At 55.2% G+C, this 57012-nt stretch carries 59 protein-coding genes (2 of these 59 cut by a window edge); 29 read left to right on the top strand and 30 right to left on the bottom strand.

The window, feature by feature from the left end:
• A protein-coding gene (locus tag AADV58_RS17535; protein WP_341743056.1) for an SOS response-associated peptidase crosses the window boundary here: on the top strand, positions 1-20 show its final stretch. 643 nt of this gene lie to the left of the window's left edge; only the last 20 of its 663 coding nucleotides appear in the window; its start codon lies off the left edge, out of view; its stop codon occupies positions 18-20.
• 80 nt (positions 21-100) lie between these two features.
• The gene (locus tag AADV58_RS18685; protein WP_424243857.1) at positions 101-652 is read left to right on the top strand and encodes a thermonuclease family protein; all 552 of its coding nucleotides are present in this window, start codon (positions 101-103) and stop codon (positions 650-652) included.
• Between the two features lie 254 nt (positions 653-906).
• Here AADV58_RS18685 and AADV58_RS17530 read toward each other — a convergent pair whose 3' ends face one another.
• A complete protein-coding gene (locus AADV58_RS17530) occupies positions 907-1308 on the bottom strand; it encodes an ADP-ribosylglycohydrolase family protein (protein ID WP_341743057.1) in 402 nt (133 codons plus the stop codon).
• 173 nt (positions 1309-1481) lie between these two features.
• On the opposite strand from AADV58_RS17530, the gene AADV58_RS17525 reads away from it, so the two are divergent.
• A complete protein-coding gene (locus tag AADV58_RS17525; protein WP_341743058.1) occupies positions 1482-2678 on the top strand; it encodes an IS256 family transposase in 1197 nt (398 codons plus the stop codon).
• Between the two features lie 14 nt (positions 2679-2692).
• Here the strand turns inward: AADV58_RS17525 and AADV58_RS17520 are convergent, their stop codons facing one another.
• From AADV58_RS17520 to nhaR, 13 genes are all read right to left on the bottom strand, one after another.
• Entirely contained in the window at positions 2693-3265 is a 573-nt protein-coding gene (locus AADV58_RS17520; RefSeq protein WP_341743059.1) for an ADP-ribosylglycohydrolase family protein, read from the bottom strand.
• Positions 3266-3270: 5 nt separating this feature from the next.
• A complete protein-coding gene (locus tag AADV58_RS17515) occupies positions 3271-3888 on the bottom strand; it encodes a hypothetical protein (RefSeq protein ID WP_341743060.1) in 618 nt (205 codons plus the stop codon).
• A gap of 140 nt (positions 3889-4028) precedes the next feature.
• Entirely contained in the window at positions 4029-5225 is a 1197-nt protein-coding gene (locus tag AADV58_RS17510; RefSeq protein WP_341743058.1) for an IS256 family transposase, read from the bottom strand.
• Positions 5226-5267: 42 nt separating this feature from the next.
• Positions 5268-5762, bottom strand: a complete 495-nt coding sequence (locus AADV58_RS17505) for a hypothetical protein (RefSeq protein WP_341743061.1) — start codon at positions 5760-5762, stop codon at positions 5268-5270.
• Entirely contained in the window at positions 5738-6310 is a 573-nt protein-coding gene (locus AADV58_RS17500) for a hypothetical protein (protein WP_341743062.1), read from the bottom strand. The genes AADV58_RS17505 and AADV58_RS17500 overlap by 25 nt, the downstream gene beginning before the upstream one ends.
• Positions 6311-6313: 3 nt before the next feature.
• Entirely contained in the window at positions 6314-6757 is a 444-nt protein-coding gene (locus AADV58_RS17495) for a DUF4357 domain-containing protein (RefSeq protein WP_341743063.1), read from the bottom strand.
• Positions 6758-7080: 323 nt separating this feature from the next.
• Positions 7081-7695, bottom strand: coding sequence for a tyrosine-type recombinase/integrase (locus AADV58_RS17490; protein ID WP_168941937.1), 615 nt, complete (start codon positions 7693-7695; stop codon positions 7081-7083).
• Between the two features lie 56 nt (positions 7696-7751).
• The gene (locus AADV58_RS17485) at positions 7752-8099 is read right to left on the bottom strand and encodes a DUF3024 domain-containing protein (RefSeq protein WP_168941936.1); all 348 of its coding nucleotides are present in this window, start codon (positions 8097-8099) and stop codon (positions 7752-7754) included.
• A 3-nt stretch (positions 8100-8102) separates the two neighbouring features.
• A complete protein-coding gene (locus AADV58_RS17480) occupies positions 8103-8708 on the bottom strand; it encodes a hypothetical protein (protein ID WP_211164008.1) in 606 nt (201 codons plus the stop codon).
• A gap of 211 nt (positions 8709-8919) precedes the next feature.
• Positions 8920-9051: a hypothetical protein gene (locus tag AADV58_RS17475; RefSeq protein ID WP_282435560.1), complete on the bottom strand. Its 132-nt coding sequence runs from the start codon at positions 9049-9051 to the stop codon at positions 8920-8922.
• Positions 9052-9082: 31 nt separating this feature from the next.
• Positions 9083-9946 (bottom strand): mechanosensitive ion channel family protein, encoded by an 864-nt coding sequence (locus tag AADV58_RS17470; RefSeq protein WP_341743064.1) that lies wholly within the window; start codon positions 9944-9946, stop codon positions 9083-9085.
• A gap of 15 nt (positions 9947-9961) precedes the next feature.
• Positions 9962-10459, bottom strand: coding sequence for a phosphate-starvation-inducible PsiE family protein (locus AADV58_RS17465; protein WP_341744543.1), 498 nt, complete (start codon positions 10457-10459; stop codon positions 9962-9964).
• Positions 10446-11396, bottom strand: coding sequence for a transcriptional activator NhaR (gene nhaR, locus AADV58_RS17460; RefSeq protein WP_341743065.1), 951 nt, complete (start codon positions 11394-11396; stop codon positions 10446-10448). Before nhaR ends, AADV58_RS17465 begins: the two co-directional genes overlap by 14 nt.
• Before the next feature lie 107 nt (positions 11397-11503).
• Between nhaR and AADV58_RS17455 the strand changes: the two genes are divergently transcribed.
• The 6 genes from AADV58_RS17455 (at position 11504) to AADV58_RS17430 (ending at position 15808) form a co-directional block, all read left to right on the top strand.
• Positions 11504-11842, top strand: coding sequence for an HPF/RaiA family ribosome-associated protein (locus tag AADV58_RS17455; protein ID WP_168943196.1), 339 nt, complete (start codon positions 11504-11506; stop codon positions 11840-11842).
• Between the two features lies 1 nt (position 11843).
• Positions 11844-12425, top strand: a complete 582-nt coding sequence (locus AADV58_RS17450; RefSeq protein WP_051519707.1) for a hypothetical protein — start codon at positions 11844-11846, stop codon at positions 12423-12425.
• A gap of 158 nt (positions 12426-12583) precedes the next feature.
• Positions 12584-13672 (top strand): DUF3616 domain-containing protein, encoded by a 1089-nt coding sequence (locus AADV58_RS17445; protein WP_043387482.1) that lies wholly within the window; start codon positions 12584-12586, stop codon positions 13670-13672.
• A complete protein-coding gene (locus tag AADV58_RS17440; RefSeq protein ID WP_168943195.1) occupies positions 13665-14705 on the top strand; it encodes a diacylglycerol/lipid kinase family protein in 1041 nt (346 codons plus the stop codon). Before AADV58_RS17445 ends, AADV58_RS17440 begins: the two co-directional genes overlap by 8 nt.
• Positions 14702-15535, top strand: a complete 834-nt coding sequence (locus AADV58_RS17435) for a metallophosphoesterase family protein (protein ID WP_043387487.1) — start codon at positions 14702-14704, stop codon at positions 15533-15535. Before AADV58_RS17440 ends, AADV58_RS17435 begins: the two co-directional genes overlap by 4 nt.
• A gap of 60 nt (positions 15536-15595) precedes the next feature.
• Positions 15596-15808 (top strand): hypothetical protein, encoded by a 213-nt coding sequence (locus AADV58_RS17430; protein ID WP_197022696.1) that lies wholly within the window; start codon positions 15596-15598, stop codon positions 15806-15808.
• 62 nt (positions 15809-15870) lie between these two features.
• On the opposite strand, the gene AADV58_RS17425 is transcribed toward AADV58_RS17430, so the two are convergent.
• From AADV58_RS17425 to AADV58_RS17400, 6 genes are all read right to left on the bottom strand, one after another.
• Positions 15871-16353 (bottom strand): DUF456 domain-containing protein, encoded by a 483-nt coding sequence (locus tag AADV58_RS17425; RefSeq protein WP_043387488.1) that lies wholly within the window; start codon positions 16351-16353, stop codon positions 15871-15873.
• Positions 16354-17034: 681 nt separating this feature from the next.
• Complete coding sequence (locus tag AADV58_RS17420) at positions 17035-18018, bottom strand: MDR family oxidoreductase (protein ID WP_168943194.1); 984 nt, start codon at positions 18016-18018, stop codon at positions 17035-17037.
• 50 nt (positions 18019-18068) lie between these two features.
• Positions 18069-18707, bottom strand: a complete 639-nt coding sequence (locus AADV58_RS17415) for a TetR/AcrR family transcriptional regulator (RefSeq protein WP_168943193.1) — start codon at positions 18705-18707, stop codon at positions 18069-18071.
• Between the two features lie 350 nt (positions 18708-19057).
• Positions 19058-20608: a hypothetical protein gene (locus tag AADV58_RS17410; RefSeq protein WP_341743066.1), complete on the bottom strand. Its 1551-nt coding sequence runs from the start codon at positions 20606-20608 to the stop codon at positions 19058-19060.
• Positions 20609-20612: 4 nt separating this feature from the next.
• Positions 20613-21599: an ATP-binding protein gene (locus tag AADV58_RS17405; RefSeq protein WP_341743067.1), complete on the bottom strand. Its 987-nt coding sequence runs from the start codon at positions 21597-21599 to the stop codon at positions 20613-20615.
• A gap of 12 nt (positions 21600-21611) precedes the next feature.
• Positions 21612-23597: a hypothetical protein gene (locus tag AADV58_RS17400; RefSeq protein ID WP_341743068.1), complete on the bottom strand. Its 1986-nt coding sequence runs from the start codon at positions 23595-23597 to the stop codon at positions 21612-21614.
• Positions 23598-24832: 1235 nt separating this feature from the next.
• Between AADV58_RS17400 and radA the strand changes: the two genes are divergently transcribed.
• The 5 genes from radA (at position 24833) to AADV58_RS17375 (ending at position 29274) form a co-directional block, all read left to right on the top strand.
• Complete coding sequence (gene radA, locus AADV58_RS17395) at positions 24833-26197, top strand: DNA repair protein RadA (RefSeq protein ID WP_341744843.1); 1365 nt, start codon at positions 24833-24835, stop codon at positions 26195-26197.
• A gap of 97 nt (positions 26198-26294) precedes the next feature.
• The gene (locus tag AADV58_RS17390; RefSeq protein WP_341744842.1) at positions 26295-27164 is read left to right on the top strand and encodes an A24 family peptidase; all 870 of its coding nucleotides are present in this window, start codon (positions 26295-26297) and stop codon (positions 27162-27164) included.
• Complete coding sequence (locus AADV58_RS17385; RefSeq protein WP_341744841.1) at positions 27161-27676, top strand: VRR-NUC domain-containing protein; 516 nt, start codon at positions 27161-27163, stop codon at positions 27674-27676. Before AADV58_RS17390 ends, AADV58_RS17385 begins: the two co-directional genes overlap by 4 nt.
• Positions 27677-27730: 54 nt before the next feature.
• Positions 27731-28009 (top strand): HU family DNA-binding protein, encoded by a 279-nt coding sequence (locus AADV58_RS17380; RefSeq protein ID WP_341744840.1) that lies wholly within the window; start codon positions 27731-27733, stop codon positions 28007-28009.
• Between the two features lie 107 nt (positions 28010-28116).
• Entirely contained in the window at positions 28117-29274 is a 1158-nt protein-coding gene (locus tag AADV58_RS17375; RefSeq protein WP_341744839.1) for a tyrosine-type recombinase/integrase, read from the top strand.
• 134 nt (positions 29275-29408) lie between these two features.
• Here the strand turns inward: AADV58_RS17375 and AADV58_RS17370 are convergent, their stop codons facing one another.
• From AADV58_RS17370 to AADV58_RS17335, 8 genes are all read right to left on the bottom strand, one after another.
• Positions 29409-30380, bottom strand: a complete 972-nt coding sequence (locus tag AADV58_RS17370) for a hypothetical protein (RefSeq protein ID WP_341744838.1) — start codon at positions 30378-30380, stop codon at positions 29409-29411.
• Positions 30381-30455: 75 nt separating this feature from the next.
• Entirely contained in the window at positions 30456-31682 is a 1227-nt protein-coding gene (locus tag AADV58_RS17365) for an IS256 family transposase (protein WP_341744845.1), read from the bottom strand.
• An 89-nt stretch (positions 31683-31771) separates the two neighbouring features.
• Entirely contained in the window at positions 31772-33124 is a 1353-nt protein-coding gene (locus AADV58_RS17360; RefSeq protein ID WP_341744837.1) for a replication initiation protein, read from the bottom strand.
• Between the two features lie 1897 nt (positions 33125-35021).
• Positions 35022-35885 carry a ParB/RepB/Spo0J family partition protein gene (locus tag AADV58_RS17355; protein ID WP_341744836.1) on the bottom strand — a complete coding sequence of 288 codons (864 nt, stop codon included), beginning with the start codon at positions 35883-35885 and terminating at the stop codon, positions 35022-35024.
• Complete coding sequence (locus AADV58_RS17350; RefSeq protein ID WP_341744835.1) at positions 35885-36709, bottom strand: polymer-forming cytoskeletal protein; 825 nt, start codon at positions 36707-36709, stop codon at positions 35885-35887. Before AADV58_RS17350 ends, AADV58_RS17355 begins: the two co-directional genes overlap by 1 nt.
• A gap of 39 nt (positions 36710-36748) precedes the next feature.
• Entirely contained in the window at positions 36749-37807 is a 1059-nt protein-coding gene (locus AADV58_RS17345) for a hypothetical protein (protein ID WP_341744834.1), read from the bottom strand.
• A 112-nt stretch (positions 37808-37919) separates the two neighbouring features.
• Positions 37920-38336 carry a hypothetical protein gene (locus tag AADV58_RS17340; protein ID WP_341744833.1) on the bottom strand — a complete coding sequence of 139 codons (417 nt, stop codon included), beginning with the start codon at positions 38334-38336 and terminating at the stop codon, positions 37920-37922.
• A gap of 18 nt (positions 38337-38354) precedes the next feature.
• Positions 38355-39059: a division plane positioning ATPase MipZ gene (locus AADV58_RS17335; RefSeq protein WP_341744832.1), complete on the bottom strand. Its 705-nt coding sequence runs from the start codon at positions 39057-39059 to the stop codon at positions 38355-38357.
• A gap of 396 nt (positions 39060-39455) precedes the next feature.
• Here AADV58_RS17335 and AADV58_RS17330 point away from each other — a divergent pair, with 396 nt between their 5' ends.
• The 3 genes from AADV58_RS17330 to AADV58_RS17320 are packed head-to-tail and all read left to right on the top strand — an operon-like array spanning position 39456 to position 42970.
• Positions 39456-40529 (top strand): hypothetical protein, encoded by a 1074-nt coding sequence (locus tag AADV58_RS17330; RefSeq protein WP_341744831.1) that lies wholly within the window; start codon positions 39456-39458, stop codon positions 40527-40529.
• Positions 40522-41052 (top strand): hypothetical protein, encoded by a 531-nt coding sequence (locus tag AADV58_RS17325; protein WP_341744830.1) that lies wholly within the window; start codon positions 40522-40524, stop codon positions 41050-41052. The genes AADV58_RS17330 and AADV58_RS17325 overlap by 8 nt, the downstream gene beginning before the upstream one ends.
• The gene (locus AADV58_RS17320) at positions 41030-42970 is read left to right on the top strand and encodes a DEAD/DEAH box helicase (protein WP_341744829.1); all 1941 of its coding nucleotides are present in this window, start codon (positions 41030-41032) and stop codon (positions 42968-42970) included. The genes AADV58_RS17325 and AADV58_RS17320 overlap by 23 nt, the downstream gene beginning before the upstream one ends.
• Position 42971: 1 nt before the next feature.
• Here the strand turns inward: AADV58_RS17320 and AADV58_RS17315 are convergent, their stop codons facing one another.
• Together AADV58_RS17315 and AADV58_RS17310 are read right to left on the bottom strand one after the other, a co-directional pair.
• Entirely contained in the window at positions 42972-44795 is a 1824-nt protein-coding gene (locus tag AADV58_RS17315) for an ATP-dependent helicase (protein WP_341744828.1), read from the bottom strand.
• Positions 44792-45484, bottom strand: a complete 693-nt coding sequence (locus tag AADV58_RS17310) for a hypothetical protein (protein ID WP_341744827.1) — start codon at positions 45482-45484, stop codon at positions 44792-44794. Before AADV58_RS17310 ends, AADV58_RS17315 begins: the two co-directional genes overlap by 4 nt.
• A gap of 178 nt (positions 45485-45662) precedes the next feature.
• Here AADV58_RS17310 and AADV58_RS17305 point away from each other — a divergent pair, with 178 nt between their 5' ends.
• The 12 genes from AADV58_RS17305 to AADV58_RS17250 form a co-directional block, all read left to right on the top strand.
• Complete coding sequence (locus AADV58_RS17305; RefSeq protein ID WP_341744826.1) at positions 45663-45872, top strand: helix-turn-helix transcriptional regulator; 210 nt, start codon at positions 45663-45665, stop codon at positions 45870-45872.
• A gap of 1037 nt (positions 45873-46909) precedes the next feature.
• Positions 46910-47188, top strand: a complete 279-nt coding sequence (locus tag AADV58_RS17300) for a hypothetical protein (protein WP_341744825.1) — start codon at positions 46910-46912, stop codon at positions 47186-47188.
• On the top strand, positions 47182-47769 hold the full coding sequence (locus tag AADV58_RS17295; protein WP_341744824.1) for a hypothetical protein: 588 nt from the start codon (positions 47182-47184) through the stop codon (positions 47767-47769). The genes AADV58_RS17300 and AADV58_RS17295 overlap by 7 nt, the downstream gene beginning before the upstream one ends.
• A 58-nt stretch (positions 47770-47827) precedes the next feature.
• Positions 47828-48781, top strand: a complete 954-nt coding sequence (locus AADV58_RS17290) for an AAA family ATPase (protein ID WP_341744823.1) — start codon at positions 47828-47830, stop codon at positions 48779-48781.
• A 214-nt stretch (positions 48782-48995) separates the two neighbouring features.
• On the top strand, positions 48996-49937 hold the full coding sequence (locus AADV58_RS17285) for a hypothetical protein (protein WP_341744822.1): 942 nt from the start codon (positions 48996-48998) through the stop codon (positions 49935-49937).
• 69 nt (positions 49938-50006) lie between these two features.
• Complete coding sequence (gene ssb / locus AADV58_RS17280) at positions 50007-50546, top strand: single-stranded DNA-binding protein (RefSeq protein ID WP_341744821.1); 540 nt, start codon at positions 50007-50009, stop codon at positions 50544-50546.
• A 69-nt stretch (positions 50547-50615) separates the two neighbouring features.
• On the top strand, positions 50616-50864 hold the full coding sequence (locus AADV58_RS17275) for a hypothetical protein (RefSeq protein WP_341744820.1): 249 nt from the start codon (positions 50616-50618) through the stop codon (positions 50862-50864).
• Between the two features lie 274 nt (positions 50865-51138).
• Positions 51139-52371 (top strand): DUF3150 domain-containing protein, encoded by a 1233-nt coding sequence (locus tag AADV58_RS17270; RefSeq protein ID WP_341744819.1) that lies wholly within the window; start codon positions 51139-51141, stop codon positions 52369-52371.
• A 93-nt stretch (positions 52372-52464) separates the two neighbouring features.
• A complete protein-coding gene (locus tag AADV58_RS17265) occupies positions 52465-54576 on the top strand; it encodes a hypothetical protein (RefSeq protein ID WP_341744818.1) in 2112 nt (703 codons plus the stop codon).
• Positions 54577-54802: 226 nt separating this feature from the next.
• Positions 54803-55321: a hypothetical protein gene (locus tag AADV58_RS17260; RefSeq protein WP_341744817.1), complete on the top strand. Its 519-nt coding sequence runs from the start codon at positions 54803-54805 to the stop codon at positions 55319-55321.
• Positions 55322-55457: 136 nt separating this feature from the next.
• Positions 55458-56501: a DUF7146 domain-containing protein gene (locus tag AADV58_RS17255; RefSeq protein WP_341744816.1), complete on the top strand. Its 1044-nt coding sequence runs from the start codon at positions 55458-55460 to the stop codon at positions 56499-56501.
• A 107-nt stretch (positions 56502-56608) separates the two neighbouring features.
• Positions 56609-57012, top strand: the 5' portion of a protein-coding gene (locus tag AADV58_RS17250) for a hypothetical protein (RefSeq protein ID WP_341744815.1). It continues 325 nt past the right edge of the window; the window shows 404 of its 729 coding nt (coding positions 1-404); its start codon is at positions 56609-56611; its stop codon lies off the right edge, out of view.

Below are 57012 nucleotides of genomic sequence, written 5' to 3'. Positions count from 1 at the left end.
CGCAGCAGCCCCTGCTTTGATAAAGATCGTTTATCCCCGAAATCTGTGGATAAGCTTGTGGGTTCGAGCTTAGGACGAGTCCTAACTGATTGACGGGAATATGCTTTCGATAAGCCGCACAATAATTAGGCAATTTGCCCTCGCTCTGTTGATGACTGGCATCCAGGCCGCGCATGCGGAAGGCCGATTTCATAGACCGTTTGAAGTCACTGGCAGCGTGCTGATGAACCCTGATGGGGATACCCTCAAACTCATGACTGACGAACGAGGTCTAATCAACATTCGTCTATCCGGTGCCGACACGCCGGAAACGGGTCAGGCGTATTGGAGATCGGCGAGGAATTACCTTCGATCCCTCGTTGCGGGTCAGAAAACCACGGCTTGGTGCTACAAGGAGGATCGCTTCTATCGGCAGGTGTGCCATGTACGGGTCGGAAATCGGGATGTCGGACAGGCAATGATTGAAGCGGGGTATGCCTGGTACGCATTTCAGTTTTCCCCAGAGCTTACGCGAGAGCAGCGCCTGGGTTATCCAGAAGCTGAACGACAGGCGAAAGCTGGACGGATTGGGATTTGGCAGGAGCCGAATCCGATGGCACCTTGGGAGTGTCGCAGGCTGAAAAGAACGGGAAAGGGACAGCTTTGTCGTTAGATGGTGGCGGGAGTTCGGCCTTTGCTGCCATTGCCAGATCACTCGATATCGGTCAGCAGTCAGGCAGTAAGCTGCCGTTGGCGCCTACATCACGGTGACCGGCTGCTTTCTACTCCGGCGAATACGTGCTCCCGACCCTTTGCCGCCGCCCAATCCTTCAACAGTTCAACGGCAGGTATATGTTCCGAGCGGTCGCCCAGTACAGCCTCTCATGGACTGCAGCTCGGCCAAAGCCTGTTATGACGACAGGACAGCTAATTGGTCACCACTGCTCCATTTGTTTGCTCGTACAAATGGTCGGCTAGTTCTGCAATTAGATTGCTCCGCGCAAGCCTGTCCCGCCATTTCGAGGGAATCTCGGACCCCCCGTAATAGGCCCCTGCCAATTGCCCACAAATGGCGGCTGTCGTGTCGGCATCGTGCCCTAGATTCACAGCAGCCAGTACCGCCCCCGTAAATGATGAAGTTCTGAAGAAACACCACAATGCAGCTTCTAGGCTTTCTACAACATATCCAGACCCTTTGATTTGTGACACATCCTTGTCTTGATAGCTTCCAGCTGCAATAGCGGCAATGGCTCCTGATTGGAACGTGTTGAGTCCATGTCCGAGGAGGATGCCTTCTTTCGTTGCTCCTGAAAGAGCGGAATGCAGCATTGCCCCTAACAGGCTGCTTGGGCGGTGTCCCGCGGAGTGGTGTAAGAGCGGAAGGTGTTGAGTTTGCCGTGGTGGCCCTGCAGGGCCACCACGGCGGGCGCAATCAGGAGGTCATCGGAGAACTCCGGTAAGGTTGGGTTTGCGAATCTCAATCTCTACTGAGGAGTAAACCGATGACCCAAGACAGAATGCAACTTTCCGAGCTGCTTGAAAAGGCCGGCGCCGACGATATCGTGCGCGAGATGATCGGCTTTGTGGCCCAGCGCCTGATGGAGCTGGATGTCGAGAACCGCTGCGGCGCCAGCCATGGCGAGCGTTCCGAGGCGCGAACCAATTCCCGAAACGGCTTTCGGGATCGCGCGTGGGATACCCGCGCCGGCACGGTGGCGCTGCGCATCCCTAAGCTGCGCTCCGGCAGCTACTTCCCGCCCTTCCTGGAACCACGGCGGACCGCCGAAAAGGCGCTGGCGGCCGTTATCCAGGAGGCCTACGTGCAGGGCATCTCGACGCGTTCGGTCGATGATCTGGTCCAGGCTATGGGCATGAGCGGCATCTCCAAGAGCCAGGTCTCTCGCCTCTGCGCCGAGATCGACGAGCGGGTGCAGACCTTCCTTGCCCGTCCCATCGAAGGCGACTGGCCCTATCTGTGGATTGACGCCACCTACCTCAAGGTACGTCAGGCCGGAAGAATCGTTTCCGTCGCCGCCATAATCGCCATCGGCGCTAACAGCGATGGCCGACGCGAAGTGCTTGGGCTGCAGGTCGGCGCCTCTGAAGCCGAACCCTTCTGGACTGAATTCCTGCGCAGCCTGTCGCGTCGCGGCCTGCGCGGCGTCAAGCTGGTGATCTCGGACGCCCACGAGGGCCTGAAAGCTGCTGTACGCAAGGTGATCTCTGCAACCTGGCAGCGTTGCCGGGTACATTTCATGCGCAATGTCCTGGTTCATGCGCCGACCAACCAGCGTCGCATGGTGTCTGCCCTGATCGCCACCATCTTTGCCCATGAGACAGAAGCTGCGGCACGGGACCAGTGGCGAACCGTCGCTGACCAACTCCGTGAGCGCCTGCCAAAGATCGCCCGGCTGATGGATGATGCCGAGGACGATGTGCTCGCACACATGGGCTTTCCTCGCGAGCACCGGAGCAAGATCCACAGCACCAATCCGATTGAGCGGCTCAATGCCGAAATCAAGCGCCGTACCGACGTCGTCGGCATCTTTCCCAACGAAGCGGCCATCTACCGCCTGGTCGGCGCCCTATTGCTTGAACAGAACGACGAGTGGGCCATGCAGCGACGTTACATGACCCTGGAAACCTTGGCCGAGGTCGGCGACAATCCCGCCGTCAGCTTGTCCGCCGTGACCCTCTGACTGGCAATCCAACCTCACCGGAATCCATGACTTCCTGATTGCCTCTTACACCACGAACGGGGACACGATCGGCTGCTTGCCTCGATGCATTCCAATGCACCGTGGGTCGTTCTGGAGCTTTCAGCTGACATTGCAATGGCTTGCTGCCGATCGCTGAAGAAAAACATCGGTACTGGCGCCAATCGCATCAGGCATCCATTGCCCGCAGTATCTGGCTCAGTTGATCCGCTAAACGGCTCACCCGAATGTCTGAACCGGTTCAATGCTGTCTTTACGGTTAGTCCTATATCGAAACAACTTCCGTTGCTACTCATGTAACCTTCGCGCATCCAGCGGACATAGCGGGTCATCTGGTCATGTGCATCAAAACCCTGGTTTTCGAGAAGGCTGGCGGTCAAACACAATGCCATCGACGTATCGTCTGTCCATTCACCAGCGTTAAGCTTGAATGGACCACCTCCTACCATATCCGTTACCAATTCGAAGGTGCCACGGCGCTTGAATTCAACAGTTGTCCCGACTGCATCGCCACAGGCCAATCCAAGCAGAGATCCCTTGAAGCGATCACGAGTTGTGATAAATCTCATCGCTGTCATCCAACTTCCGATTCAAGTTCGCGCCTCAAATACGCACCTAACTGGCCCCCTGCGAAACAGCTGGCATCGCTGAGCATGGCAGCCTTGACTCCATTCCACGTGCTGTTTCCAACGGTATGCGTTGCGAAGAAGGATTTGAGGTCTTGCACTATGAAAGGGGCCCATACAGCAAATTGCCTGTTGATTTCCGTGTGCTCGATGCTATGGCTTTGCAGAATCTCGTTTGAGAACAACTCATAGGGGTTAGCCATCATTAATGTTCGTGCGAATCCAACGGTTCGATCCGCCTTGGGGTATAGCGTTAGTGCCTGAAACGCTAGGTAATCTGACTTCCGATGCGAATACATGACTTGGTCGATTAGGATCAGAGAGAACAGCGCGCAAAGGAAATTAACGTGGTTTGATGTCGGGATGCCGGCTAAGTGATCTCTGAATCCATTGGCCGGATTGGCAACCAGATCGAATGTAGAGAAATGCAGGTCCGATTGTTTCGCAAAACTGGAGGGGTTGCATTTCGAGCGAACCCTCGATACCGATCCATTGCTATCGAGCGAGTTCCAGAACTGATAAAAGTGCTCGCGGAAAGGCCCACAGTAGTATTCGCTCGGGGTCATCGCTTTTCGCCAGAAAACACGGCCACGCCAGAACACTGACTGTTCGATTCAGCCTGCTGGCGGCAAACATGATCGTGTCCCCGTTCGTGGTGTAAGAGGCAATCAGGAAGTCATGGATTCCGGTGAGGTTGGATTGCCAGTCAGAGGGTCACGGCGGACAAGCTGACGGCGGGATTGTCGCCGACCTCGGCCAAGGTTTCCAGGGTCATGTAACGTCGCTGCATGGCCCACTCGTCGTTCTGTTCAAGCAATAGGGCGCCGACCAGGCGGTAGATGGCCGCTTCGTTGGGAAAGATGCCGACGACGTCGGTACGGCGCTTGATTTCGGCATTGAGCCGCTCAATCGGATTGGTGCTGTGGATCTTGCTCCGGTGCTCGCGAGGAAAGCCCATGTGTGCGAGCACATCGTCCTCGGCATCATCCATCAGCCGGGCGATCTTTGGCAGGCGCTCACGGAGTTGGTCAGCGACGGTTCGCCACTGGTCCCGTGCCGCAGCTTCTGTCTCATGGGCAAAGATGGTGGCGATCAGGGCAGACACCATGCGACGCTGGTTGGTCGGCGCATGAACCAGGACATTGCGCATGAAATGTACCCGGCAACGCTGCCAGGTTGCAGAGATCACCTTGCGTACAGCAGCTTTCAGGCCCTCGTGGGCGTCCGAGATCACCAGCTTGACGCCGCGCAGGCCGCGACGCGACAGGCTGCGCAGGAATTCAGTCCAGAAGGGTTCGGCTTCAGAGGCGCCGACCTGCAGCCCAAGCACTTCGCGTCGGCCATCGCTGTTAGCGCCGATGGCGATTATGGCGGCGACGGAAACGATTCTTCCGGCCTGACGTACCTTGAGGTAGGTGGCGTCAATCCACAGATAGGGCCAGTCGCCTTCGATGGGACGGGCAAGGAAGGTCTGCACCCGCTCGTCGATCTCGGCGCAGAGGCGAGAGACCTGGCTCTTGGAGATGCCGCTCATGCCCATAGCCTGGACCAGATCATCGACCGAACGCGTCGAGATGCCCTGCACGTAGGCCTCCTGGATAACGGCCGCCAGCGCCTTTTCGGCGGTCCGCCGTGGTTCCAGGAAGGGCGGGAAGTAGCTGCCGGAGCGCAGCTTAGGGATGCGCAGCGCCACCGTGCCGGCGCGGGTATCCCACGCGCGATCCCGAAAGCCGTTTCGGGAATTGGTTCGCGCCTCGGAACGCTCGCCATGGCTGGCGCCGCAGCGGTTCTCGACATCCAGCTCCATCAGGCGCTGGGCCACAAAGCCGATCATCTCGCGCACGATATCGTCGGCGCCGGCCTTTTCAAGCAGCTCGGAAAGTTGCATTCTGTCTTGGGTCATCGGTTTACTCCTCAGTAGAGATTGAGATTCGCAAACCCAACCTTACCGGAGTTCTCCGATGACCTCCTGATTGCGCCCGCCGTGGTGGCCCTGCAGGGCCACCACGGCAAACTCAACACCTTCCGCTCTTACACCACTCCGCGGGACACCGCCGCAAACATCAATTGCTTTGCGCAGGAAAGGCAGCGCCAGTTCGCTGCTAATCCACGCATTCCAGGCCTCTTCGTCTTCCTTGGAAAGCTGTCCGGGCAGAGGAAACTCGTTGAGCCATTCGCCACGCCATTGAAATTTCCCCTCTGGCTGGCGGTAGAGGACATAAAGGTATTGTTTCACCTCGTCGATGGCCTCAGGAACCGGAGCATGAACCCAGTCTTCCAATATTGCGGTAATGCCGTCGTAAGGTGGCGGGGTGATGGAGATATCTGGCCGCTTGTACCAAAAACGGCCCGCTGGACATTTAAACCAATCTGGGCCAACCGATTTTGGGATGGCCTGGTGGCCGATTCCAATCGTCAATCCGCTGGGCAAGATGGGCATAGGGTGCTTCCTTCTACCGATTCAGCCGTTGAAAGCAATTTGGTTCGGTGCTCTGGTTCTGAAATTTCGAAATCCAGTTCGCCACGCAGGCGAAGGCTTTCCAATATCGCCTCCTGCTCTTCACGCGTTGGCATGTACTCAACCACCGTCGCGCCAGCCACGAAGTCTTCGATACATTTCTCAAAGACGGCCGATAGACCGAGCTTGGATACGCATCGAATGCAACTCAGTTTCTGTGAAAGGCTAGTACAACCCTCGAAATACCACCCGCTAAAAATTGGGTAGGGACTTTCCATCCATGACGGATCGCTTGAAATATAGGAATTACCGTCATTGCGACGAGTGTATCGCTCGAATGTACCGAATACCTTGTCCTCAACTCCAAGGGCGAGGAGTTTGATCACATAGGCAAGACGAGCTGTTTGCGAATTAATCTTGGCAACACCTTCCTGAATGCCCTTGTGGCGATCAGGCGGAGCTGTTCGCTCCCAACGCAGCATCAGCGACAAGTAGAGAATCTCAACGGAATTGGTCAGATGTGTTCGCATGGATTATGACCCCTTTCGAAAAGTCTTGATCATTTGCCAAGACGCACTACCTGGCTTCTTGCATTCCCAGAAAATCCATCCATTTACAGAAGTATTTGTAAGATCTGACGCGGCTGAAGAAGGTGTTTCATATCGTTTGCCGTTGACCACCAAGGCACCAGTTTCAACGCGACCAAGAATTACCCGGCCTTTGTGTGTTGCTCGGAACTCTGTGCCAGAGGGAAAGACTACGTCTTTGACGACCCATGCGCCGGGCCCTTCAAATTGTGTAGGTTTGACAGGTGTTAGATCTTGTTGTTTGGTGATTAATGGGGCCGCCTCGGTATTTTGAGGTGACTGAGGCATGTTAAGCAGGCGCCGGATTACATCGTTGTAACTAACCGTTTCCGTCTCGCGCAAGGTCGTTAATTTCTTGAATACGTCGAAGTCAATTTCAATGGTGTACATGTGAACCTCCGTTAATCTATGGAGCACTATAGTGCTGTAGCACTCTACTGTCAACCGTCGGTTCTGAAGAAAATCCCCTTGCAATATGTGTCCCTGATCAGCTGCTATGCGACGGATTGCGACCGATACCATCTAGCAACTGAAAATTGCCAATGGCGAATTCTCACGGGGCGGGTATCTGGCAGGTTTCTGACAGCAGCAGTCGTTCAACTGACAGCTTTTCTGAAGTGCCGAACGGCGGGTCCTGGCCGATTGCACGAATACAACATGATGCCAGAAAGCGGCCGCCCGGGTTGTGCCCCCGTGCAGCCGCAAGGTGCCGGCTAGATTTCAGTCTGCTCCGAAATCTCCAGCGCATCGTCCACCTCAATGCCGAGGTAACGAACGGTGCTTTCCAGCTTGGAATGACCAAGTAGCAGCTGAACGGCCCGCAGATTCTTCGTGCGCTTGTAGATCAGCGTTGCCTTGGTTCTCCGCATGGAATGCGTCCCATAGGCCGACGAGTCCAGGCCGGCAGCCTCGGCCCAGTGATGCACGATCCGCGCATATTGGCGTGTCGAGACATGGGGTGACCTCGCCACCCTGCTCGGGAACAGAAACTGATCGCTTCGCAGGTGAGATTTTTCCAGCCAGGCGGACACTGCCACCCTCGTCGGTTCCGTCAGCTCGAACTGCACGGGCCGCTGCGTTTTCCTCTGGATAACCATGGCGCGGGAAAGCACCTGGTTTCCGTGGGTGATGTCGCGAACCCGCAGACTGACGAGATCGCAGCCCCGTAGCTTGCTGTCAATGGCCAGGTTGAACATGGCGAGGTCGCGGACCGCATGGGCATTCTGGAGGTAGATGCGGATGGCCCAGATGTCCTTGGGCTTGAGCGGTGGCTTCTGGCCGACGAGCTTTCCCTTGTTCCAGGCTTCGCGTTTGTTGATGGTTTCCATCTTTGACTCCTTGGTTGTTGATCGGAGTCTGATTTTTCATCCAAAGATGACGGGGGCTACCCGAAAAAACAACAGTACTGATCCGCGTCGACGACAGCCAGAAATTCATCAATCGACTTCACAGTTGCGGCAGGCTCGTAACCATGCCACTTCAGGTCAGAGCGTTTCCAAAACACCTTCCACAGATTTTGAGTTCGTACGTAGGTCGCCTTGGCGAATGGGCGCTCACGAGTGATCGCCGGATTGTCCCACTGCGGGCGAATCTCGAATATCTCAACGCTCTGGTCAGTCAGCCGATAGCCAATGTCGAGTTCCGGGCGTATGTGCGGTGGCGGGCGGCGCTTGGCCATGAACGCTACCATGGCATTTTCGATACGCTTCCTGTCGAGGTCGTTGAATGCCATGAGCTATGAACTGCCAGTTTGAGGGATCTCTGCCTCGACTGTAGTCATTGGCAACTTGAGCAACGCCTTCCCCAGAGTGTCAGCCATGTAATCCCAGATGCCGTACCCCATCTGTGCGTCGTCCCGAATATTCGTCAGTCGTTCGATGGTGTCTTCGAGCAAGGGTTCATCCAGGGCCGACAATACAATGCATGCCTCGCTGTACTGGAGCGCAAGCGCGTCGAGGTAGCCAACATCACCGTATCCGTAGTCCATGGAGAACTTGACTGCAGTTTCGCACCAGAACAGCCGCAGTTCCAGAATACCCAGCGGATCGCCGACGGCCTTGTTGTACTCTGATATCGCCTTTTTAGCCGCCGCTACCGAAATGTTGGCATTGCGCTTGCGGCTGATATCCGGGGCTAGCGCTGCCTGGATGCGTTGCTTGTAGGCTTCGAGTGGGTTCTCACCCAAGCCGAAACGGGCATGAAGAAAGGTCTGGTTGTCCTTGTGGAAGACATAAAGGTTGGCAACCAGTTGTTGCAACCCCGCCCTGTCGAAGTCAGCGAGCTTGCTCTTGACGTCGGACCAGGTGACCTTGCTCTTAGGGCGCTTTGTGCGTTCGGTCATACACGGGTTTGGTTTGCTTGTTCTGCGAATCCGCCATTATCCTGAGACTGGCTATCCGAGACAATCCAGAAGAAATCGCCCCCCCGCAGACACTATCCGGACATGATCTATGGGCATCAGGCCAACGGTAGCTTTGTGGCACACTGCCCGTACTGGCGCAATCGGCCAGAAGCGGCCCAAGGGCTAACTGGAGCCAACGTCTGCAACGAACCTATTGCCGCCGTTGGCGTGATGGCGTCACTGTTTCGGTAACCCAGACCGTGCCTTTCTTCGCTTCAGCCATCAGTTGGCTCAGCCCGTTGATTTGGGCAATCTGGGGCTTGGGTGCACTGGTCTTGTTCATCTTTGCAATCGCCGGACACTGGCTGGTCGGATCATTCAGCAAGACGCCCCGGCCCTGAGTCACTGGACTGAGTTAACCTCAACGCCCGCCAGGTATCGCGAAACACCGCCTGTTCGACTTTCAATCGCAAGTCACTCGGACAGGCTACCCTGACCACGAGCATCAGTTTGTCGGGGTCGGAAAAGTCCCACAGCACCTTGTTGCGACCTGACGGAAAGGCGATGAAGCTTTCGACCGAAATCCTGCGGAAATGGGCTTGGGCATCTGCCTGCCAGGCCTGGGTCGCCTGATCGGCGGCCGCCAATGCAGCAGCCTCGACTTTGTCGAGATCATGCATTGCTTCCTGAGGAATGGGCATGCGGAAGAGATGCAACACATATTCCCCGGTCAGGGAGGTGTTCTTCAACGGTGTCGTCAGCAACAAACCATTGGGAAACTCTGCCACCTTTCCTGTCTGTTGCCCGCCATAGCCCAGTTCAGCCAGCGTGGTGGCAAATATGTCGATGTCGATGACTCGCCCGTTCAGTTGGTTGATTTCAACAAGATCGCCAACCTTGAATGGTCGAACAAAGGTGATGTAAAGGTAGCCGAGTACGCACATCAGCAGTTCCTTGCTGACGATCAGTACCGCGCCAGCCACTGCCGCAAGAGAGAGGGCAAAACCGGCGATCGTTGATGCCCAGACGGAAATGATGATGAAAAAGACCAGAAACCAGATGACGTTTCTGGCCCAGACCAGATGTATGCGTCGTTTTTCCGCGGAAATTTCTCCGCGTGCCAGATAGCGCGCCCACAGATGGGAAAGGGCCATGCCGATGGCGATCAGGAAGAAGGTCGCGATGACCTTTTCCCATTGGCCCGGAATGGCGACGAACAGATCATTCAGCATGGACATGGGCGTCAGCCGTTATCAGGAGGAAGAATGCTGCGGGGCATTCGTCGCCTTGCGCCTTGCGCTTTGCGCACGGATCACGATCAAGTAGTAACCCACGGACAACGCCAAAGTGACGGCTGCGGTCGCATAAACGTGACCGGCACCGACTTCGTTGAAGTCCAGTACGATGACTTTGCGGGCAATCGCCATCAATGCTGTCCCGAGAACGATTTCAACGGCGAGTTGCCGGTTGTGGTTGTCTTCGACATAAAGAATGATGTTGTGAAAGATTTCAATGGCGATCAGCACCGCCATGAAGGCACCAAAGGTCGCCAGGATGTCCTTGATTTCCAGCAGCATGAACGGTGGCGCCATCAAACGCTGATAGAGCACATACACAACGTCAGCCACGCCCCAGATGATTACCAGGACCATGATCGCGGCAAGGACTCGGGAAACCTGGGCGATCACCCGGTTGAAAAACAACAGGACAGGGTCTTTCGTGTGGTGATTCGAATTTTCATTTGCTTGCATGAGGGTCACCGATTGGGCTGGCTGAAGTGCCTGGATGTTGATGGGATAGATCGGGAGTGAGTGCTGTACGGGCGGAATCGATGATCGTCGCGATTGATGGATGGCTGATCCGCCGCTCGGCGGTAATCGCCCAGAAGCTTTCATGAATCTCCTCTACGCGACCGACACAAGGCGTGTTGTAGCGTGAGTGGATCTCATCAGCCAGCACCGCCGGCCCCGGGAAGAAACCGGCACCGGCTTGCCCGAATGCCTTCATTAGCGCGCCATCATCGAACTCGCCCATCAACCGTGGGGTTAGCCGCTGGTCACTGAACCAGCGATCAATCAGGCCACGAACTGCGGCATGCCCGCCGGGCAGGAGTAGTGGTGCATTGTTCAGACATTCCGGGAAAGCGGGCGGCTCGGGGCACAGGGATTCGGCCGCAAAAAAGGCCAGGGTGCTTTCACCCAGCTTATGGCTGTGACCGCGAATGGCCAGTCCCGATGGCATCGGGCGATCGGCCACGACCATGTCGAGGTGGTGCAGGGCCAGTTCGGCGAGCAGCATGTCGATACTGCCTTCCCGGCAAACCAGTCTGACCGGTTCCGGCAGTTTGCCAACGGGGGCCAGCAAGCGGTAGGCAAACGATTTCGGGACAACATCTGCGATGCCGATGCGCAGGATCGGCATCGGGCGTTGCTGGCGCGCCAGCAACGCCTGCTTCATCTCGCTTTCGAGATGCAGTATTTCATCGGCGTAGGACAGAGCCATCCGTCCGGCATCGGTCAGTTCAAGACCGCGGCCTGAAGGGCGGAAAAGCGCGGCCCCCAATTCATTTTCAAGCTGACGCAGTTGCCCGCTAATGGTTTGTGGCGTGAGGTCAAGTTGCTCCGCCGCCCGGCTGACGCCACCAAGCCGGGCTACCGTCCAGAAGTAATGAAGGTGTTTGTGATTCATGCTGACATTTCGGAAATTTACGAAATATTATCCACAAAAAATTGTGTTTTTTAAATATTCGTCCTTGTTTATCTTGAAGCCCTATTTCACTATCTGAGGAACAGGGAATGAAGATCGACATCCGCAGCCAAGGGATCACAGTGTCTGACGATTTGCGAGAGCACATCGAGCGTTGTGTGAATTTTGGTCTGGATTGGGCCGAGCACGATGTCGATCGAATCGTCGTCAGCCTGTCCGACATCAATGGTCCGCGTGGCGGCAACGACAAGCGCTGTCATCTGCGTATTCCGCTGTCGCGGATGCGGGATGTGGTGATCGAGGAAGTTGCCTGCGATCTGCAGGCGGCGATTGCGCATGCCGTCGATCGTGCCGCAGGCAGCCTCGAACGCCGCTTGTCCCGGCAACGGGAGTTTGGGCCGACCCCCGTGTTTTCGGCGGAGGAATGACGTGAGCCCATTATCCAATCCCCTCTTGCGCGGTCTCCTGAGCCGTATCTTTTCGATCAGCCGCCGAACCTGGATTTTCCTGTCGGTGACCTTTCTGGTGCTTGTCGCATTATTCATCTGGGCGGCGATCAGCACTGCCGGATGGTTGTTCGGTATGGCCAGAGATGGGGTCAACGCTGCACCGGAAGCTGTACGTGCCGCCACCGCTCAGGTCGAGCAGGTCATCCCGGGCGTCCAGGAAAAACTGGGCGTCCTGGTTCCAGGATTCAAGCCGGAAAGTCCGCTGCGCGAAGTCTCGGGTACCGATCCGGCGCCGGTTGCACGTTATCCCGGCCTGGCGCGAGTTCAGTGGCAACGCGATGAGCAGCAAGTGCAAGTGCGTTACCAGGGCAAGGCTGATTTCACCGAAGTTCTAAACCACTATATCCAGGGCTTCGCCGCACTGGGGTACCAGCAGACGCTTCGCTCAGCCTCACCCTCGGAAGAGCGCCATGAGTTCGTCAAGGACGGCGAGCACTTCACACTGGTTTTTTCGGTCCAGGAGAAAGATGTTGTCACCATCGACCTGAGCTCTCGCCGATGACCGTTTTAGATAACGCAAATTAAGGAAAGATCATGATGACCTTGCAAGCCCGTGAGTGGTCAAATCGCACCCCGCAGCTGACGAATAAGCCAACCGAAGATGGCACTTGTCAATCAGTAGGGCGACCAACGCAACATCTTTTCCAGAAACCCCATCCCATGCCCAAAACCCGAATCCCGAATGCCGTTCGTCTTGAGTTCGCACCTGACTCCCTGGTTCATAACAACCTGTCGGGAGCAGCCTTCACCGGCGATTGGCTCTGGGTGGCAGGCGACGAAGCCAGTGGTCTGGATCGCCTGCGCCGCCTTGACGCCGTAGGCGGCGAGTCCTTGCATTTTGGCGAAGTCCGCGATTTTCCGCTGGCTGAGCTGCTGGACCTGCCCGGTGCAGACGATGATGAGGCCGACCTGGAAGGCATGGCGGTGGCCGATGGCTACCTCTGGGTGGTTGGTTCGCATGGCCTCAAGCGCAAGAACATCAAGCCGGACCGAGGTCACGCCGACAACGCCAAACGGCTGGCAAAAGTGACGCTCGACGCCAATCGCCGCCTGCTGGCATGTCTGCCCATCGAGCCCGATGCTAAGGGTGAGCCCTGCCTGGTACGTCAGGCTCAAGACGGCCGCCAGGCACTGCGGCTCAAAGGCGATGCGCAGGCGAACCTGCTCACCCGCATCCTGGCCGACGATCCCCACTTTGGCCCCTACATGGCGATCCCGGGCAAGGACAACGGCTTTGACATCGAAGGTCTGGCGGTGGACGGACAGCGGCTGCTGCTCGGCCTGCGTGGCCCGGTGCTGCGCGGCTGGTCGGCGTTGCTCGAAATCGCAGTCGAGGCGCATCGGGATCAACTCCGCCTGGTACCCCTTGACGAGAGCGGCACGCTGCTGCGCAAACATTTCCTGCAACTTGACGGCCTGGGCGTGCGCGACCTGCATTTCTCCGGTGACGATCTTTACATCCTGGCCGGTCCGACAATGGTGCTCAATGGTGATATCCGTGTCTTCAAATGGCCATTCGCCCGAGCCACAATCAGCGCCAACCGGGAACCGGTGCGTTTCGAAACGGTGCTGACCGAATCGGTTTCGCTACCCCACGGCCATGGTACGAACCGGGCCGAAGCGATCTGTGCCCTGCCGCTAGCGATCGCCGGCCGCACGCCTCACTGGCTGGTACTCTACGACGCGCCCGGCATGGATCGCCAGGATGGCGAGTACACGGTCTTCGGCGATCTGCTGCGGCATGACTGATAGGTGCCAGCCCCGACCGATATCAGCCGGCAGCCCCCAGCGCGATGCGCTGCCGCCCCCGAGCATCGACCCTGAGGCAACGCTACTGTTCGTGATCAACGCTGCCGCTGGGGCTTTCGACCTCGAGGCCAAGCGTACGGTAATCCAGTCGGCACTCGCAGCACATGGACGAAAGGGCGAACTGTTGAGTTGCCAGCCTGCCGATCTGGCACAGGTAGCGGGCGAGGCCGCCAAAATGGCGGTGGCGCGGGATACGGCGGTGATCGCCGTAGGTGGCGATGGCAGCCTCAATACAGTGGCCCAGGCTGCGCACGCCGCCGGCTGCGCCATGGGGGTCATTCCCTACGGCACCTTCAATTACTTTGCCCGGACACACGGCATTGCCACCGAGCCGGCAGCTGCGGCCCGGCAGGTGCTGCAGGCGCGCCCGGTGCCGGTGCAGGTGGGTGCCATCAACGAGCGCATCTTCCTGGTCAATGCCAGCCTGGGGATCTACCCCGAACTATTGCAGGACCGCGAAGCCTACAAAGCCCGCTTTGGCCGCAGCCGCTGGGTGGCGTTCGTCGCGGCCGGGGCGACGCTGCTGCGCGCACAGCGCCGCTTGCGCCTGCACATCGAGACGGGTTCGGCGGTCCGCGATGTACAGACGCTGACGCTGTTCGTCGGCAACAACCGGCTGCAACTGCAACAGTTCGGCGCCGAACCGGAAGACACCATCGCCGGCACCCCCGGCGATGGCAGCATGGCCGCGCTGATGCTACGGCCCATTGGCACGCTGTCGATGCTCAAGCTGATGCTGCACGGAGCGATGGGCCGGCTGGGCGAAGCCGCCGGCGTGGAAAGCTTCGAGTTCAAGCACATGGTGGTCAAACCTACTCTGTGTACCGACCACACTGAACTCGTGGTCGCGTTCGATGGCGAAGTGGCACGCATGCGCGCACCGATCGACATTCGTGTGCTGGAAAAGCCCTTGTACCTGCTGCAAAACCCTGATCAGGCTGCCACGGCGACCGGCTCGGAGTTTCCGGCATGAGTGTCGTGCTGCATATTTCCGATACGCATTTCGGTACTGAACTGCCGCCGGTGGTCGACGCACTTGTCGCGCTGGCTGCGCAGCAGCATCCCGATCTGGTGGTGCTCTCGGGCGACATCACGCAGCGCGCACGGCCCAGCCAGTTCCGTGCTGCAAAGGCTTTCGTCGACCGGTTAGGCGCTCCGCTTCTGGCCGTGCCGGGCAACCACGACATTGCGCTGTTCGATCTGTGGTCACGGCTGACCAGCCCCTATGCGCGCTACACCAAGGCTTTCGGGGGCAATCTCGAACCCGTGCACGCATCGTCCGATCTGCTGGTTATCGGTGTTAACACCACGCGCGCCTGGCGGCACAAGAACGGAGAAGTGTCCTCGGTGCAGATTGAGCGCGTGGCCAAGCTGTTGAATGCGGCCAGCCCGCAGCAGTTGCGTCTGGTGGTGGTGCACCAGCCGGCGGCGGTGGCTCAGGCAGAAGAACGCGTCAATCTGCTGCGCGGCCACGAAGCCGCGCTGCACGCCTGGTCGGCGGCCGGGGCTGACCTCGTCCTGGGTGGGCACATACATCTGCCCTACACGCTGGCGGTGCATGGCCTGTCCCGACGACTTTCAGTGCTTCAGGCTGGTACCGCCATTTCGTCGCGTACTCGCCCCGAAGCGCCCAACTCGGTGAATATCCTGCGCTGGGGCGAGGCAGTCGGTGCACCTGGCGATCTGGCGCAGGCCGGGGCCGAAAAGGGGGTGTTCTGCCTTATCGAGCAGTGGGACTTTGCGCCCCGCGATCAGGTCTTTATCCGCACCTCAGTCACCCCCGTACTGCCAGAACGCGCCTGATCGCACGCAGCCACCACCCGCATCACTACGCAGGTGGTGCAGTCGGGTAGCAGCTTCGAGATGCCGCTGGCCTGGACCCTCATGGCGGTGATCGGCATCGCGATAGTGGCAATCTTCATGCACATCCGCGTTGTGCTTTACAAGAGGCTAAGCCTTGCCGTTGCGGCGTTTGATTGGGTCGCGGGTGGTGCGGCCCTGGCACAGACCCGCAACTGGGTTGCGATCAATCTGGGCCTTGGGGTGCTGGTATTACTCGTAACACTACTGCACTGAACGACCCGCTTCAAACTTCCCAGCCCTGATCACTCGCCTGGTCTTGACGCGCCTTTGTATTTTCAAATCAGCAAGGCCGCGCCGAAAATACCCACCATAGTGAAAGCCAGCACGACTTTGGCGATGAGCCCCACCATGATCCCTACCCATGTGGCAATGCCGACTTTGACAGCGCGTGCATGGTCTTTTCGTGCCAAGTACTCGCCAACGGCGGCGCCGACCAAAGGCATGAAGAGCACGCCCACCAAGCCCATGAAAAGACCGAGTACCGTGCCCACCGCTGCGCCCATCAGGGCCAGTTTGCTGGCGCCGGCTTTTTTGGCTCCCATGAGCCCGGCTACATACTCCAAACCCCAGGCCAATAACGCCAGCACACTGACCACCACCACGGTGGTCATGCCGACACGAGCGAAGTCGTCTATCCAAGCCCCCAGCACAATGCCGCCCCAAACCAACACGGTGCCTGGCAGCACGGGCAGCACGGTGCCCGCCAAACCCAGCAAAATCAAGGCAACACACAATATCCATAAAAAGGTAATTACCAAGATCGGCCCTCGAGGTCAAAATAGAGCGCGTATCGACTTTCATGTGGGTGTGTCTGATTGAACTTCAAGTGTTGGCCTGTATGACGAGATTGGCTGAGTAGCTTACAGCCAGCGATCACTCAGTGCGACTGCTACGCTCAGAAACCTTCCGCCGGATCGCCGATACGATGAATGTCTCTTGTGGGTCGGTTCGGGCTATGGCCTAAACTGACACCCTCCATCAGCAACTGACTGGCCGGTAACCGACGCATAGCCGACCGAGTTGGAGCGCAGACCCACGGTCCGCAGTGCCCGACCAGGATTCCCCGGGCCACGAAACCCGAATGTCCGCTGTCAGTCTGTTGCTGTCTGACTGGCATTCCGGACGAGCTTCTCTTGATGGCCGGATGTACTCAGTTGCGCATGTGCCGCATTGCAGCCATTGAAAGATCTGAGCTTCGGCGAACGTCGGCTTACGGGCAAGGGCGCCTACTCACACTGCCGGCCAGAAGCGGCCCAAGGGCTAACTGGAGCCAACGTATGCGACGAACCTGAATCGGTCAGTCACCCATCGCTCTAGTATGGACACACTAGGGCAGGTCAATGTAGAAACCCGCCGGGCAGCCTATTACTACAATTTGACCTATGCCGACCTGGGGCACATGGTCAAACAGTTTGACTGCTACGGCGAGTCACCAACACTTATCGATTGACGTCAACGATCACGCGGCCGCGAATTTTACCGTCGATGAGCTTCGCAGCTGTCGGAATGGCATCAGCAAGCGAAATCTCGGTGCTGATCATCTCCAGCTTGGAAACATCGAGATCGATGCCTAGGCGACGCCAAGCCTCAAGGCGATCCGGCCGCGGGCACATCACGCTGTCAATACCGGCCAGCGTCACGCCACGAAGGATGAACGGCGCGACCGTCGCCGGAAAATCCATCCCGCCGGCCAGCCCGCATGCCGTTACCACGCCGCGATACTTGGTGGTGGCGCAGATGTTTGCCAGGGTGTGACTGCCGACGACATCGACGGCGCCGCCCCAACGTTCCTTGCCCAGCGGTTTGCCCGGCGACGAGAATTCCGCGCGATTGAGCACTTCGCTTGCGCCCAGTCGTTTCAGGTAATCGGCTTCCTCGGTCCGTCCGCTGACCGCTACCACCGTATAACCAAGCTTCGCCAAGACGGTAGTTGCCACGCTGCCGACGCCACCGGCAGCGCCGGAAACGAGGATTTCCCCGTGCGCCGGCATCACCCCGTGGCGCTCCAGCGCCAGCACGCACAGCATGGCGGTATAACCGGCGGTGCCGATCGCCATGGCCTGCTGCGGCGAAAACTGCTTGGGCAGCGGAACCAGCCAGTCGCCCTTGAGCCGTGCCTTCTGGGCGAGCCCGCCCCAGTGTCCCTCGCCGACGCCCCAGCCGTTCAGCAGCACGCTGTCGCCCGGCTGGTAATCGGCGTGGGTGCTCGATTCGATGGTGCCGACCAGATCGATGCCCGGCACCATCGGGAAGCGTCGAACCACCGGCCCCTTGCCGGTGATGGCAAGACCGTCCTTGTAGTTGAGCGTCGAGTGACTGACGCGGACGGTGACTTCGCCCTCGGGCAACTGCGCATCGTCGATGTCCTTGAGATTGGCGCGATAGCCGGCGTCATCCTTCTCGATCAGAATGCCTTTGAACATGTTCATCTCCTCTATGATTTAGACCGGTCGTCTATAAAAAGTCAAAAAAATTAGGCCCACTGCAGCCCGGTGAAAAATCCCCGTGCAAAGATATCGAGCGGTTTGGCACTACGTTCAAGTTTGGCGCGCAAGACCGCGCCTTCCCAGCCGATCCAGAAAAAGCTGGCTTGTTGCGTGCAATCAACCGCGGCAGGAATCTGACCGTCCCGTTGCGCCGCTTCGAGACAACGGGCAAGGCGTCGCTCCCAGTCGTCAAACACGGCGTTGAGAAGCGCCCGAAAGCTCTCCGGCAGGGCCGCCATCTCCTGACCGAGATTACCGATCAGGCAGCCGCGGCGGAAATCGTGCCGCGCCATGCCGGCTTGTGCGTCGTCGACAAACGCCCTCAGGCGATCGAGTGGTGTCATTGATTCGTCAATGAAATGGCGCTCCAGCTTGCGGACAAAGTAGCTCGCGTAACGATCTATCAGCGCAGCCCCGAAAGCTTCCTTGCTATCGAAGTAGTGATAGAAGGAACCCTTCGGTACGCCAACCCGCTTGAGCACTTCGTCGATGCCCGTCGCCGCGAACCCCTTCTCGGTGAGCACCTCAAGCCCGGCGCGAAGCAGGAGCTCGCGCGTTTCGAGCGTGTCTTCGGGCCGCTTTGGCGGGCGGCCACGTTTGCGGAGCTGGGAATGCTGTATGTCCATGCGCACATTTTAGACCGGTCGTCTCATTTAATACAAGCCCTCCCTCTCATCACGCCCTTGGAATCAACGAGACTCGAACGGCCGCAACGAGGCGATTGCTACCGTAGCTTCCCGAAAGACGAATGTCAGCTCAGGGTCGAGTACGTATTCACCAGATGAAGAAGCTGCCGTTCGGGGCCATTAGACGCTGAACGGCAGGTATGCGCTAGATTGCTGTCTGACACCAGCCAATGGGGCAATGGCCGGATTGGCCGACGAGCGGGAATTGCCACTACTCCCCTGCTCCACTTCGTTTGACATTATTCCTCTTATCCAAATTTTTATAGTGTGGCCTCTAATATTCAGGCTCACTATACATACAGGTGTGTGTAAGTTCTAGCAAAGCTCGCCTCATCTATGATCCGGAACAGTGCATTATGCCTGTTGAAACTCGAATTATAGTCGTTCCACTCCCAACTGAACCTCTGATTGGCGGCACTTGCATCAAGCATCAATTCGTCACCTCTGGTTCTATCTTTACAACATTTTGCAGCGATGCTTGTCGCCCGATCTTTACTAGGAAAGACAATGTACCAAGTCCCGCTATTGGATCCCTGCTCAATATCAGGCACAAACTCCGCACTTCCGACGAATCTGGGTACCCTATCGAATCTTTCTATATAAAAATTTCCTCCAGCTTTAAACTTATCTTCAATCCAGCCGAGAATAGCGAAAAATTGCGCGTACCAAAAGTTGGCAAGTTCTGTTGCCGTATTTTCGACGAAGTTAAATGAAAATAGATTCGTGTGGTATGGCCTCTTTACGCCAAAAGCTTCAATATTTGAAAATCCTTCGATGCTCATGCGCCAAGACATGAAGGCTAGAACCATAACACAAATACTTTGACTGTTGATTTCCCTAGACATTTCACGATCATATGCTGCTATTTCCCGCCAACAGATCAAATGCGATGGCTGAATGTATTTTTTAAATATATGGCGCCTAACAGATCGGTATATTTTCCCTAGATCACTATTAAATTCGATTGAATGACTTCCGCTGCTTGGATTTAATTGTGTACGCCGTAAGGTAACCCAGCTTGCGTCTGAAGGAGCTATCGAAGTAGGCCACGGGCATTTGCCTGCCAATTTTTGGGAAATATCCATGATTAACCTAAGGGCGCTTTCATCCCGCTCTTCGAAAGTCGTTTGTGCCAATCTTGCTATTAGGCCAGGTGAAGCTTTCGAACTCGTAAATGCTTTTCTCCACCACTTCATGAATTCCTCACAAGCCGTATTCACTTCGCGCCGCTGATTGAAATCAAAACGACTGATCCCGAGTACCTTCTCTGGATCGAAATAGAGATGCCCGCATTTCGAAGTGTAGATATCCGACCTCCATGCAGAATCGTGAATAACACCACCATTAATTCTATGAGGAGATAATTCGCGAACAAGCCCGTTTTTTGCAACAGCCTTATAACAAACGGCACATCCTTTTTGGAGCGTCTTTTTGTGTATTGGGCATTCTGTAACCAGAGCCAGATCGAAAAGACTGCAGTGATAGCCAAATTTTAAACATTCTGGACAAAACCGAACTCCTTCGGCACGAAAGCGAGGCGGAAATACCGGGAAGCCCAACTCTTGCAGAAAACCAGCCTTAAGCCGATTCGACGCCACCCCAGTTAATTCACTAAAACGATCAAAATCAATCCAGTCACAATCGCGAAATGCAAGAGATATTAATTCTGCCCCCCCACTCCTCCTTATTGCATTTGCAATATCAGCCGGTTTGCAAAAGTTTAGGGCGATAAGCTTGCAAAAAATGCTCCAAGCCGATTCATAAGGAGCCGGATCAAACGGATGCCAAGTTAGTCTCTCGTGCATAGCGTTCTGGAAAAAATCAGCATCAGAGTTCAACAAGCCGCTATTGCGACATTAATCCGCAGAATTCCGCCAAATTACTTGAAGCTACGGCAGCGCTTACCATGTCGTCGTTTAGCCGAAATGTTGCTGCATCTTTCTTTCGATTTGAAAGTAACAAGTACTCCACGGTTCTTGTGAGGTGCTCCATGGGAACAGTTCCTGTCCCTAGAGACTTGGAGGCCTCTATCAAAGCAGGCCAGATAATAGGTGTGTAGTCCTTAAGCCTAAATCCGGACTCGTATGCCTCGGGAAGAAAAAAACGTGTATAGGTCCAAGTGCTATCTTCTGGAAATCGCTTTTCATTATCGTAGGCCACCAAAATCGTCGACAAGTCCTCTCGTCCGGCACATCCGTCAAAAGGTATTGGTTCGCTCAGAAAACGTGCGATCAAATTGAAGGACTTGGTGGTTAATAGAGCTGATCGTGTTTCCAGAATTTCTGGCTGTGCAAATCCGATAGTGGTCATTGCGATATCAGACATTTCAAGCCGATTGTGCAATACCAATAGAACTCGGAGATCTGCTTCGGACAGCATTTGCATTTCATCGATCAATAACACAAATTGTTTGCCTGCTCGTGCACTCACAGCGGTACGTATGTGAACGAGCAAGTGGGAAAGCATCTCCTTGTATGTTTGCCGTTTTTTTACGACCAATCCTTCTGCGTCAAGCAAATCAGAAACCAAGCCAGTGTCAGATGATGTTCTACGCTGATCAGCGCTAAGCCTAGTAATGTGTACATTGGGAAACTCGATAGACAGAAGGCGCTGTAAAACTGCCGCACAGCGAGTTTTCCCCATGCGTGGCCGGGAATATAGAAATGCCCCTGTTCTCCGTGTCCAGACCCGCTCGCGCACCAGACTATAGGTCTTGCTAATCATCGGCGTAAGGACGGTATAATCTTTTATGATAATTGGATGCTCGTTGAGCATGTCAACTCTTTGGTCGTCAGACAAGTTCAACTCTCGCGGTACCGTAATAGTCGCCATTCGTTCCTCCGATTAGCGCTTTCGATTGACCAACAGATTGAGATCTAGCGCGGGGGCATCCATTAATGCTGACGCTTCGCTCGTCCTTGAACGGCTTCCCAAAAAACTATCAGTGCCACTCTTTGTCGGCTCTATAAGTAATGGCAGTTCGCCTTCACGACTGACTCGTACTGCTTCCATTGCTTTACTTGGTGGCGGGGTAGGTGTTGAAACCCCCGCCTTTTTTTTCGGCAGCGAAAGATACCGAAGATACGCCTGTACTGGGTCATCGAATTCGGACAAAACTAATATTCTTCGGTGAATCAGACTATTGATTGCCTTTCTGGTTTTTCGGCTGTGTTTTGTTTGTGACCACCTTCCACTTGCCTTAAGGAATCCTAATTCAGCACCATTTGGGAGAAATGCCTTTACTTGACGCATATCCTCCTCGTCAATGTCGACCGTAATTTTCTTTCCAATTAGAGCCGCAGTCTCACCAAGCAGGTAACTCGTATAGCGAACTTGGTCTATCTGAACATAAGGGCGCCTTCCGGTACGCATACCTCCACGAACAACGCATTCCTTAAAGCATGGAATAATGGGGCTCGCAGTGACCGGTTTGGGTAGATGTCGGGCCAAGAAATGTGCCTCCTCACTCTCCGTAAAATATCGAATGAACTCAAGCGGAGAAAGATAGGAAATCCCAGCACTAGGAGTCGCGTTAAATTGCGCAAAATATACATCGACAAACTCTTCAGCATCTTTTGCACGGATTTTGTAGCGGACGGCCTTCTCTTCGGCCTTATCTGCCCTCCCTGTCCCAGGATTGGCACCCGTAGTAGACGGAAGCCGGCGAAATATATCGTCAGAGATACTTTTAAATAGTCGTTCGACGTTCGGACGCCGCTCGAAATGCCCTACCGGTCCCCAATTTAATGCGAAACCAAGGGAACGCCTAGCAGACTCTCTGACAGATTTTGCAAGATGTGCCAATGCACCATCTAATAATAGGCACCCCCAATTTGCCCCAAAACACTCTGGAATTACACCACTAGGCAGGCCTGCGCTCGCCGGGTACTCCAATCCGGAAATGGTGAGATTTTTCGGTTCCCACTTTTTGCCGACAGCATTCCTGATTACATGTACAACATCATCTGCGCTGACCTCGCTGCTATATACAATTGAATAAGCCAGCACTGCCGTTGAAGCCCTATCTATGGCGGCAATGAGCCACATGCGGTCTAACAAGACCTCAGTTTCTGTACCTTCGGGAGTTGCAAATAGAACAGTGAAGAATGCATTGATCGAGTACGCATCAATTTCAACTGCGTCGAAGGGTTCATCGAAGGCTAATAGAGGCTCAACGCCCTTGCCTACCGCGAGATGGGCTTTTGCTGCCTTTTCTTCTCTGGCATAGACGCCTCTGCCGAAATTAGCATTAAGCACATCTTTCATGAAACTCTGAATTGATCTAATCCCAAGGTACAAGGTGTTAAACGGCCATTCAGTTTTTGTTACACCATGTTCTCGCAGATAGTCGAGAAAGATGTGGTGCAGTGTAATAGCGCGAATTTTTTGCTCATTAATTTTCTTGGTTTTTGCTTCCTTTTTGATGAGCAGCACAAGTTCGTCATTAATCTTTGGGAACCTGGAGAGCAAGGCGCCTAGAGCTCCTGAATGCCCCGCTTTTTGTTGAGGGCGCTTTGCTTGCACCTCCTTCTTCCGAGTATAAGGAACAACCCTCACATATGGAATGAGTGCTCGGAAGCCCAATATTTGGCCATCTGAAGCAAGTTCCAAGCAGCGCTTGACCATACGAGGAAGATCCCAGCGAGGAATTCCGGTTCGCTCTTGTATCTCACCAGTTGGAACGCCAGTGAGATAAAGCGTTACAGCCATAACCTTCGCCTCAAACAACTCTGCTGAGCGCGAATCAAGTAAACTGATTTCAACCGTTGGCCAAGTAGCAATTGGAGGGAAACCTGTCGCTTCGGCACGGCTCCAACGATTACTCGCCATAAAGCCTCCAATTGGTACCCAACCCAAATGACCGATCTTCCAGGTTCAAATAGACTATCCCCGAGATAGACAGGCGTACCAACATTCCAAGAACAACAGAGGAATCGAAAGCTTGCAGTTCGGAAACTATCAATCTGACGTAACCGTTTTTTTTGTTGTTCAGGTATGCGACGAGAGCTGAACGGCATGGAGCATGCTCTTGCCCCCGAATAGCTGCCGCAAAACCAATGGCTTTAAGCCATCGCATTGCTAGCCTTGCGTTCGGACCGAGATCCTCATCGTTTATAATTCGGTACGCGGCACCTGCCTCGCGTGCAGCGGTAACCTGAGCTTGAAACTGAGAACGATCAGTTTCTTGGAGGGTTGTACCAGCTTTGACCTCATGCCACTCCACATGCCTGTCACGGTAAATTGCTATTGCGTCTAACTCTGTTGCCCGGGGCTCTTTGGCGTCATGAGAGATAACCGGTTCAGGAGCCAAATCGAATGACAACACCTCGCGATTAGACTCAAGAAAAACTAGCCAATGAACTAGTTGCCGATCGCTTGGAAGGAGCCAATCTCTATCCGTCTTCGGGCTATAAACAAGCCAAAGATTGCTTACGCGATGTCCTCGGGCCCGATAGGCATCAGGGATTGACCGTCTGAGCGATGATCTGGGTGACCTTCCAACTCCCGCCATGCGCAACTCCTAATCAGTGAAAAATACCGAAAGGTGCTACGGCTGCAATGTGGAAATATTAGATCAGTCGGTCGAATAGAGAAAGTATTACTTCCAAAGTAGAGAAGTAAATTTTCCACCGGAACTGCAGAACTACTTGAGTTCAAGAATGCAAGCTCTTGCCACGACGCAAAAATGCCATTGCCATGCAGCTCAATTTTCACTTCGCCCGACTCTCGATGTTTCACGCCGTCGCAGTTTAAGTTGAGACTTTCGCAGCTTAGGTCGAGATAGCTGATCACGACGCCACAAGGGATTTGGTAGATCAAGCCCTGTTCTATGCACTTGATACCTCGCAAATTAGGGCTTTGAGGCACTGGCGATAAAAAACCGTGAAACATCAAAGTCAAGCAGAAAGCATGCATTCGGGATTGCCATGAATGCGCGCAAAGCTGGATGTTGCATGCCACCAGAGATCGAAATTCGCGCAAACAGCAAACGCTTTGCAAATCGCGGTAGAAATCGACATCTCGTTCCATACACTAGGGCTATACAACCCTCGATGTGGTCCGTAATGGCGAAAGCAAAACTATGTTTTTCTTGTACCGAATGCGGTGCAACAAGTACGAAGTGGCAAGGGCAATGCGACGGCTGCGGCCAATGGAATACGCTGGTCGAATCCGTGGCCGAAAAGGCAACGCCTGCCAGTCGCTTTGAATCGCTCGCGCCAGGAGGCGCAAAACTCCGAAACCTGTCCGATATCGAAACGAAGGACATGGTGCGTATTGCAACTGGCATCGCGGAGTTTGATCGACCGTTGGGCGGCGGCCTGGTTGCCGGTGGAGTCGTTCTGATCGGCGGCGATCCTGGGATCGGCAAGAGCACCCTGCTGCTTCAGGCGCTATCGCTGCTGTCCGCATCGAGCAAGGTGCTCTACGTCAGCGGCGAGGAATCTGCTGAACAGGTGGCCATGCGGGCGCGGCGGCTTTCCCTTGAAACAGACAAGGTGCAACTCCTGACAGAAATCAATCTGGAGAAAATTCTTGGCGTCCTGCAAACGGAGGCGCCGCAAGTGGCGGTGATCGACTCGATCCAAACTCTTTGGTCAGATCAGCTTTCCAGTGCGCCGGGGTCGGTGGCGCAGGTCAGGGAATGCTCTGCTCAACTGACACGCCTCGCCAAACAGGCCGGGATCACGATCATCCTGGTCGGGCATGTCACCAAGGAAGGCGCTTTGGCGGGGCCACGCGTGCTGGAGCATATTGTCGATACCGTGCTTTATTTTGAGGGCGATCCGAATTCCAGTTTCCGCTTGATTCGCGCTTTCAAGAATCGATTTGGCGCCGTCAATGAGCTGGGCGTGTTTGCAATGACAGAACACGGCTTGAAGGGCGTAAACAATCCATCCGCGATATTCCTGTCGCAGCACAACCAAAACGTCTCTGGCTCTTGCGTGATGGTTACGCAAGAAGGCACTCGGCCGCTGTTGGTTGAGATTCAAGCGCTAGTCGATTCTGCGCACGGAAACCCACGGCGTCTAACGGTTGGCGTGGAAGGGCAGCGATTGGCCATGCTATTGGCGGTATTGCATCGGCACGGAGGTATTGCCTGTTTCGACCAGGACGTATTCGTCAATGCGGTCGGCGGGGTAAAGATCAGTGAGCCGGCTGCCGACCTTGCTGTACTGCTGTCGATCGTGTCATCCCTGACGAACCGCCCTCTTCCGGAAAAACTGGTGGCGTTCGGCGAAGTCGGGTTGGCCGGGGAGATACGCCCTGCTCCGCGTGGGCAAGAACGGTTGAAGGAAGCCGTCAAGCTCGGTTTTACAACCGCCATCGTGCCAGGAGGAAATAACCCCAAAAAGCCAATCGACGGACTGGAGGTTATTCCTGTGAATCGACTGGATGACGCGATTCGGAAACTTCGGGATCTGGGTTAAAGCCAGATACCATTGCCGGCTGCAAGTTGGTCGAGTTCAGTCGAGAAGGCCTTAATTAACCGCCCTTTTCCCTCGTTTCTGTAATTGGAATAAACGCGTGGTTATTCAGAAAATAGGGAACATCAGAACATCAATGTCCATTATGCCGAACGCCAGCGAACTAATCTTTATTGCCATCGCCACCCTGGCGGGGGGGCTTATTGGACGCATTCTGTTCATAATCGGCCGTTTCCTGCCCAGCCGAATGGAATGGTCGTGGAAACAGGAGATTATTGAACACACAGGGAACGGGGATATCTCCCCTGCCCCAGTCTTGGGATCGTTCGCATGCGGAAAATGCAAGGCTGGCATTCCGTCGATCCCTTGGATTGTGTTTTCCGCAAAGTGCAAAGGGGGGCACGCGGAAATCAGTGGGTGGCTAATGATGCTGGCAACGGGTGCTGTGACCGGGTGGGCGGCGTACTCGATAGGCAAAACAGGCAATCTATGGATGCTGGCAGGAACGCTTGCTTTCGCGTGGGCTTTGATCCTGTTGGCCATGATTGACATGGAAACCATGCTCTTGCCTGACGACATCACGCTCCCGCTGTTGTGGGCTGGACTGCTGTTTAACTTGAATCATGGCTTTGCCTCCCTCCCCTCTGCAGTCATCGGGGCTGCTGCTGGGTACATGGCGCTTTGGGTCGTCTTCTGGGTATTCAAAATACTGCGCGGCGTGGAAGGCTTGGGTTACGGTGACTTCAAGCTGCTGGCCGCGATTGGCGCTTGGCTGGGGTGGCAGGTTCTCCCCGGCGTGGTTATTTTGTCTGCCTTCGTTGGTTTGGCATTCGGCGTCTATTTCATGCTGGCCAAGGGGCATAAGCGGGATCAGCCGATGCCGTTTGGGCCGTATCTTGCAGTAGCAGGGCTGGTTGCAATGTTTTGCCCGAAGCAATTGATTGCCATCACCGGGATGGGGGTTTTATGATCCGCATTTCTGCCGCAAACGCAGCAGGGATTGGGCCAGTTCAAACTGGCGCCAGGATTTCCATTGCGGAGTTCCGTGCCATAAACGCAGGCACCGCCCTACCCTCCGCTATTACGGAAAATGCCGCTCCGCAGCGAAAGGCTAAGACGACAAGGCGTCAATCCCCCGAAGAGGATCTGCACCGCGAATGCGTTGCGTGGGCAGAGTTGCACCAGCATGTCTACCCAGTTTTGCGATGGCTGGTGCATGTGCCAAACGGGGGCAAGCGCTCTGCGGGCGAAGGCGGCAAGCTCAAGGCGATGGGGGCCAAGAAAGGATTCCCTGACCTGTTTATCCCGCACAAGTCGGGACGGTGGGCCGGGTTCGTTATGGAACTGAAAAGCCCGACCGGCCAACCGACAACCGAGCAGAGAGATTGGCTGAACATGTTTGACGACCAAGGATATCTGGTTAGCGTTGGCCGCTCCCTTGAGTTCTTTGTCGCAAAGATCAATGAATACCTGAAAGGGTAAGTTTCACGGCATTCGACTGGCCGACGATAGTCGATTTTTTGGAGTATCAACAGCATGAATAAACAAGAACTGATTGCAGCTATCGCCGAAAAGACCGAGGTTTCCCAGGCCGTCGCCGGCCGCGTGGTGGCCTGTGTCCTCGATACCATCGTGGATACGGTCAGCGCCGGCGGTGAAGTTGCCATCACCGGCTTCGGCTCCTTCGGGGTCGCCGAGCGCGCCGCCAAGGAAGGCCGCAATCCGGCGACGGGCGACAAGATCAAGATCCCTGCTACCAAGGCGCCGCGCTTCAAGGCCGGAAAGGTCTTCAAGGACAAGGTGAAGGGCGCCTGACACGCCCCATGAGGCCGCCGACATCCGCTCAACGCGGATGTCAGCGGCACCATGTTCTGTATGGGGAAAGCCTACTATGCATCCCTTCTATCTGCGAAACTATCGCTATGAACAAAATTCTTGCCCAGCCGCAGGCTACTGACACTTTCATCCCCCACGGCGTCACGCTGGCGATGGAGATTGAGCCGGGACGGAATCGGGAGACGATGCGTTTATGCGAAATCCCGGCTGGCAACGATCTCGAAGCCATCGATGCATGGTTACGGGCGCATTGCGATAACCCGAACACCTTCGATTCCTATCGCAAAGAAGCCGCACGGCTCCTAACCTTCTGCTCTGATGTTCTTCATCGCCAAGTAAGCGACATGCGCTACGACGACATTGTGGCGTTTCGGGAGTGGCTAACAAAACCTCCGGCTTACCATGTGGGGCCGGCAAAGCCGCTCAACGACAAGAAGTGGAAGCCGTTTAGCAAACCAAAAATGGCCGCTTCCTCTGTGCGGCAGTCCATAACGGTGGTTCATGGCCTGTTTTCTTTCTTGGTCAAAGTAGGCTACCTGGCGAGCAATCCAGTATCCACATTCAGAACGCTCAACAAGGAGAAGCGGAGGAAAGGCGCCCCGAAAAGCATGTCGAATCGGCTGGTCGAAGCCATGGATCGGTACTTCAATGCCCAGCAAGAAGGTGATCCAGACATCGAGCGCAAGCGGTTCATGTTCTACTTCTATGAACTGACTGGGATACGGCGTTCTGAAGCACTTGGGCGAATGTCAGACTTTCAATGTGAGGACGGTTGGTTTTTGGAAGTTCTTGGCAAAGGGAGTGTGGAACGTAGCGTGGCGATTAGTCACGATGCGATCGAGGTGCTGCGGCGCTACCGCGAGCACAGAGGTCTTTCGCCTTACCCAAGCGCGAAAGAGGTGGAAGTACCGATCATTGCGCCGATTCGTGGACCTATGAGAATCCTGTCTTCGCGACAACTGGGGGTTATCTGGAAGTCTATGTTCAAGGAGGCCGATGCTTGGCTGGAAGCGCAGGGAGACCCTGCTGCAGGCTCAATCAAGGGCTTTCACGCGCACTCGTTAAGACACACAGCCGCCACACGATGGCTCAAGAATGGCGTGCCGCTCTCTGCTGTTCGTGATCAGTTGGGGCACAGCAATATTCGAACGACCTCGATTTACCTGAACGACGAAAAAGAGGAACGGCTACGGGCAATCAATGCCAAGGGTAGCCGGGTGAAACAAAAAACGGCGCCTGAATAGTCGGCGCCGTTTTCCTTGGATGTTAGCAGGAGGGGCTAGTTCCCCTTGACTTCCGAGAACCAAACTTTGGCAATGAAGCCAATCCAGTATCAATACTGTTTTCGAGCAAGGCCGAGAAAGCAAGAGCCTGGGGATTAGTAGATGTCATGCAGCAGGAGCTTGCCCCCACTTTTCAAATACACGCCGTACTGCTCGGAAATACTTTGGCGACACATTTCGATCAATTCGGCATCGGCGCGGGAGACGCTCTGTCCCTGGTCGATGCGGGGGGTAAGCTGGTCGATCTGCCGGCGACACAGGCGTATGCGCTGGATCGCTTTGTTTTGGGTATCACCAGCCATATCGGCAAGAACGACCTGATCGGGCGGTATTGGCGCAGCAAAGCCATTCGCTTTCACGGACGCAATTTGGGGAGGTAGCGATAGATCCTCTCTTGGCAGCGGTATTGGCGTTACGGGATGCTCGACGGGCGAAATGACGGCAGGGTGACGTTGCCCTGGCTGCCCTGCCCCATTAATTCGACTCTGCAGCTTTGGAATCAGGCCTTCAGGATCATTGCCTTTGTAAAACTCGGCGAAGGAATCCGCTTCAGCTTTCGTCGTGATGTCTGCGAATCTGGCACGGTAAATCGCCATCTCTGCTTCTTTGCGATGGGCATACTTCGCCTCATGGGCTTTTTCCAAAGCATCGAGCAGCCCAGATTCCGTCAGGATCTTAGTGACCAATCCAGGGCGAATGAGTTTGTATTCCGAGGCTTCGGCAGACGCAGTAAAAAAGGCAGAAGAGCAGGCTGTGTAAGCTGCTGGACTATCGCTTGGGCAATGGGCGTCGGCGTACCCATTGTTCTGGCTGCGTCGGCCATTAAAACCGGGGATGTCTAAATAAAGACGGCGCTGCGCAAGGTCGGCACGCAGGTACTCAAGGCAGGTTACATTCGGTGTGCCGGCGACGGTGGAAGCCCATTGGTCGCTAAATTTCCAACTGCTCTTTTTGTAGAGACAGAGCCTGGGCAGCGCGTCGCGTACCGCATCTGGCGCATTGGATAGTTGAATTGCCCACTTGCCAATAGGAAGGGTGTCGGTTGCTGAAAGCGCTAACGACGACAAGCAAACCAAAAGAGCGGGTAATGCGATTCGTAAAATTTTGGGCGTGTCCGGAATTTTGTGTAAACGGGGTTTGAGTTAAACGTTGTTCATCCGGTCTTCGAACTGGATAGTAAATCGGGTCAGTGCAGCCTTCCAATCCCGAATGGGCAAGGTCCATTTCTGGCTGATGTTGCGGAGCGCCAGGTAGAACAGTTTCATCAGTGCCTCATCGCTCGGAAACGAACCGCGATTTTTGGTGATTTTTCTCAGGCTCATGTTCACCGACTCAATCGCATTGGTCGTGTAGATGACTTTCCGTATCTCGGGCGGGTAGTCAAAAAACGGCGTGATGCGTGACCAATTCCGGCGCCAGGACTGGCTGATGGGCAGGTAGGCATCGTCCCATTTGTCCTCGAATTCACCGAGCATCTGCTCGGCTTCATCGGCGGTGGCACTGGTGTATATCCGCCGCAGGTCAGCGGCAACGGCCTTGCGCATCTTCCACGAGACATAGTTCAGGCTGTGCCGGACCATATGGACGACGCACAGCTGAACGGCAGCACGCGGATAGACTGCTTCAATGGCCTCCGGAAATCCCTTCAAGCCATCGACGCAGGCAATGAAGACATCCTGTACGCCTCGATTCTTCAATTCCGTCACCACTTGCAGCCAGAATTTTGCGCCTTCCGTCTGGGCAATCCACAGGCCGAGCACTTCCTTCTCACCGGCCAGGTTGAGTCCAATCGCCATATAGACGGCCTTGACGCGCACGCTGCCATCCCTGACTTTGACGTGGATACAGTCCAGATAGACGATGGGGTAAATGCTGTCCAGCGGCCGTGATTGCCAGGCCTTGGCTTCTTCAATCACGGCATCCGTGACCGATGAAATCAGCGTCGGCGACACCTCCGTGCCGTACATCTCTTCCAGGTGTGACTGGATTTCGCGGACCGTCATGCCTCGGGCGTAAAGCGACAGAATCTTGTCGTCAAAGCCCGTCCAGCGGGTCTGGTGCTTGGGAATCAACTGCGGCTCGAAGGTGCCGTGGCGGTCACGGGGAATTTCTATCGGCAGTTCGCCGAACTCCCCTTTGAGCGTCTTCCTGCTCTTCCCGTTGCGCGTATTGCCGGCAGGATTCTCTACCGGCTCATTCTTGCCGTGGCCGAGGTGGTCGGCCATCTCCGCTTCCAACGCCTTCTCGACCAGCAACTTGGTGAGCTGCTTGAGCAAGCCGTTCTCGCCAATCAGGTCTTCCGGTTTCCGATAGTCAGCCAGCAGGCTGTCCAGCAACTCCTTCGGTACTGCTTTCTTTGCTACGGCCATCATCGCTCCTTGGGGCGCGGCAGTTTCCTGCCAAATGACCGTTTACACAAAAATTCTTACACGCCCAAAATTTTCATAAATGACGCAAGTTATTCCGCAGCAGTTTTGCCCTTGCGAGGGCGTGCAGGTTTGGTTTGCTTGGCGATGAAATCAATGAATGCCGACTTTGTGCGCAAATTGCCGACTAGCGTTGTATAAGAATGATCCGCTAATTCACTGCCAAAGCGGCTGATTATCAACTTCCCTGCGGGGCTTACGATAAACGCAGTGGCAAAGTCAATTTGTTGTTGCGCAGTGAGTTCAGGAACAACCTTTGACTGTGCCATTTGTCGCTCATCGGCAGACCGATCTTGCGCTTCTTTTCTTTCTTTAGCGGTCGAGGCGCTCAACGCCTTCTGATTGGCCTGGGTGCGTTCAATATCTGAAAGCATTGCCCCGTCGCGCAGGAGCGTCATGAAGTATCGCGACGGCTTCCCAATCGCAGTCTGTTTTGCCCGGTGCCTGACAAGCTCAATCACCTCGTCAATCCGTTCATTCGTAAACTCGTCTCGATTGGCCATGATCTCTTTGAAATCGCTTGAGGTAAGACCAAATTCCTTGCGCAAGATTTCGAATTTCGTGTGAAGTTCGTGGGCCTCGGAAAATCGCGTTTTGTATTCAGGATTGTTGTTAACCTTGAAACGAATCGCTGTTACTCGCCGCCAGTCACGACGTTCTTCGAGAGAAATGTTGATATCCGATACTTCATTGATCTGCGCGATGGCCGGTTTGAGAACGTCTCTTTTCAGAAACTTGTAGTCAGGAGACTTGGGCTGGTACGTGCAAACCCACTCTGCCCGAAATTCATCGGGCGTCATCCAAGGTGATTCCCCGTCAAGACGAAACTTCAACAGCCGTTCGTAAATGTCGTAGGCGTAGATGGATTTGAAGCTGTTCCCAACAACGATAGACAAGAATGGCGTCGCATGTGGTGATGAAACCACTCGCTTCATGTCATCGTCAATCGCGAATTGGATACGCCCTTCCGCAATGAAAAATTTTGGCAACAATGAGACGGCGCCAGCCGCGTCATTATCGGGATTGTCGTGATCGAGAATTGAAAGTTCTACGGCAGCCTTTTGGCATTCCCGAAGCGATTTTTGCAAATGCTTGATATTCCGGCTACCACTGTAGTTTGCCAGCCACAGGAAATAACTGAGGTCTACGTCGTGATTGTGACTTTCAGGGTTTTGGCTGGCAATGAAATAAACCGCATTTATTGCCCGTTTGCTAACAAGTGTTAGCCCGGTAATCTCTATCAGCGCCGGATGTTTGTTGAACCCGAAGTCAACGGGAGACTCGACAATCCCCTTCTTGCCGCGGTCGAACTCCTCGAAAATATCAAAGCTTCGTTGAAGCTGCGCAACAAGCGCTTTTCCTTGAGATTTTTCAGATGACGCCATGATGTAAGGTGAAGTCAGACAATCGTATATCCGCACCTTATGCTCTCAGGGGTAAAGTGTCAACCGTGTGACTTCACCTGATGAGGTGGTCGTCGATCAACGCCTGGCTCTTGGGTTTTGAGTGGTTGTATAGAAAAGCAAGCAAGCGCTTTTTGTTTTTAAAGCAAAAGCAAAGCAGAGAGACTATGTTGTTTAGTAAAAACAATAAGATATACGGCAACAGGTGCGAATCGTTGTGACGTAGGTGAAGGTGGTTGTGCTACAGGTGAAGATAATTGTGTGGCCGTCGGGTGAAGTAGTTTGTGCTGTAGGTGAAGGTACTTGTGCTGTAGGTGAAAGTAATTGTGAAAAAAGCCATTTCTCAGGTGAAGATAATTGTGTTTGGCGGAACGTCGATAAAACAATGCCTTACGCATCAGGTGAAGGTTTTTGTGCTTAGGTGAAAGTTTTTGTGAAAGTGCACGGCGGTTACTTGGGGTTGAGGTCAAGTAGCGGCAAGGACGCCTACTGTCACAATCTCCTAAAAAAATCAGAATAATCAATGGTGTTCAACTTGCACGCTTGCGAAACACCTATCAGGTGAAGGTTGTTGTGCGGAACGTTCTGAGGCTGAATTCAGGCCAAGGGGGGATCAGGTGAAGGGTTTTGTGCAAGTTTCACCCTGTCCTGTCCTGCCCTGCTGATTGGCAGGGTGTTCGCTATCAGGTGAAGGTTGTTGTGCAAAACGCTCCGGGGCTGAATTCAGGCCAAGGGGGGATCAGGTGAAGGGTTTTGTGCAAGTTTCACCCTGCCCTGCCCTGCTGATTGGCAGGGTGTTCGCTATCAGGTGAAGGTTGTTGTGCAAAACGCTCCGGGGCTGAATTCAGGCCAAGGGGGGGATCAGGTGAAGGGTTTTGTGCAAGTTTCGCCCTGCCCTAACCTGTTGATTGGCAGGGTGTTCGCTATCAGGTGAAGGTTGTTGTGCAGAACGCTCCGGGCCTGAGTTCAGGCCAAGGGGGGGATCAGGTGAAGGGTTTTGTGCAAGTTTCACCCTGTCCTGCCCTGCTGATTGGCAGGGTGTTCGCTATCAGGTGAAGGTTGTTGTGCAAAACGCTCCGGGGCTGAATTCAGGCCAAGGGGGGATCAGGTGAAGGGTTTTGTGCAAGTTTCGCCCTGCCCTAACCTGTTGATTGGCAGGGGGTTCGCTATCAGGTGAAGGTTGTTGTGCAGAACGCTCCGGGCCTGAGTTCAGGCCAAGGGGGGGATCAGGTGAAGAGTTTTGTGCAAGTTTCGCCCTGCCCTAACCTGTTGATTGGCAGGGTGTTCGTTATCAGGTGAAGACTGTTGTGCAGAACGCGCCGGGCCTGAGTTCAGGCCAAGGGGGGATCAGGTGAAGGGTTTTGTGCAAGTTTCACCCTGCCCTAACCTGTTGATTGGCAGGGTGTTCGTTATCAGGTGAAGACTGTTGTGCAGAACGCGCCGGGCCTGAGTTCAGGCCAAGGGGGGATCAGGTGAAGGGTTTTGTGCAAGTTTCACCCTGCCCTAACCTGTTGATTGGCAGGGTGTTCGTTATCAGGTGAAGGTCTTTGTGAAAGAGCACGGCGTTTCCGTGGGGGTGGAGGTCAAGTAGTGGAAAGGAGGCCTACTATTACAGCCACCAAAAAAGATCAGAATAATCAATGGTGTTCAACTTGCACGCTTGCGAAACACCTATCAGGTGAAGGTTGTTGTGCGGAACGTTCTGAGGCTGAATTCAGGCCAAGGGAGATCAGGTGAAGGGTTTTGTGCAAGTTTCACCCTGCCCTAACCTGTTGATTGGCAGGGTGTTCGCTATCAGGTGAAGACTGTTGTGCAGAACGCGCCGGGCCTGGGTTCAGGTCAGCGAGGGATCAGGTGAAGGGTTTTGTGCAGAAATTGGTTATTGAGGTTTTCGCCCGTTCTTCTTCGGCGGTTGGTCACCATCGTCGATGTAAGACCGAAGCGCTTTTTCGAGCAGAGGATCGAGTGCTGCTGGGTCGATGGACTTGCATGAGATCCGTACAGCATCGCCGTAGTAGGCAATTGAGACTTTGTGCTGACCAACCTTAAAGGTCCGCGTCTTTGTCGGCTTATTCTGTGGCGGGGTAACGCGGTTGCGAACCCAGGAGACAACGCCATCCTGCGTTAATGAGGCTCCTTCGACCAGGCGGAAGGCCTCAACGACCAATTCGGGGTGAGTCGAGCAATAACCGCTGGCGCGCAACTCAGAGGCCATGGCAGCACCGAAACGGCCAGGATTTGCGGCAACGATGGCTTGGGCTTCTTCGGAAAAGCAACCAAAGGCCATTAGCTTACTGATGATGCTGCGTGACTTTCCTACAACAACCGCTAATTCCGATTCCGTGGCAAAGCCGCTGCGCAATAGTAACTGAATGTGCTGGAAGGTCTCCCAGTCAGACAAGTTTGAGCGAAGGGCATTGTTGCTCAAAACCATCTTTGCCGCATCGGCATCCGCAAGGGGCCGAATTATCGCGGTGACCGTTTCCTTTCCAAGAAGTCGGCATGCTTCCAGGCGGTGTTCGCCCGTCACCAGCTCATAGCCTCCGCCTGTGGGGCGAACGGTAATAGGGTCTTGAAGCCCGCTCTTCTGGATGGACTCAGCGATAACAGCAACCTGATCGCGGGATATGCCCACGCGACACTGGTATGGGGATTTGCTGATTTTGTCGCAGGGAATCTCATGCGTCGAGAGCGAGGGTTGATCGAGCGTAACCCTCTTCTGGATGGCAAGAGCCGAGGACATTACTGATTTGCTGCGTTAGGAAAACGATAGGGATCATGCCCCTCATTGGCTGCCGTAGAAAAAAACGGAGAGGCGGCAGCAGCGGCAGCTTGCGCAGGCGTCACGCGGGGCTTCGCAGAGTGGACAGTGTTGGATGCGGCGTATTCTTCCTGACCAGGATGCTGCGCGGCGTCGTGGCGTGCTGCAGGCTGTTCAGGACGTACTTGCCGTGGAATGCTGGAGGCCTCCGGGGAAACCTCTGCATAGGCACCTTGGGGTTGTTGCGGTCGAGCCTGTGTCTGAGCCGATGAAACGTTCGGCTGCGGCGGGGTTGCTGTCGCTTGCCCCTCATGCACCACTTCGCGAATCGAGCGAATGCGGCCGTCGATCTGGCTGCCTTCGTACAGTTGGATGCCGCCAGCGTAAATATCGCCAAAGACTTTGGCGCTGGGGGCCACAACGACACGACCGGAGCAATAGATGTTGCCGTGAACTTCGCCCAAAATGAAGGCGCGAGGCCCTTTGATGTTACCGACTACAACCGCCTTGTTGTAGATCACCAGCATGCCGTCATCGATGCCGAATTCGATATTGCCCTTCACCATCCCGTTGAGCTTGATGCCAAAACGGAATTTGAGGTTCCCTTCGACGATCTCTCCTTCCTCGATCACCGAACGGATGTTCTCTTGTTTGACATCCACGCGGTTGCCAGATTGCGCTGCCGGAATAGGTGCAATGGCGGTTGTTTTCTGCGGAGTGGGAGCGGCAGCGGGTTGGCTGGCCGGCTGCTCTGCTGTGGGAATTAGTTGCACACAACCATCAACGGGCTTTTTCTTGAAAAACATGGCTTTTCCTTTATTGAGTTTATTTTGGTATCGCGTTGTTTAGTTGACGCGGATCACGGATTTGTCCGTGATGACGGTGTTCGTTTGAATGTTGATCGATTGCAGACGCTCACCGTTGGGCATGACATCGCCCAACAGGACGATGACTGGACGGCCACCGTTGTTACCGGTAAAGATCAGGCCTTCGGGTTGAATTGACCGGATGCCGAAGTCTGATGCGGAGGTGGTAACAAGCCGTTTGACGCTTTCAGAGAGGCCGATTTCATTCTTGGCGATCGAGGGGGCTGCGGCTGCTGGGGCACGCCGCGGCTCCGGAGAGGAAACCTTCGGCGGCGTCACAAGCTTGGGAGCTACAGCGACATTCTCAACTTTAGGCTTGCTTTGAGCGGCAGGTTTGCGAGGGGGAGCCTCCACGGGTGGGTTTTCAATCTGCGCGGATACCTGGAGCGCGGGCGCGACGATAGTCGGTTGAGCCGGGGGCTGGGTCGCCGCCGCGATGGGTGCAGCGCTCCCCTGCCCTGCCCCGACAGTCGCCAGAATTGGTGCTGCGGGGGCAGGTACAGCAACCGGGGGAGCCGTAGGCGCCATTTCGACCGGCGGCAGTCCAGGGATAGGCGGCAACGAAGGAACGGGCGGCAGGCCGGGCAGTGCCGCATCGCTGGGCGGAACGCCAGCGACGGCGAGGCCAGGCGGCAGAAGCGACGGGTCGATGGGAAGACCATCGGGCGGCACGGCTGTTGCAGCGTCGGCGACCGGCGTAATCGCCACTGGCGGCGGAACCTCGACAGCGGTTTGAACGGGCGGGACTTCAACAGGCATGGGGCCGAGGCCCAGCAGTTCGCGGGCTTGTTCCGGGGGTACGAAAGCGGCGGTCACCGCCAAAGCGATCACGGGGACCAGGAAAATCAAAGCCCGTTTGGCTTTGTTCTTCTTCCGGGGCGGACCATCAGGATCGACGATGATTGCATCGTTGATATTCACCTCGATACGTGGCTCTTGCATATAGCGAAGATCCCCCGATTGCATATCGTCACGCACGATGGCTTCGTTGATCGGGTCGTTGGCGGGTTCTGCACGGTGATTGGCAAAAAAGGACATCTTCAAGGCGCTCCGAATGTAGTTTCGTGGATCGTAGGCAAACGAAGCCCCTTTGGCGCGTTACAAAAACGGCCAATTTTTGAGGCTTTCTGAGGATGTTCTTTCCTGCGGATTACTCTTCGACGACGATGCTGCCGTTCTGCTTGTCGATATGGGCGCGAATTCCCTGCTCGTTGAGAAGCTTGACCACGATGGCACGAACACCTGCCAGGGTTACGGATTGCACCGTTTCACCGAAAGTTGTGCCGGCGACGTAATCGAGCATGGCCGCTTCATTTTCAGGCATGCGGAAGGGCTTTTGCTTCGAATGCTTCGACGATAGGCCAACCCAAGGCTTCACATTCTTCTTGCGTGCCGTGGTCGGGGTCGGGGTCGGGGTCGGGGTCGGATTGAGTTCCTGCCGGACAGCATCGGAGGCGTGAGGGAAAGCCGTTCCAGCGGCGAATTCAGCCGCCTCGGGGCTGCTCAGTCGCGCTGCCTTTTCTTCAGGGGTCAGGATGGGAGGGCGAGGAAATTTTGATGATGTCATGTTGAGCACCTTTATTGATTAGGCTTGGCCGAAGCAGGCGGCGATTTCAGAGTAAAGCCCACGGAATTCATCGATGGATTGCTTGGCGCTTTTGTCCTTGCGAGCAATTTCATTGACGGTGATGCCTTGGCTTACGACGGCTTTGACGCAGGAGCGTCCGTGAATCCGGGTTTCAGCCACGAAGGTCATTCCAGGATGCAGGTACTGGGACAGGTATTCCATGGCCTCCTGAACTTCGGTGACGCGCTTGGCTGCGTGAGGACTGACATCGTTGAGAACGATCATGCAAAGGAGGTTTGGATTGGCGATACGGCTTTCCGAGAGCATTGCCATATCGTCATCCAGCGTCCAGAGGTCGAACATCGAGACGCGCACGGGGTAGACCAGCAGGTCAGTGACCAGCATTGCGCCGCGCAACTCACGCGAGTTACGCCCTGCGACATCAATAAAAATGGAAGAGTAGTTTTTGTTGAGAGTGAGAATGTCTTGCCCGTACTGGCTTTTATTACCCTGGGGGGTGTCGTCCACCTTTTGAAAACACGTCACTGCTGGAGAAGCCCCTTGCTGGGAGCGCAACGCTGCCCAGCGAGAGGATGAGCGCTGAACGTCGGAGTCGATGAGGATTGTGTTGGCGTCGTTGGCCATATGTTGCACGACGATGTTGCCGCAGAGCGTGGACTTCCCTGCTCCACCTTTGGATGAACCGAAGGTAACGATGGGCATGATACTTCTCCTAAGTTAGATCAGTGACCAGTGCTGTGTGATACAGGTGATCAAGGTTATGGATGGAATGTTATGTATGTTATGACCGCAAGCCTAACAAAACACCGCAATGTTATCAACCGTAAAAAACATAGGTTAGCAAAGTGATCTAACATATCGATGGTAGGTTTGATAACACTGATAACAGTGCGTAGTTATACAACATGTCTCAGTGAGGAATGTTGTATAACGTTGTTGCAATAGCGATGCAATGTTAGATAATTAACCAAAGTCATCTAACATTAGCCACACAAAGTATCAAGGTTAGCGAAGACAACAGTTATAGCGTAGATAGCAGAGCAAGCGCATATATCAACGTTATCAACGCTATCACTCCAACTGCCGAGGCACCGATCAATGAGCCAAAATACAGTCGAAATACCGTCATCAGGGAAGGAGGTCAGAGAACTTCTCGAAAAGCTCAAGCTGCCTATCCCGGACCGGGACGGGATGGCTGCACTTTCATCCGAGGGGGCAGAGTTTGCGCAAAAACTCGCCGAGGCGGCACGGTCGCCAAATATGGCAGTGCTTCAACTGGAGTACCTCAAGGACGTGACCACGGCGGTAGCGCCAGAAACCCGTGAGGCAATTGCCGCAGCAGGACTTGAGGTTCCGTTGCTAACTGCCATGATCGAGATTGCCAAAGAGGAAGGTGAGTCGTTCAGGAAAGCAATTCGCCTGCTACAAAAAAACGCTGCAGACACAGACCGCCAAGCAGCAGTGACGTATCTCGGCCAGCTTTTCGAGCAGATAGGGGTAGGAGAGCACATCGGTTTGATCCCGACGCCGACCGCCCGTCAAACCGACGCGGCGCCACAAAAGCGTGAAGACAACCCGCTGCCAGAAAGCCCTGATCAACAAAAAACGCCTCGCATCGAGAGTTCGCCTAATGACAAGGTACGTCAAATACCGAACAACAACTCCCCAGAAAGTGATCGTCGTTACGGCCAAAGCATCCATGTCTACGGCAGCAAGAACGCAGTTTGTTTCAATGCGGGAATGCAGCGCGACAAAACCGCCCAGACAATCAATGTCGAGTCAGCGCAGGCGCTAGGGGATCGCCGCTACGACTGGGAAAACAAAATTGCAATTCAGTTGACGCAATCTGAGTTGCCATTGGTGCTGGCCCTGTTCATGGGTGAAATCAAGGAAATCAGGATCACCAGTCATGGCGCCAGCAACGAAAAATCCATGACCATCGAGAATCAAGGAAATCAGTTCTTCCTGGTGATGATGTCGAAAGGGCAGGCCGCAAGGGCAACCCCGATTCCTGCGATGGAGGCGTACCCGATCACAGCCATGTTTATCGACCAACTGATCAAAAACAATCCGGCGCTTGGCGCAAGTCAGGTGATGGCGCTGGTTCGGCATTTTGCCAAGATGTACGTTACCCCGCGCTCGCAAGCGCCAAGAGAGGTGTCAAATGGCTGACCCGCATGTGCGCGAAGCGCTCTATCGCCGCCTGAAAGCGGTACAGGCTGAATTCGGCAAGGCGCGACTTGAACTGGGTATGCTGCTCACCGTCTTCAAAGATAACCCGGAGTTCTGGGAAGGGAAGGCGGAATCGTTCCCGGCGTTCCTTGAAGAAGAGCGCATCCAAAGCGCTGCTGCCAGTCAGTTTATGAAGGTGGCAAAATGCTTGTTGTTCGACTTCGCGCTTTCCGACACGGAAATCCATGAAATTTCGACCGCCAATTTCCGCATTCTGGAACAGGCCTCCAAGGTAATGACCAAGGAAAACCGGGATGATGTGCTGGCCATCGTGGCAAGCCTCGGAGAGCGGGACGCCCGAGAGGCGTTGCGCTGGTATGGACTTGAGGATGACGAACAAAAAGCAGCACCGTCGCCCGTTAATGGCCTTATGCGGCGATATCGTGATCTGCCAGACGATCAACGTCTGGCGTTCCTCCAGAAAGTAGCGCCTATCAAAAATGGCCGACGCACACACGCCTGAGAAAGAGGTAGAGAGGGTTTGCAAAGGCCTGGGCGTTGATAACCCCGGCGAATTGCTACGCTGGTTGCCAAAGGGCTATCGGGACTACCGAGCGCCATCGGACTCCATTCCCAAGATGTTCGGGCATGGGAAAGTGGCACTGCGCGTAACCATTCTGTCCAAGGAAGAATACGACCGCCAGGGCAGTCTGACGGGGATTCATTCTGCGCAAAAGCCATATCGAATCTCGATGAGGGTCCGGGATGGTCGAGGCTACGAATGCTACATGACGGTGTTCGGTGCCATTCAACCGTGGAAAGCCGTTTCTGTGGGCAGTGCAGTCACTGTTTATGCTACGGTTGATGAATGGAATGGAAAGCTTCAAATCAAAGGGCCAGAACTGATCCCGGAGCATCGCGTAGGTAAGATATGTCCGATGTACCGTGGGAAGCGCAGAAAGGTGTCTGCGGAGGCCGTAGAAGCTGCTGCAGAGGTTGCTCTGGAGTCGCATATCCAGGACGCAATCGAATCGATTGAGCGTGCTTGTGGCTACTCTGAAGCCGAAATTTGCGCCGAGACGAGCCTGGGTATCAAGTCTCTCGGCGCACTTCTCCGAGCATTGCATTCGCCGGCGTCGATGGCGGCTGCCGAGGAGGCTGTTTCGCAAGCACGAAATGTCTCGATCTTGATGCTCAAGCGGATGGCTGCGCGACTCAGTGAGCGCCCCATTTGCGAACGCTCGCGCATCGAAATCAACCGGGAGATGCTGGCGAGTTTGATGGGCCAGCTACCCTATCCGCTGACGAAAGATCAAACCACGGCGGTTGCGGAGATCATTCACGACCTGGAGAGCGACAAGGCGATGCGGCGGTTGCTGTCGGGGGATGTTGGTACTGGCAAGACGCTGACGTTCGTTATCCCGGCCGTGGCCGCGTTAATGATGGGAAAGAGCGTTGCTATCGTGGCGCCGAATCAACCGCTGGTGAACCAATTGGCGGAGGAGGTGAAGCAACTATACCCCAACGCCCCGGTGCATATTGTTGTGGGGGGAAATTCCAAGCAGGCGCTTCGTGAGGGGCCGTGCATACTGCTTGGAACAATGGCGCTGGCCAATGTGGTTAAGCGGTCGGGGCGCGAGATAGATTTTCTGATCTGCGACGAACAGCACAAATTCAGTACCGAACAGAGAGAGGCGCTTGTCGCCGAGCACACGAACCTGCTGGAAGCTACGGCGACGGCCATTCCCAGAACGGTGGCACTGATGACGCACGGCGGAATGAGCGTGTCGATCTTGCGAGAATCCCCTGTTCAGAAAACCATCAAGACGCGATTGGCGTTCCCTGAAAGACGGGAGGATGTCATCGGTTTTCTTGAGCAGAAAGTGGTGAATAAGGGCGGGCAACTCGCAGTGATCTATCCTCGTCTTGAGTCTAGCCAAGGGAAAAAATCCGGGGCAATTGAAGCGGCCTTGCACTGGGAGAAGCGCTATCCGGGTAAGGTCAGCGTGCTTCACGGGCGGTTGAGCGAGGAAGAAAAACGCGCCGTCATTGATGAATTCAAGCGGGGGGATAAGCGCGTCCTGGTAGCGACTACCATCTTCGAGTTGGGGCTGACGGTAGAAGGGTTGCGTGGGCTATTGGTGATTGATCCTGATCGGCTAGGGGCGTCACAGCTTCATCAATTACGCGGGCGGTTGGCGCGAAAGGGAGGGGTGGGGTACATGATCATGTACATGCGCCAGCCGGTGGATGCCTACGACCCTGAAACCGTCGCTCGGCTGCAACGGGTCGAGGCGACAACGGACGGATTCGAGTTAGCCGAGGATGATGCTTACGCCCGTGGTTTTGGGGATCTTCAAGACGGCGAAGTTCAGGACGGAAAGATGCCTGTGTTGTTCTACGGGGTATCGATCCGGCCTGACGAACTGGTTGCCGACTAATTCAACGAGACGACAACCCGGCTTCGTCAATGAACTGCGATAGTGGGTCGGTGACCTGAGATGACAGGTACAGGTGATCTCTGGCGCGGGTCATCGCCACGTACATGAGTCGTCGTTCTTCATCGATCAACGGGTTCTTGGGGGAAGGAATAACGGTTCCCTCGCACGCAAGAATCCAGACATGTTCGAATTCCAGGCCTTTACTCCCGTGCATCGTCATCAGGTGGACGCCGGATGCCGCATTGGACTTGGCTTCAGAATCCTGATTGGAGTCCTTGGCGGGCTTTTTTGACTCGCCGTTGCTCGACAGGGAATTGACTCGCTGCGTCATCGACCCGGACATTTTTTCCGACACTGAGGTGCTGATCGACTGAAACAGTTCTCGCTTTGAGCGTTTTTCTGAGTCGTTCTCGTTCTGTTTCTCTTCGGGAATTCGTTGAAGGAAAAAGTCGTTGATGGACGTAATTGCGTGGGAATAATAGCCGCACCCGGCCAGGTTTCGCCAGCCGCTGGCTAGATCAACGAAGTCATGGACGACTTTGATGGTAGATGGGCTGGCGCCGGCCATCTTGGGCTTGTATCGTTCCATTAGGGAATAGAACTTGCCGTCTGTCTCAACATGAATCCGGTGGATATCGTCGTTGGAAATGCCGGCCCAGTGCAGCAGGTTCGTGATCCCGTCCGCTTCTCCTGTCTGCACTGACTTCATGATGCCGAGGTACTGGATGAAGGGCGGAGTGTTCCAGATCGAGTCGGATGCGGCCCGGAAATATTTGATTTTGCGAATCGACAATTCACGCTCGATTTCGTCAAGGACGATTCGATTTCTGGCGAGAACCGCCCATTTGCCTTCTGGTACGGTGAAGGAAAAACGTACTGACCCTTTGAGGGGCACCGCATCTTTGGCAATTGCGTCTGCGATCGCGGCGGCTTCATCGGTCCGGCTACCGTAACGCTGCACGAACACTGTGCCGCCTGGGCCACGAAACCCGTTCAGGCGTTTATCAACGCGTTCAGGATTTTTTTCGATCAGAACCTTGGCGGTGTTCAGGATTTCCGAGTGGCAGCGATAGTTTGTTGCCAACGCGACACGCAAGGCATTTGTCGCTTCGCGGAAGGTTTCCATACCGCGATAGCCAAGTGCTCTGCGGAAGGCATAAACGGATTGGTCGTCATCGCCAACGGCGGTGATTTTTGTGCCGGCCTTGTGATGCTCAAGTACCCAAGCAAGCTGAACTGCGTCGGTGTCCTGAAACTCGTCCACCAGCATGTACTCGACAGGATAAGGCTCGACTTCGCCGCTACGCATTAAGCGGACGGACTTGCTCAGTACGTCGTAGAGATCCTCGACCTTCGATTGTTCCAGAATCCGGGCATACGCCTGATAGACCGGGTGGTTGATTTCTGGAACTGGATCGATGCTGCCCTTTACCGTTTCAATGAGGGTGACGGCTTCTTCATATGTGATCGGTTCTTCTGCCGCGTCCATGGATCGCCTGACATAGATCGATTGTTCGGCGGGGGTGGCGATGCGGCCAATTTTGCCGCGGGCGCGAAGCTGGCGGATGGCGAGGGAATGGAACGTACCGGTGCGCGTTCGTTTGCTGACAACCTCAAGCGGGATGTCTTTGATCAGTCGCTCGTGGAGTTCATTCGCGGCGTCACGCGTAAAGGTGACGGCACAAACGCGAGATTTGGGAACGGTCTTGAGGATGTGCCCAATCTTGATGACGATGACGCGGGTCTTTCCTGAGCCAGGGCAGGCGACCACGAGGCAGTTGCCATCGTGGTCGACTACTTGTTGCTGTTCCGGGTTGAGGTTCACGCAGCGATAGCAACGTCGGCCGGGGTTTCAGCGGGAGTTTCCGGTGCGCCTGTTGCTGCAGCGGTATCAGCCTTTTCGGCCTTGGCGTCATTGGCGGCATCCGGGGCGGCGGCCGTAGTGGCGGCCAGCTTGGCGCGGTCGGCTTCGGATTGGGCACGCATCTTGACGCCCAACGCAATCGTCAGTTTGCGCATGGCGCTGGGAACCGCCCGCATGTGCTTCTTGATCTGAAGCTCGTTCTTCGAGTGCTCGCTTTCGGAAATGGCGCCATGGAGCATCAGCGTGCTGAGAAGGACGAAGAGTTCGTCGCACTTGCGCAGCAGTTCGATGTAGCGCTTCTGCACCGGGCTGACGACGGTGGCGACGTATTCCTGGGCGTTTTCGTACGAGGCCAGGTCAACGATGGCTTCGTCGGCGAGGATCTTGTGGCACCACTTGATCTTGTTCTCGACGGACTTCGTTTGTTCTTCCATCCGGGAATAGATCAGCTTTTCGGCCTCATCGGCGACGGCTTCGCCAAGGACGACACGGCCACGCACCGACATGAAGAAACCGTTACGGCCGAGGTTGTTGAAGTTGCGGTCGAACATGTGGCAAACCTTGGGGTTGCCGAAGGTCGGGTGAAGCTTCAGGGTTGCGCCGCGAAAATTCGTCAGCCAATCCTTTTTGGTTTCCTGGTCGATAGCCATGGAACACTCCTTTGAAGGTGATAGAACGGAGCGTGCAGGCTACGGTTTATGCAACAGAATTTCGCGTGGCAAAAACACGGGTTTTTGGACATAAAACGGGGGGGAGTCTCAAATGGCGGTTGAATTAGACCTCTTGCTCGATATGATCATCTGGAGAGAATTCAGATAGGTGAGGCAAATGACGGGCTTGGATTTCCGGAACCTGTTGATCAGCAGCGGGCTGACGCAGCAGGAATTCGCAAATGAAATGGGGGTGCATCGGACAGTTATCGGCCGCCAGTACAAGGCAAAGGTCGTTGATCCGGTCTGGTCATATGCGCTGGCGGGTTACCTGGCAATGCGTCAGGCGCGTGAGTTGGTGTCAGCGATGGCAACCAAAACACGGTGAGACGAAAAACAGTTGACGCCGTGTTGGCTCGTGGTAGAGTTGCGCTGTCGCCTTCATGAAGGTGGCGGAGTAGCTGGAACTCCAAACCATTTCGAGCCTATATAAACAAATGTGCGCCGCGACGGTGGCCACAGTCTCTTGAAGAATTTTATTTTCAAGCGACGGACCTGCCCCATTGCGAGTGCGGGTCCGCGAATCTCCTTCAGGTAGTCAGCTTATGAAAGCGCCCAACCTAAAACGGGCGTTCCCTTGAGCAGATTTTTCTGGTGGAGCATTGTGTTCCCCGAAAACGTCGGTGCATTGCGCCCGACATTAGTCTCCCTTTGTGGAGGCTTTGCGACCCTTTGCGGTTGCCTTTGAAATGCAGTCCTCAAGACTGCACCTGTCCTGACAGGCTATCTCCGCTGCTACGTGCGCGTCTCAGAAGGATCGCTTTGCGATCTTGTCGTCCTTGTGATGACTTATGCGACGCTTCGTCGCTCGCCAACAGGCCTAGCCTGAGTTTGGATCAGACCGTTTTTCGGCACCAGACTTCGTGAACCTGCGTTAAAGGTCTTCATGTCGCCAATCTTCGCATCTTGTGCGTTGGTTAATTGGCCAGTCCCCCCGCTCGGCGGGGGGCAGTTTTCAACCCTTGGGGCGTCCATTCCTCAAGGGATGGTTGTTTCCAAGGTTCAACGGGCTAAGGCCCACGACACCAAGGAGTAATCAAATGTCTCTGATCGTTGCCGCTGTCATTAGTTCGGGTTTTGTTCTCTCAATCCCCGTGCTGCGCGTCAAGCGTCAGATCTGGGGCTAATGGAAAAAGGGGGGGCTTCGGCCCCTTCTTTCTTGATCACGAAGCGCCATTAGAAATAGACCTTTCAATCTATTGCTAATGACGTTTGTTTGGCGTTCGACTAGCTGGGGTTGCCAAACGGTTTTACCGAAATCCAGCGTACTCAATGCTCGGCCATCTGGTCGGGCTTTTTCTTTTTTAACCCACCGGGGATCACTTTCCCGTTGGGTTGTGGTTCCCCTTTCTTAGGAGAACCACAATGCCTAAAGATAATCAGGTCTTGGCCCAGGTCGCAGAATGGCAATCTGGCAAGCATCTGGTGAATCAGGATGCGGTCCAAGGGCCGGTGACACGGACCTTGGTCTGGGAAGCCCAAGGCGTGCATGGTGTAGCCATCATCACGAAGGCGGGGGACCAGAAGAAAGGGCATTTCGTCGATTTCAAGATCGACGAACGCAATCCTTTCCGAACGGTCGTCGCTAACGTGAAGCGGGCTTATACCCGTGACCGGAAAAAGCTGGGGGAGGCGCTATGTTGAACGCACCTCTCACCGGAATGACCGTGCCTGCAGCCGCGAAAGCTGCCGCAAGGCGGATCACCAAAAAATCCACAGAGCAGGATGTCCTGCGCTTCTTGCAGTTGCCGCTTTTCGAGACGGATTTCTGGGAGCCAGAAGACCGAACCGAAACGGTTGAGGCTGAAGTTAAGGCCGACGCTGTTGGTGATTTGCTCGAAGAGGCGGGAGATGAGCGCGTTGAGTGGACTCAGGATGAAATCCTGGATCTCCATTCGGCAATGCTGGAGTTCTCGCTTCGTGTGCTCGCCGCCAATGGGAATCCCATGGAAAAGCTTGGCATCCTGAACTGGATTTTCGAGCCGGACTATGTGGGCGAAGTCGAAAAAACAACCGCCACCGGAACGAAGAAGGTCATCGTCACCAATGACGCCGTGCCTTTCTCGTTCGCCTTTTGCTGCCGATTGGAGCGCCACGACCCGGAAATTTATCGGGAAGCGTTGCGCAAGATTCTGCCGCAGGAGTTGGTTGGGCGGTATCTCGCCAGTGAGCCCAAAACCCACCATCACAACGGACACAACCCGTCGTGCTGGGAATTCTATTAAACCCTTTCGGGGACTTCTCCCGAAAAGGGGGAGTCTCCGAGTAAAACTGGAGATTCAAATGGAATACATTGAAATGTCTGTTGGTGAGCGTCTGGGCATCCCTTCTCTCAACAACATGACCATTTACGGGCTGTCGGAGCCGACACCCTTCACCCCTGTCCGGGACGAAACCCATGTTTTCCGTGAGGAGCTGGCGCGAGACATCGCCCTGTTCTTCATGGCCGACGACACGGCGATGAAGCTGACTGGCTGGCCGGGGTGCGGTAAGACCACCGAAGTCGAGCAGTTTCACGCAGCGTTCAATCTGCCGTTGTTGACGACGGTAGCGCATCCGCGGATGGAAATCGCCGATCTGATCGGCCATTACATCCCCTCGAAGGAGGGCGGCATGGTGTATCACTACTGTGCTGTCGGGCATGCGGCGCGTCAGGGCTTCTCGGTCCTGATCGATGAGTACAACGTGCTCGATCCGGGTGTGGCGGTCGGTCTGAACGGCATCGCACAAGGCGGCAAGGTCTACATCCCGGAAACGGGGGAAATGGTTGGCGGGAATCCGGGTTTCCGTCTCTTCGCTGCTGGCAATCCCAACGATGTTGGAGCCGGCATGATGGGGCGCAACACGCAGGATGCCTCCAACGATGACCGCTTCATTGAGCTTCGGGTTGATTACCTGACGGCCAAAGAGGAGGTGCCGCTGGTCGCGGGTGAGTTTTTCGCCAACATGGGTGACCCTGACCAAGGGATTGCCATGACCTACGCCGAGAACATTGTGGACGTAGGAAATCGTGTGCGGAATCTGTACTGCGGGGTCAATGACTCGGCGGACGCGATCGACATCACGTTCTCCACGCGGGCGCTGCGACGCTGGGCGAAGTACATTGCCCTCTATTCAGCCCTCGGTGTGGACAAGCCGGTCAAGGTGGCGCTGGAGCGGGTTATCACCAACCGCGCCAAGCCGGAAACGGCAAACGCGATTCTGAATACGGTGGAAACCGTGTTCGGAACTTTATAAAAGGTGCCGCTCCCGAAAGGGGGCGGTGTCTTATTGAGTCCTTTTCCCGGTGATCAATGGGTCAGCGGAAAATGGATTTGTAGAGGGCGTTGCTCTCGCAAAAGTAGCTGACAGCCTTGGGGAAACCCGAAGTCAGCATTTTCAACCGCAGCGCGGATGTCTCTATCCGCGTAGGCGGACAGGGCTATCCAAGTGTTTATGGAGGCACCATGTAATGCAAGTAAGACAACAAGATGAGAGCTTCGGGGGAATGGTCTTCGGAGCGATCGTTTTTGTGATCGTCGGGGCGCTCGCCTATGCCTGGTTCGGCATGTTGAGGCTGGGCAGCCTCGCATTCGGAAAGACGACGCCGCAAGCGATTCCAGCCGAAGATGTAACCGCAGGCGCGGTTGCGCGACAAACAGCGGAGGCGGAAGAGGATTTAGCTCCTTTGGACGATTCGCCGCAATACATCGCTGCGAGGGATATCGCCCGCATCAGCACCAAAGTGGGCATTCTGACTGTGCGGTACTACGCGCAGTTTGAGCTTGCCCACGGTCGTCTGAAGCCGAAAACCAAGGCGCTGCAGAAGTTGCACGGCGAGAACATCCATCTGGATGACCGGAAAGCGGCATCAATCAAGCAGGCGGTGGATCTGTTCGTTCAGGAAGTCGAGGCCAAGTTCGGCTGCGGGGAAACCAAATCCCGAAGTCGAACCAAGTCGAGTCTGAATGAAGGGGCGGATGCGGGAATGCCAGATTTTCTGGATATTCCTGTGGATGCTTATGCAAATGATCCACCTGCTGGTTACGCTGACGAACCGCCGCCGCCTTTTGAGGAGGAAACGGTTTCTGTTGCGCCAGCGCCTGACCCGGTTGTGACGCGCAAGCGCACGAAGGGGAAGAAACCGGCGGTGTCTTACCGAGGGGAAATCCTCTCGGTGGGGAAAGTCCCACGGGAGTTCAACGGTAAGACGAAGTTGAACTACCGGGTGCTTTTGCACGATGACGCCCTTGGGGCCGAGAACGCAATTTGGGGGGCTGACCTTCAGAGAGCGATCGAGGAAGGTGGTTTCAAACGCGGCCAACGCGTAGAAATCGCTTGCCTGGGCGAAACGCCGGTGATGGTCAAGGGCGAACTCAAGAACAAAAAGCTCTGGAGTATCGAGCTGATCTAACTCCCGTCCATTTGGACGGATTCAAAATCTCCGCGGGCGAGGGCTCGCGGAACTCATGAGGAGAAGTATATGAGCAATGCATCTATCAACCGAGCAACCCTGATGGGAACCCTCGGCGCCGACCCGGAGGTCCGTTACACGGCCAACGGTGTGGCGATCGCCAACCTGCGCCTTGCCACCAGCGAAACCTGGAAGGACAAGCAGAGCGGCGAAAAGAAGGAGTCCACCGAGTGGCATCGTGTGGTCTTCGACGGCAAGCTGGCTGAAATCTGCCAGCAGTACCTGAAGAAAGGGTCGCATGTCCTCGTCGAGGGCAAGATCAAGACTCGCAAGTGGCAGGACAAGGACGGCCAGGACCGTTACACGACCGAAATCAAGGGGATGGACCTCAAGATGCTCGGCGGTAGCGGTCATCAGCGGCAGCAGAACCAAGGTTCTGCCGCAGGCGGTAGCGAACGCCAGTCGCCGGGTGGTGGCGGTGGCAATGGCCAACCGGCGTCGTTCGACGCAGGCGGGTTCGATATCGGCGGGGACGACATCCCGTTCACACAACCTGTGCTGTGGGACGAAGCGGATCGGCTGACGCGCCGGATCGCACGTCACCGCTAATTTTCAACACAACCCATCCGGGGCTACTCCCGGATGGGGGTAGTCCCGAACTGAACATCAGGAGGGACTATGTATAGCGCACCAAAACTCGGTTTTGGGGATCATGTCAGGAAAGTCGAATCATTCGATGATGTGGTTTCCAGTATCAAGGAAGGAAGCATGACCGGTTCGCCGGCAAGAACGTTTTACGGCACAATGGGCCGCCGCGTCTTCTCGTTCGATGGCATGTTTGTCGTCGATCAGAACTCTGGCGATATCGTTCCGGATAACGAGCTTGATCAAACCATCTCAAAAGGCCTCTTTGTTGGGATCAATTGAGCAGCCAGGCCCGAAAGGGCTTGGCGTTGGTTAGGTGTCGTTGCAGCTATAGCGGAGCTATGTTTGATAACACTTATAGCAAACTAGGTGTTACCCAAGATAGTTCCCCGGCGAAAATCGCCGGGTGTAGAATTTGAATATTCTTTGGCCTAGCCAAGACAGGTAGCTGGTGTTACCTGGGTCATCCGACCGAAGCCAGTCTTCTAATTCAACCCTGTGGGGCATCATTCCCGCAGGGGCATGGTGTTTCCGCGTTCTCTCTAGGAGAAATACCATGCAACAAAATCAAATCCTCGAAAAAGTCATCTGCATTTCCCTGGAAGGCATTCGTCTCTGGGGTGCCCGCAAGAAATTGCAGGTTGCAGACCTCGATGGGGTGGCTGAACAGTCGTTGCCGCCGGCGGATCTCGCTTCTTTGGGGTCCAAGCGTATTTTCGACGCCAAAAGCCTGAACCGGTTTGAGGCGCTCAAGAAGCAGGCGCACAACGCCTGTGCCAAGCGGGGAATTCGTTTCCTGGGAGGCTACGCCGTTCCGGCAGAGGAGGCCGCTGCATTGGGCACCGAACTGGACGCGATCGGTGTTCTCTTCGAGGACGCCAAGCGCGACCTCTTGGCAACCTACGACGACAAGCTCGACGACTGGGTTGCCCGTTATCCGGGATGGGAGTCCTGGATTCGCCGTGAGGCGAAACCCAAAGATGCGATTGCTGACCGAATCAGCTACGGCTGGACCCCGGCCCGCATTAGCACGCCGTCCGATGAACCCGATTCCATCTTGAACAAGAAGATGGCGGAGGAGACGGGCGGTTTGGCTGGGCGTCTGTTCTGCGAAATCGCCGATGCGGCAGAAGATGTGTTGGATGCGATCTCGGGGAAACCCAAGGTTAATCGCCGCGCACTCTCTCCAATCCGGAATATCCGCTCGAAAATGAGCGGATTGGCCTTCCTCGATTCGCGGGTTAAGCCGCTCCTGAAGTTGATTGACGATACGCTGGCTCAAATGCCGGGGGATGCGCCGATCGAAGGAGTTTCGCTGACCGCGCTGACGGGCCTGGTCATGATCCTGAGTGAGCCAAGTCGCATGCGTCGCTATGGTGAGTCTGTCCTAAACGGCAGTTCACAAAGCGATGCGCTTGATGACGCGGGCGAGGATGTCACCGAAGTCACCACGGTATCCGTCAAGGAAACCGAGGAACCCACTGTGGCAACCGCTGGTTCGCTGATTGATGATCTCTTCGGCGGTGATTTCGTGTCACCGAAGAAGGAACCGGCCGGTATCCCGGCTGGTTTTGAGATCGCCCCGCCCGCCCTGGAAGATCAGGGTGTGGAGGAGTCGATTTTTGAGGTCAAGGCGGTCGAGGTGCAAACCCCGATGGTCGAAGTCAGTCAGGTCAAGGAAAGCAAGCCGGTGGTCGAACAAACCACGGCTGGCGATTCGCTGATTCCAACGCTGCCAACAATGCCCAAGGCGCTTCGCAAGATCCGTCCGTTGGGTTTGGCTGCATAAACGTCCTCCAGTTCTCTGGTGGGCGTCATTTACCCACCACAAGGGCGGCCCTTCTCGCAAGAGAACGGCTGCCCATCTCAGTTGGAGAAAAACATGAGAACTATTGAACGTTCACTGCCTATCATGGTGCGTCTGCTTGCAGACCGTATGGGGGTCGAAAGCCAGTTCGGAAGCCCCCGCTTCGCGGTATCCAAGAAAGACGACGGAACGTATGTCGTTCATATTCCGGCATTGCCGGAAGATGACGCGGATGCCCGTGATATCGCCATCGGCGGAGTGATCCACGAAGACGGCCACATCCAGCACACTGACTTCGGTCATATTGCTGGCTCTGAAGCCTTACGCAGCATCCACAACAGTATCGAGGATATCGCGATCGAGTACCGGCAAACCAAGCGGTATGCCGGCGCAGATCGCTTGCTGAAATCGATGTTCAGTGCGTTTCAACGCAACGGGCGTTTCGTCGGGGTGCAAGATCCGAGTAATTTCACTGAGGTGCTGAAAACGGTCCTGATTCACGGGATGCGATCTAAGTACCTTGGGCAGTCGATGTTCGATCAGACTGCGGCGGAAGCTCGAATGATCCTGGCGACGATGATCGGAGAAGAAGCTGTTCTCGCCATCGAGGATGCAGTCTCGCCGGTTCTTTCGGCACCTGAAACCAAAGATCGCGTGGAGCTTGCCAAAAAGGTTCTGGAGATTCTCAAGGATCAGTCCAAGGATGAACCCCAAGATGGCCAGAAACAAGGCGACGGCCAGCAATCCGGTAACGGTGAGCAGTCGGAGTCGGGCGATCAATCGGGTGGCTCGAAAGGGCAGGACTCAGGCGATAGCCAGGGCGACGGCCAGCAATCCGGTAACGGTGAGCAGTCGGAGTCGGGCGATCAATCGGGTGGCTCGAAAGGGCAGGACTCAGGCGATAGCCAAGGCGACGGCCAGCAATCCGGTAACGGTGAGCAGTCGGAGTCGGGCGATCAATCGGGTGGCTCGAAAGGGCAGGACTCAGGCGATAGCCAAGGCGACGGCCAGCAATCCGGTAACGGTGAGCAGTCGGAGTCGGGCGATCAATCGGGTGGCTCGAAAGGGCAGGACTCAGGCGATAGCCAGGGCGACGGCCAGCAATCCGGTGACGGGGAGCAGTCGAAGCAGGGCAATCAATCGGGTGGCTCGAAAGGGCAGGGCGCAAGGCCTGGGCAACAGCAAAGCAACACCTCGGAATGCGACACCAGTGGGAACGCTGGTGATGGAACGGAAGCCGTCGCAAACCACCTCGATCCGCGAGCAATCAAGGATTTCGTCAACGGAAACGTTGATAGCGGGGAATGGGATGTTGGTTCCTCGATCGCGCAAGCGCTTGGGGAAAAAGCCGTTGTCGCCAGCCGGGATCATGTCCGGTTGCCGAATGCTGTGAGGGCTGGATTGGAGCACGGTAATGGGGCTTCGATCATTCACCGTCTGAAGGTGCAAAGCAACGCGATCCGCAATAAAGCGGTTGCGCTGCTGGAAGCGGAAGCACGCTCGAAGATCATGTCGGCAAGGACGGGTAACCGGCTGGATACGAAACGTATCTGGCGTTTGCAGACGGGGGATACGCGGGTGTTCGAAAAGCGGGTGGAAGGCCGAAAGCAAAACACGGCTATCCAACTGTTAATCGACCGCAGTGCATCGATGACTCGGGTTTGCTCTCATCAGTGGTCGAAAGATGCGAGTGAGTTCGTTCCTGTGTCTCGGATCGGCATGGCAGCCGACGCGGCCCTGTCTGTGGCGATTGCTATGGACGCGGTGCCAGGGGTCGATACATCGGTGGCTGCCTTCCCGTACCAAAGCGGGCGCAATCATGATGATGTCCTGCTGGTTTCTGATTTTGAAGAGAACTTTCGGCGGATCGCTGATCGTTTTCCGACGATCGGGGCGCAAGGCACGACACCGCTCGCGGAAGCGCTGCTGTGGTCTGGTTATCACCTCCATCAAAGCCAAAGGGATCGGAAGATTCTTATGGTGATGACGGACGGGGAGCCGGATGACCGCGAACAAGCGTCAGCAATGATCAGCTTGCTTGCTGCCAGCGATATCGAAGTGATTGGCGTGGGGATGGGATGCGACGTATCTGGTCTGTTCCAAACCTCCGAATCAATCCAAAACATTGGGGACTTGCCCAAGGCGGTTTTTCGTGTGTTGCAGAAACAACTTGCGAAAGCGGCCTGAAGGTCTCAAAATGCAACAAGCCCGCTCCCTTCGGGGGGCGGCTTTCTTCTGCCGCTTCAGGCGGTAAAAGAAAGCCGGTTGCTGTACGCCGGGTGTAGTGTTTCTTTGCTCGACCTTTATGGTTGGCACAGATGGGAAGCTGGCCCTTATCAGCCTATTTCAATCCCGCGGGGAACTTTGTTCCCTGCAGGGCCAAGGTTCATCCGCTCCTCATGGAGTTCCTACAATGAACCTTGTAATTCGCGCAATATCTGTTGTTTTGATGGCCGTTTTTTTCTCGGCGGCTCTGAACACGACCGTTTTCGCCGTTGAGGGTGACCTCAGTGGTTCCGATTACGGCGCCAACGAAGCCCGCCGCTACCAACGTGTCCAACTGGGCATGGTGATGGCGGTTCGTGAGGTAGTGACCAATAAGGACAACCCATCGGCACGCACCACGGGTGCGGTAATTGGGGGGCTTTTGGGGGTTGCTGCAACGCTACTCACGGGTGACCGTGAAGTAAAAGCCGCTGCCATGGCAGTTGGCGGCGGAGTCGGTGCCATCGCTGGCGGTTTTATCGGCAACCAAGTTGCCGGTACGGAGCGCAAGCGTATGGTTGAGGTCGTGATTGGCCTCAGCGACAAATCAATGATCAGCGTCGTGCAAGAGCTCGATGCTGATGCAGCGTCCTTGAAGAAGGGCGATGTGGTACGAATCCTCGACAGCAGCACGGGAAATACCCGTGTTGCCAAATTCGAGATTTAACCCCTCCGGGAGAGACCCCGGCAGGGGTCTCCTTCGGGATTTCCTAATCCAACCCCGTTTCGGGGTCCACCCAAGTGGCCCCATAGAGGGCTTCTTCGGTGGGCCTCGATTTGGGGTATTCACGAAGGAGAAACGTATGTCGAATATCATGGATGACGCCTTCGGGCGTTGGCGGGATATCCACATTGAACTCGGAATCGACGAAAAGTCACTGGATGGGTTTCATCATCCTTGCCCTGCATGTGGGGGGCGTGACCGATTTCGGTACGACAAGAAAGACGATGGGTCTTTCTTTTGCTCAGGCTGCGGGCCTGGCGATGGCATGAGCCTGGTGATGCGCTATCGCAATATGACCTTCCTCGAAGCAAAGAAGGAAGTTCAGGCAATTCTTGGGATAACGCAAGAAGGGGGCGGCACAGAGCGTGTCGCAAGAGTGCCTCGCGTAAACGACAACCAGGATCAGCGAGACGTACAAGCGATCCGGAAAAAGTTGCAAAAGGTGGCCAATGAGTGTCAGCCGGTAACAAAGGGTGATCCTGTATGGAAGTATCTGCGCAACACACGGATGTTGGATCTGCCCAGAATGCCTTTGGGTATTCGTTTTCATCCTGGCCTTGAGTATTGGCATGTGAATGGTCAAGACGACCTGCTGCTGCCGAATCACGAAGAAGGCAAGCTTGTGAAACTGGGGGTATATCCGGCCATGGTTGCAATTGTGCGTGCGCCTGATGGGCGTCCTGTTTGTTTGCACCGGACGTTTCTGACGCCAGATGGGAGGAAAGCTGATGTCCCGAAAGCCAAGAAGCTGATGAAGTCGCTTGGTATCGAGGGCGGTGCAATTCGCTTGTCTAATCCTCAAGGAACCATTCTTGGGGTTGCGGAAGGAATCGAATCAGCACTCGCGGCTAGCGTGATGACTGGTCAGTCGGTATGGGCCGCGGTTTCGGCAACGATCTTGAAAAAGTTCGTTGTGCCGCAGGAAGTGGAGCATCTGGTGATTTTTGCCGACAACGACAAGCCTGATGAAAAAGGCCGTCGTGCAGGGCAGGAAGCTGCCAAGTTTCTTCATGACCGTGTGGTGGAGAGCGGAAAGAAGTGCTCGATCATTACCCCAAGTATTCCGGGAACGGATATGTGGGATGTGTATGAGCAAGACCTGTGTCGCCGGAAGGCGGCATGAATGGACAAGGGGGGCACTATGCCCCCCTGTGTCTTTTTTGGGGAAAGCTTCCATTCGTTGCCATTCATGATAAAAAGCAACAAACAAAACATCCAAAGGGGTAACAATTGAACTTATTGACCACTCTCTGTACCCGCATCGAGGACAACTCGTTTGAGGTGATGTGGCGAAACGGAAGCAAAAAACAAGGCATCATGAGAATTAACGTTGTAGCGAACGTCAATGACCCAGAAGTCATTGCAGAATTATCTGCATTGCAGTGGCTTCTTGGACATCGATCGATCTTCGGTCCAACACAGACGGGGAAGGGCCTGAAGCTGACCGTGACTTCCGGCGCCATCAAAAAGCTCCTGAAGAATGTGCGCAATGGCGTTCCCGACAAGAGCGCAATCACCAAGCCGCACCTTATTCCCTATGGGCGATTTCTTTGGCACCGATTTTCCGGGTTGGAAATTGATGTCTCAAAGGATGCCTCATGGTTGTTGCCCCGCGCTCAGAACGACATTGAGAC

The organism is Azonexus hydrophilus, from assembly GCF_038368255.1.
GTDB lineage: Bacteria > Pseudomonadota > Gammaproteobacteria > Burkholderiales > Rhodocyclaceae > Azonexus > Azonexus hydrophilus.
This window is presented reverse-complemented; position numbering and strand designations above follow the sequence as displayed.

Bases quoted from the DNA above. Each gene is read 5' to 3' on its own strand.
- AADV58_RS17405 (WP_341743067.1), bottom strand. From the start codon at position 21,599: ATGGCGACTATTACGGTACCGCGAGAGTTGAACTTGTCTGACGACCAA.
- AADV58_RS17360 (WP_341744837.1), bottom strand. From the start codon at position 33,124: ATGGCGTCATCTGAAAAATCTCAAGGAAAAGCGCTTGTTGCGCAGCTT.
- radA (WP_341744843.1), top strand. From the start codon at position 24,833: ATGGCGAAAGCAAAACTATGTTTTTCTTGTACCGAATGCGGTGCAACA.
- AADV58_RS17275 (WP_341744820.1), top strand. From the start codon at position 50,616: ATGTATAGCGCACCAAAACTCGGTTTTGGGGATCATGTCAGGAAAGTC.
- AADV58_RS17270 (WP_341744819.1), top strand. From the start codon at position 51,139: ATGCAACAAAATCAAATCCTCGAAAAAGTCATCTGCATTTCCCTGGAA.
- AADV58_RS17495 (WP_341743063.1), bottom strand. From the start codon at position 6,757: ATGTACACCATTGAAATTGACTTCGACGTATTCAAGAAATTAACGACC.
- AADV58_RS17430 (WP_197022696.1), top strand. From the start codon at position 15,596: ATGCCGCTGGCCTGGACCCTCATGGCGGTGATCGGCATCGCGATAGTG.
- AADV58_RS17520 (WP_341743059.1), bottom strand. From the start codon at position 3,265: ATGAGATTTATCACAACTCGTGATCGCTTCAAGGGATCTCTGCTTGGA.
- ssb (WP_341744821.1), top strand. From the start codon at position 50,007: ATGAGCAATGCATCTATCAACCGAGCAACCCTGATGGGAACCCTCGGC.
- AADV58_RS17500 (WP_341743062.1), bottom strand. From the start codon at position 6,310: ATGCGAACACATCTGACCAATTCCGTTGAGATTCTCTACTTGTCGCTG.
- AADV58_RS17365 (WP_341744845.1), bottom strand. From the start codon at position 31,682: ATGGCCGTAGCAAAGAAAGCAGTACCGAAGGAGTTGCTGGACAGCCTG.
- AADV58_RS17505 (WP_341743061.1), bottom strand. From the start codon at position 5,762: ATGCCCATCTTGCCCAGCGGATTGACGATTGGAATCGGCCACCAGGCC.
- AADV58_RS17525 (WP_341743058.1), top strand. From the start codon at position 1,482: ATGACCCAAGACAGAATGCAACTTTCCGAGCTGCTTGAAAAGGCCGGC.
- AADV58_RS18685 (WP_424243857.1), top strand. From the start codon at position 101: ATGCTTTCGATAAGCCGCACAATAATTAGGCAATTTGCCCTCGCTCTG.
- AADV58_RS17335 (WP_341744832.1), bottom strand. From the start codon at position 39,059: ATGCCCATCGTTACCTTCGGTTCATCCAAAGGTGGAGCAGGGAAGTCC.
- AADV58_RS17415 (WP_168943193.1), bottom strand. From the start codon at position 18,707: ATGGACATACAGCATTCCCAGCTCCGCAAACGTGGCCGCCCGCCAAAG.
- AADV58_RS17435 (WP_043387487.1), top strand. From the start codon at position 14,702: ATGAGTGTCGTGCTGCATATTTCCGATACGCATTTCGGTACTGAACTG.
- AADV58_RS17300 (WP_341744825.1), top strand. From the start codon at position 46,910: ATGCCTAAAGATAATCAGGTCTTGGCCCAGGTCGCAGAATGGCAATCT.
- AADV58_RS17350 (WP_341744835.1), bottom strand. From the start codon at position 36,709: ATGTTTTTCAAGAAAAAGCCCGTTGATGGTTGTGTGCAACTAATTCCC.
- AADV58_RS17295 (WP_341744824.1), top strand. From the start codon at position 47,182: ATGTTGAACGCACCTCTCACCGGAATGACCGTGCCTGCAGCCGCGAAA.
- AADV58_RS17475 (WP_282435560.1), bottom strand. From the start codon at position 9,051: ATGAACAAGACCAGTGCACCCAAGCCCCAGATTGCCCAAATCAACGGG.
- AADV58_RS17380 (WP_341744840.1), top strand. From the start codon at position 27,731: ATGAATAAACAAGAACTGATTGCAGCTATCGCCGAAAAGACCGAGGTT.
- AADV58_RS17325 (WP_341744830.1), top strand. From the start codon at position 40,522: ATGGCTGACCCGCATGTGCGCGAAGCGCTCTATCGCCGCCTGAAAGCG.
- AADV58_RS17310 (WP_341744827.1), bottom strand. From the start codon at position 45,484: ATGGCTATCGACCAGGAAACCAAAAAGGATTGGCTGACGAATTTTCGC.
- AADV58_RS17510 (WP_341743058.1), bottom strand. From the start codon at position 5,225: ATGACCCAAGACAGAATGCAACTTTCCGAGCTGCTTGAAAAGGCCGGC.
- AADV58_RS17465 (WP_341744543.1), bottom strand. From the start codon at position 10,459: ATGCAAGCAAATGAAAATTCGAATCACCACACGAAAGACCCTGTCCTG.
- AADV58_RS17515 (WP_341743060.1), bottom strand. From the start codon at position 3,888: ATGACCCCGAGCGAATACTACTGTGGGCCTTTCCGCGAGCACTTTTAT.
- AADV58_RS17490 (WP_168941937.1), bottom strand. From the start codon at position 7,695: ATGGAAACCATCAACAAACGCGAAGCCTGGAACAAGGGAAAGCTCGTC.
- AADV58_RS17375 (WP_341744839.1), top strand. From the start codon at position 28,117: ATGAACAAAATTCTTGCCCAGCCGCAGGCTACTGACACTTTCATCCCC.
- AADV58_RS17420 (WP_168943194.1), bottom strand. From the start codon at position 18,018: ATGTTCAAAGGCATTCTGATCGAGAAGGATGACGCCGGCTATCGCGCC.
- nhaR (WP_341743065.1), bottom strand. From the start codon at position 11,396: ATGAATCACAAACACCTTCATTACTTCTGGACGGTAGCCCGGCTTGGT.
- AADV58_RS17255 (WP_341744816.1), top strand. From the start codon at position 55,458: ATGTCGAATATCATGGATGACGCCTTCGGGCGTTGGCGGGATATCCAC.
- AADV58_RS17530 (WP_341743057.1), bottom strand. From the start codon at position 1,308: ATGCTGCATTCCGCTCTTTCAGGAGCAACGAAAGAAGGCATCCTCCTC.
- AADV58_RS17340 (WP_341744833.1), bottom strand. From the start codon at position 38,336: ATGACATCATCAAAATTTCCTCGCCCTCCCATCCTGACCCCTGAAGAA.
- AADV58_RS17480 (WP_211164008.1), bottom strand. From the start codon at position 8,708: ATGACCGAACGCACAAAGCGCCCTAAGAGCAAGGTCACCTGGTCCGAC.
- AADV58_RS17320 (WP_341744829.1), top strand. From the start codon at position 41,030: ATGGCCGACGCACACACGCCTGAGAAAGAGGTAGAGAGGGTTTGCAAA.
- AADV58_RS17260 (WP_341744817.1), top strand. From the start codon at position 54,803: ATGAACCTTGTAATTCGCGCAATATCTGTTGTTTTGATGGCCGTTTTT.
- AADV58_RS17485 (WP_168941936.1), bottom strand. From the start codon at position 8,099: ATGGCATTCAACGACCTCGACAGGAAGCGTATCGAAAATGCCATGGTA.
- AADV58_RS17445 (WP_043387482.1), top strand. From the start codon at position 12,584: ATGCCCAAAACCCGAATCCCGAATGCCGTTCGTCTTGAGTTCGCACCT.
- AADV58_RS17305 (WP_341744826.1), top strand. From the start codon at position 45,663: ATGACGGGCTTGGATTTCCGGAACCTGTTGATCAGCAGCGGGCTGACG.
- AADV58_RS17355 (WP_341744836.1), bottom strand. From the start codon at position 35,885: ATGTCCTCGGCTCTTGCCATCCAGAAGAGGGTTACGCTCGATCAACCC.
- AADV58_RS17290 (WP_341744823.1), top strand. From the start codon at position 47,828: ATGGAATACATTGAAATGTCTGTTGGTGAGCGTCTGGGCATCCCTTCT.
- AADV58_RS17455 (WP_168943196.1), top strand. From the start codon at position 11,504: ATGAAGATCGACATCCGCAGCCAAGGGATCACAGTGTCTGACGATTTG.
- AADV58_RS17285 (WP_341744822.1), top strand. From the start codon at position 48,996: ATGCAAGTAAGACAACAAGATGAGAGCTTCGGGGGAATGGTCTTCGGA.
- AADV58_RS17265 (WP_341744818.1), top strand. From the start codon at position 52,465: ATGAGAACTATTGAACGTTCACTGCCTATCATGGTGCGTCTGCTTGCA.
- AADV58_RS17345 (WP_341744834.1), bottom strand. From the start codon at position 37,807: ATGTCCTTTTTTGCCAATCACCGTGCAGAACCCGCCAACGACCCGATC.
- AADV58_RS17385 (WP_341744841.1), top strand. From the start codon at position 27,161: ATGATCCGCATTTCTGCCGCAAACGCAGCAGGGATTGGGCCAGTTCAA.
- AADV58_RS17330 (WP_341744831.1), top strand. From the start codon at position 39,456: ATGAGCCAAAATACAGTCGAAATACCGTCATCAGGGAAGGAGGTCAGA.
- AADV58_RS17440 (WP_168943195.1), top strand. From the start codon at position 13,665: ATGACTGATAGGTGCCAGCCCCGACCGATATCAGCCGGCAGCCCCCAG.
- AADV58_RS17470 (WP_341743064.1), bottom strand. From the start codon at position 9,946: ATGTCCATGCTGAATGATCTGTTCGTCGCCATTCCGGGCCAATGGGAA.
- AADV58_RS17400 (WP_341743068.1), bottom strand. From the start codon at position 23,597: ATGGCGAGTAATCGTTGGAGCCGTGCCGAAGCGACAGGTTTCCCTCCA.